53 protein-coding genes (2 of these 53 cut by a window edge) are annotated in these 57,671 nt (G+C 54.1%); 35 read left to right on the top strand and 18 right to left on the bottom strand.

Features of this window, described 5'->3' with window-relative positions; all coding sequences use genetic code 11:
* Positions 1-964, top strand: partial view of an L-2-hydroxyglutarate oxidase gene (gene lhgO, locus AC1931_RS13565; RefSeq protein ID WP_483877820.1) — the 3' portion only. It extends 233 nt beyond the left edge of the window; the window shows 964 of its 1,197 coding nt (coding positions 234-1,197); its start codon lies off the left edge, out of view; the stop codon is at positions 962-964.
* Between the two features lie 66 nt (positions 965-1,030).
* Here the strand turns inward: lhgO and AC1931_RS13570 are convergent, their stop codons facing one another.
* From AC1931_RS13570 to yjgA, 3 genes are read right to left on the bottom strand one after another with little or no spacing between them, the layout of a single operon-like run.
* Positions 1,031-3,490 carry an AAA family ATPase gene (locus AC1931_RS13570; protein WP_483877821.1) on the bottom strand — a complete coding sequence of 820 codons (2,460 nt, stop codon included), beginning with the start codon at positions 3,488-3,490 and terminating at the stop codon, positions 1,031-1,033.
* Positions 3,490-4,737 (bottom strand): metallophosphoesterase family protein, encoded by a 1,248-nt coding sequence (locus AC1931_RS13575; RefSeq protein ID WP_483877822.1) that lies wholly within the window; start codon positions 4,735-4,737, stop codon positions 3,490-3,492. Before AC1931_RS13575 ends, AC1931_RS13570 begins: the two co-directional genes overlap by 1 nt.
* Positions 4,734-5,240, bottom strand: a complete 507-nt coding sequence (yjgA, locus tag AC1931_RS13580) for a ribosome biogenesis factor YjgA (RefSeq protein WP_483877823.1) — start codon at positions 5,238-5,240, stop codon at positions 4,734-4,736. Before yjgA ends, AC1931_RS13575 begins: the two co-directional genes overlap by 4 nt.
* A 188-nt stretch (positions 5,241-5,428) precedes the next feature.
* On the opposite strand from yjgA, the gene AC1931_RS13585 reads away from it, so the two are divergent.
* From AC1931_RS13585 to AC1931_RS13705, 25 genes are all read left to right on the top strand, one after another.
* The gene (locus AC1931_RS13585; protein ID WP_483877824.1) at positions 5,429-5,995 is read left to right on the top strand and encodes an HDIG domain-containing metalloprotein; all 567 of its coding nucleotides are present in this window, start codon (positions 5,429-5,431) and stop codon (positions 5,993-5,995) included.
* Positions 5,996-6,021: 26 nt separating this feature from the next.
* Positions 6,022-6,777, top strand: coding sequence for a nickel pincer cofactor biosynthesis protein LarB (gene larB / locus AC1931_RS13590; RefSeq protein ID WP_483877825.1), 756 nt, complete (start codon positions 6,022-6,024; stop codon positions 6,775-6,777).
* A gap of 5 nt (positions 6,778-6,782) precedes the next feature.
* Positions 6,783-7,988 carry a nickel pincer cofactor biosynthesis protein LarC gene (larC, locus tag AC1931_RS13595; protein WP_483877826.1) on the top strand — a complete coding sequence of 402 codons (1,206 nt, stop codon included), beginning with the start codon at positions 6,783-6,785 and terminating at the stop codon, positions 7,986-7,988.
* Positions 7,981-8,460, top strand: a complete 480-nt coding sequence (locus tag AC1931_RS13600; RefSeq protein ID WP_483877827.1) for a phosphatidylglycerophosphatase A family protein — start codon at positions 7,981-7,983, stop codon at positions 8,458-8,460. Before larC ends, AC1931_RS13600 begins: the two co-directional genes overlap by 8 nt.
* 27 nt (positions 8,461-8,487) lie before the next feature.
* Positions 8,488-9,735: a CinA family nicotinamide mononucleotide deamidase-related protein gene (locus AC1931_RS13605; protein ID WP_483877828.1), complete on the top strand. Its 1,248-nt coding sequence runs from the start codon at positions 8,488-8,490 to the stop codon at positions 9,733-9,735.
* A gap of 297 nt (positions 9,736-10,032) precedes the next feature.
* Complete coding sequence (gene recA, locus AC1931_RS13610) at positions 10,033-11,061, top strand: recombinase RecA (RefSeq protein WP_483877829.1); 1,029 nt, start codon at positions 10,033-10,035, stop codon at positions 11,059-11,061.
* Between the two features lie 26 nt (positions 11,062-11,087).
* A complete protein-coding gene (locus AC1931_RS13615) occupies positions 11,088-12,275 on the top strand; it encodes a type IV pilus twitching motility protein PilT (RefSeq protein ID WP_483877830.1) in 1,188 nt (395 codons plus the stop codon).
* Positions 12,247-12,732 carry a regulatory protein RecX gene (locus AC1931_RS13620; protein WP_483877831.1) on the top strand — a complete coding sequence of 162 codons (486 nt, stop codon included), beginning with the start codon at positions 12,247-12,249 and terminating at the stop codon, positions 12,730-12,732. The genes AC1931_RS13615 and AC1931_RS13620 overlap by 29 nt, the downstream gene beginning before the upstream one ends.
* A gap of 175 nt (positions 12,733-12,907) precedes the next feature.
* Positions 12,908-15,556 (top strand): alanine--tRNA ligase, encoded by a 2,649-nt coding sequence (gene alaS, locus AC1931_RS13625; protein WP_483877832.1) that lies wholly within the window; start codon positions 12,908-12,910, stop codon positions 15,554-15,556.
* Between the two features lies 1 nt (position 15,557).
* Positions 15,558-16,673, top strand: a complete 1,116-nt coding sequence (locus tag AC1931_RS13630) for an ATP-binding response regulator (RefSeq protein ID WP_483877833.1) — start codon at positions 15,558-15,560, stop codon at positions 16,671-16,673.
* Between the two features lie 204 nt (positions 16,674-16,877).
* Positions 16,878-17,408, top strand: a complete 531-nt coding sequence (hslV, locus tag AC1931_RS13635) for an ATP-dependent protease subunit HslV (protein WP_483877834.1) — start codon at positions 16,878-16,880, stop codon at positions 17,406-17,408.
* Entirely contained in the window at positions 17,405-18,733 is a 1,329-nt protein-coding gene (gene hslU / locus AC1931_RS13640) for an ATP-dependent protease ATPase subunit HslU (protein ID WP_483877835.1), read from the top strand. Before hslV ends, hslU begins: the two co-directional genes overlap by 4 nt.
* Before the next feature lie 12 nt (positions 18,734-18,745).
* Positions 18,746-19,633 (top strand): acetylglutamate kinase, encoded by an 888-nt coding sequence (argB, locus tag AC1931_RS13645; RefSeq protein WP_483877836.1) that lies wholly within the window; start codon positions 18,746-18,748, stop codon positions 19,631-19,633.
* Positions 19,633-20,847 carry an acetylornithine transaminase gene (locus AC1931_RS13650; protein WP_483877837.1) on the top strand — a complete coding sequence of 405 codons (1,215 nt, stop codon included), beginning with the start codon at positions 19,633-19,635 and terminating at the stop codon, positions 20,845-20,847. The genes argB and AC1931_RS13650 overlap by 1 nt, the downstream gene beginning before the upstream one ends.
* Positions 20,844-21,755, top strand: a complete 912-nt coding sequence (gene argF, locus AC1931_RS13655; protein WP_483877838.1) for an ornithine carbamoyltransferase — start codon at positions 20,844-20,846, stop codon at positions 21,753-21,755. Before AC1931_RS13650 ends, argF begins: the two co-directional genes overlap by 4 nt.
* Positions 21,756-21,759: 4 nt before the next feature.
* On the top strand, positions 21,760-22,506 hold the full coding sequence (locus tag AC1931_RS13660) for an RDD family protein (RefSeq protein ID WP_483877839.1): 747 nt from the start codon (positions 21,760-21,762) through the stop codon (positions 22,504-22,506).
* Between the two features lie 71 nt (positions 22,507-22,577).
* The gene (locus tag AC1931_RS13665; RefSeq protein WP_483877840.1) at positions 22,578-23,798 is read left to right on the top strand and encodes an argininosuccinate synthase; all 1,221 of its coding nucleotides are present in this window, start codon (positions 22,578-22,580) and stop codon (positions 23,796-23,798) included.
* A gap of 167 nt (positions 23,799-23,965) precedes the next feature.
* A complete protein-coding gene (argH, locus tag AC1931_RS13670; protein ID WP_483877841.1) occupies positions 23,966-25,342 on the top strand; it encodes an argininosuccinate lyase in 1,377 nt (458 codons plus the stop codon).
* On the top strand, positions 25,342-25,500 hold the full coding sequence (gene lptM / locus AC1931_RS13675) for an LPS translocon maturation chaperone LptM (protein ID WP_483877842.1): 159 nt from the start codon (positions 25,342-25,344) through the stop codon (positions 25,498-25,500). Before argH ends, lptM begins: the two co-directional genes overlap by 1 nt.
* A 108-nt stretch (positions 25,501-25,608) precedes the next feature.
* Positions 25,609-26,484 carry a 4-hydroxy-tetrahydrodipicolinate synthase gene (gene dapA, locus AC1931_RS13680; RefSeq protein WP_483877843.1) on the top strand — a complete coding sequence of 292 codons (876 nt, stop codon included), beginning with the start codon at positions 25,609-25,611 and terminating at the stop codon, positions 26,482-26,484.
* 25 nt (positions 26,485-26,509) lie between these two features.
* Complete coding sequence (gene dapB / locus AC1931_RS13685) at positions 26,510-27,313, top strand: 4-hydroxy-tetrahydrodipicolinate reductase (RefSeq protein WP_483877844.1); 804 nt, start codon at positions 26,510-26,512, stop codon at positions 27,311-27,313.
* A gap of 285 nt (positions 27,314-27,598) precedes the next feature.
* Positions 27,599-28,834 carry an LL-diaminopimelate aminotransferase gene (locus AC1931_RS13690; RefSeq protein WP_483877845.1) on the top strand — a complete coding sequence of 412 codons (1,236 nt, stop codon included), beginning with the start codon at positions 27,599-27,601 and terminating at the stop codon, positions 28,832-28,834.
* A 35-nt stretch (positions 28,835-28,869) separates the two neighbouring features.
* Entirely contained in the window at positions 28,870-29,367 is a 498-nt protein-coding gene (locus tag AC1931_RS13695) for a bacterioferritin (protein WP_483877846.1), read from the top strand.
* A gap of 328 nt (positions 29,368-29,695) precedes the next feature.
* On the top strand, positions 29,696-30,205 hold the full coding sequence (locus tag AC1931_RS13700) for an N-acetyltransferase family protein (RefSeq protein WP_483877847.1): 510 nt from the start codon (positions 29,696-29,698) through the stop codon (positions 30,203-30,205).
* A complete protein-coding gene (locus tag AC1931_RS13705) occupies positions 30,202-31,332 on the top strand; it encodes a M20/M25/M40 family metallo-hydrolase (RefSeq protein ID WP_483877848.1) in 1,131 nt (376 codons plus the stop codon). Before AC1931_RS13700 ends, AC1931_RS13705 begins: the two co-directional genes overlap by 4 nt.
* Before the next feature lie 10 nt (positions 31,333-31,342).
* Here AC1931_RS13705 and AC1931_RS13710 read toward each other — a convergent pair whose 3' ends face one another.
* From AC1931_RS13710 to queF, 5 genes are all read right to left on the bottom strand, one after another.
* Positions 31,343-31,753, bottom strand: a complete 411-nt coding sequence (locus AC1931_RS13710; protein ID WP_483877849.1) for an NINE protein — start codon at positions 31,751-31,753, stop codon at positions 31,343-31,345.
* Between the two features lie 8 nt (positions 31,754-31,761).
* Positions 31,762-34,071, bottom strand: a complete 2,310-nt coding sequence (locus AC1931_RS13715) for a Tex family protein (protein ID WP_483877850.1) — start codon at positions 34,069-34,071, stop codon at positions 31,762-31,764.
* 137 nt (positions 34,072-34,208) lie between these two features.
* The gene (locus AC1931_RS13720) at positions 34,209-34,703 is read right to left on the bottom strand and encodes a hypothetical protein (RefSeq protein WP_483877851.1); all 495 of its coding nucleotides are present in this window, start codon (positions 34,701-34,703) and stop codon (positions 34,209-34,211) included.
* Between the two features lie 88 nt (positions 34,704-34,791).
* On the bottom strand, positions 34,792-35,238 hold the full coding sequence (locus AC1931_RS13725; RefSeq protein WP_483877852.1) for a hypothetical protein: 447 nt from the start codon (positions 35,236-35,238) through the stop codon (positions 34,792-34,794).
* 280 nt (positions 35,239-35,518) lie between these two features.
* On the bottom strand, positions 35,519-36,349 hold the full coding sequence (gene queF, locus AC1931_RS13730; protein WP_483877853.1) for an NADPH-dependent 7-cyano-7-deazaguanine reductase QueF: 831 nt from the start codon (positions 36,347-36,349) through the stop codon (positions 35,519-35,521).
* Positions 36,350-36,491: 142 nt separating this feature from the next.
* Between queF and asd the strand changes: the two genes are divergently transcribed.
* Positions 36,492-37,601, top strand: coding sequence for an aspartate-semialdehyde dehydrogenase (gene asd / locus AC1931_RS13735; protein WP_483877854.1), 1,110 nt, complete (start codon positions 36,492-36,494; stop codon positions 37,599-37,601).
* A 92-nt stretch (positions 37,602-37,693) separates the two neighbouring features.
* Complete coding sequence (locus AC1931_RS13740; RefSeq protein WP_483877855.1) at positions 37,694-37,834, top strand: hypothetical protein; 141 nt, start codon at positions 37,694-37,696, stop codon at positions 37,832-37,834.
* Positions 37,835-37,846: 12 nt separating this feature from the next.
* On the opposite strand, the gene AC1931_RS13745 is transcribed toward AC1931_RS13740, so the two are convergent.
* The gene (locus tag AC1931_RS13745) at positions 37,847-38,479 is read right to left on the bottom strand and encodes a lysophospholipid acyltransferase family protein (protein ID WP_483877856.1); all 633 of its coding nucleotides are present in this window, start codon (positions 38,477-38,479) and stop codon (positions 37,847-37,849) included.
* 172 nt (positions 38,480-38,651) lie between these two features.
* Between AC1931_RS13745 and pgi the strand changes: the two genes are divergently transcribed.
* Positions 38,652-40,295 (top strand): glucose-6-phosphate isomerase, encoded by a 1,644-nt coding sequence (pgi, locus tag AC1931_RS13750; protein WP_483877857.1) that lies wholly within the window; start codon positions 38,652-38,654, stop codon positions 40,293-40,295.
* A gap of 48 nt (positions 40,296-40,343) precedes the next feature.
* On the opposite strand, the gene rnr is transcribed toward pgi, so the two are convergent.
* On the bottom strand, positions 40,344-42,524 hold the full coding sequence (gene rnr / locus AC1931_RS13755; protein WP_483877858.1) for a ribonuclease R: 2,181 nt from the start codon (positions 42,522-42,524) through the stop codon (positions 40,344-40,346).
* Between the two features lie 508 nt (positions 42,525-43,032).
* On the opposite strand from rnr, the gene prxU reads away from it, so the two are divergent.
* The 3 genes from prxU (at position 43,033) to AC1931_RS13770 (ending at position 45,619) form a co-directional block, all read left to right on the top strand.
* Positions 43,033-43,644 carry a thioredoxin-dependent peroxiredoxin gene (prxU, locus tag AC1931_RS13760; RefSeq protein WP_483877879.1) on the top strand — a complete coding sequence of 204 codons (612 nt, stop codon included), beginning with the start codon at positions 43,033-43,035 and terminating at the stop codon, positions 43,642-43,644.
* A gap of 86 nt (positions 43,645-43,730) precedes the next feature.
* Complete coding sequence (locus AC1931_RS13765; RefSeq protein ID WP_483877859.1) at positions 43,731-44,876, top strand: glycosyltransferase family 2 protein; 1,146 nt, start codon at positions 43,731-43,733, stop codon at positions 44,874-44,876.
* Positions 44,877-44,890: 14 nt separating this feature from the next.
* Positions 44,891-45,619 (top strand): TSUP family transporter, encoded by a 729-nt coding sequence (locus AC1931_RS13770; protein WP_483877860.1) that lies wholly within the window; start codon positions 44,891-44,893, stop codon positions 45,617-45,619.
* 58 nt (positions 45,620-45,677) lie between these two features.
* Here the strand turns inward: AC1931_RS13770 and AC1931_RS13775 are convergent, their stop codons facing one another.
* Genes AC1931_RS13775 through AC1931_RS13810 form a run of 8 tightly spaced genes read right to left on the bottom strand, consistent with a single transcriptional unit; the run spans position 45,678 to position 51,690 of the window.
* Positions 45,678-46,196, bottom strand: a complete 519-nt coding sequence (locus tag AC1931_RS13775; protein WP_483877861.1) for a DUF2878 domain-containing protein — start codon at positions 46,194-46,196, stop codon at positions 45,678-45,680.
* Positions 46,193-47,455, bottom strand: coding sequence for a class I SAM-dependent methyltransferase (locus AC1931_RS13780; protein WP_483877862.1), 1,263 nt, complete (start codon positions 47,453-47,455; stop codon positions 46,193-46,195). Before AC1931_RS13780 ends, AC1931_RS13775 begins: the two co-directional genes overlap by 4 nt.
* The gene (locus AC1931_RS13785; protein WP_483877863.1) at positions 47,452-48,189 is read right to left on the bottom strand and encodes a DUF1365 domain-containing protein; all 738 of its coding nucleotides are present in this window, start codon (positions 48,187-48,189) and stop codon (positions 47,452-47,454) included. Before AC1931_RS13785 ends, AC1931_RS13780 begins: the two co-directional genes overlap by 4 nt.
* Complete coding sequence (locus AC1931_RS13790) at positions 48,186-49,424, bottom strand: NAD(P)/FAD-dependent oxidoreductase (RefSeq protein ID WP_483877864.1); 1,239 nt, start codon at positions 49,422-49,424, stop codon at positions 48,186-48,188. The genes AC1931_RS13785 and AC1931_RS13790 overlap by 4 nt, the downstream gene beginning before the upstream one ends.
* On the bottom strand, positions 49,421-50,140 hold the full coding sequence (locus AC1931_RS13795; RefSeq protein WP_483877865.1) for an SDR family NAD(P)-dependent oxidoreductase: 720 nt from the start codon (positions 50,138-50,140) through the stop codon (positions 49,421-49,423). The genes AC1931_RS13790 and AC1931_RS13795 overlap by 4 nt, the downstream gene beginning before the upstream one ends.
* On the bottom strand, positions 50,137-50,571 hold the full coding sequence (locus AC1931_RS13800; protein ID WP_483877866.1) for a nuclear transport factor 2 family protein: 435 nt from the start codon (positions 50,569-50,571) through the stop codon (positions 50,137-50,139). The genes AC1931_RS13795 and AC1931_RS13800 overlap by 4 nt, the downstream gene beginning before the upstream one ends.
* A gap of 2 nt (positions 50,572-50,573) precedes the next feature.
* The gene (locus AC1931_RS13805) at positions 50,574-51,131 is read right to left on the bottom strand and encodes a chalcone isomerase family protein (protein WP_483877867.1); all 558 of its coding nucleotides are present in this window, start codon (positions 51,129-51,131) and stop codon (positions 50,574-50,576) included.
* Positions 51,115-51,690, bottom strand: coding sequence for a DUF3833 domain-containing protein (locus tag AC1931_RS13810; RefSeq protein ID WP_483877868.1), 576 nt, complete (start codon positions 51,688-51,690; stop codon positions 51,115-51,117). Before AC1931_RS13810 ends, AC1931_RS13805 begins: the two co-directional genes overlap by 17 nt.
* A 362-nt stretch (positions 51,691-52,052) precedes the next feature.
* Between AC1931_RS13810 and AC1931_RS13815 the strand changes: the two genes are divergently transcribed.
* From AC1931_RS13815 to AC1931_RS13825, 3 genes are all read left to right on the top strand, one after another.
* Positions 52,053-54,350 carry a sensor domain-containing protein gene (locus AC1931_RS13815; protein ID WP_483877869.1) on the top strand — a complete coding sequence of 766 codons (2,298 nt, stop codon included), beginning with the start codon at positions 52,053-52,055 and terminating at the stop codon, positions 54,348-54,350.
* A 187-nt stretch (positions 54,351-54,537) separates the two neighbouring features.
* Positions 54,538-57,075: a chemotaxis protein CheB gene (locus AC1931_RS13820; RefSeq protein ID WP_483877870.1), complete on the top strand. Its 2,538-nt coding sequence runs from the start codon at positions 54,538-54,540 to the stop codon at positions 57,073-57,075.
* Positions 57,076-57,171: 96 nt separating this feature from the next.
* Positions 57,172-57,671: the 5' portion of a bacteriohemerythrin gene (locus AC1931_RS13825; RefSeq protein ID WP_483877871.1), read on the top strand. Its footprint extends 610 nt past the window's final position; 500 of the gene's 1,110 nt are visible here — the first part of the coding sequence; the start codon lies at positions 57,172-57,174; its stop codon lies off the right edge, out of view.

Raw genomic sequence — 57,671 nt, forward strand, 5'->3', positions numbered from 1 at the left:
TTGTAAAAAACACAACATTCCTTTTCGTGAAACCGGTAAGTTACTGGTGGCAACCAATCATGCTGAACTTGGACGTATGCAGGATTTGCTTGAACGCTGTCGACAGAACGATATCCCTACCGAGACACTCGACCAGCAGCAACTGCAGGAGAAGGAGCCCAACGTTGTCGGCCTGGGGGCAACCTGGGTGCCGTCAACCGGGATCGTCGACTACGCCCGGATAACCCATAAGCTGGCAGCGCTTTTTACTGCAGCTGGCGGGGAGATCCACACCAACTGCAGGGTAACCGGGATCAAGGAAAATCACGGGGCAGAAGTCACTTCCAGTATCGGTCGTTTTTCCGCTCAATGTGTCGTCGGTTGCGCCGGTCTGCATTCCGACCGTCTGATTCGCATGCTGGGCCAGGAACCGGATTTCCGGATTTTGCCGTTTCGTGGCGAATACTTCCAGTTACCGGTCGATAAACGCCGGATCGTCAGTCATCCAATCTACCCGATCCCCAATCCGGAGCTGCCATTCTTAGGCATTCACCTGACCCCCATGAGCGATGGCTCCCTCACCGTTGGCCCCAACGCCACCCTGGCGTTGGCCCGCGAAGGCTACAGCCGCTGGAGTATGAACCTGCGCGATTTGATTGAGATGTTCAGCTACGCCGGGCTCTACCGCTTGATTGGAAAATACCCGGGACCAACCCTGACCGAGCTGAAAAACTCCCTCTATCGCCCCGGCTACCTCAAACTTGCCCAGCGCTACTGCCCGCAGATTGAGCTCAAAGATCTCTGCCCCTACCCATCGGGAGTTCGTGCCCAGGCGGTACGCGCCGACGGCAAAACCCTCGATGATTTTCTCTTTGTCAAAGGGCAACACAGTCTGATTGTCGGCAATGCCCCGTCACCCGCAGCGACATCAGCCCTGCCGATCGCCCGCCACATCTGCGAGCAGGTCAAAGAGCTTCTTGGATAACAATTCAGCGGCATCCTTGCACCGGGTCGGGGGCCCGGTGCTGGACAAATGCCCGGTTACACCGAGCTACAAATTGGATTGGTTGTCGTCACCGAGGGGAATAATCTGGTCGGTAATCTCAGTAAAAGCGACATCGTGGCTGATCAGAAATAACTGATCGTACCAATGTTCAGTGACCTCTTCCTTGCCGACATCAATAGCCCTGAAGGCGTGGGCCAGGTTTTCCCGGCGGGTCACATCGAGGTTGGAGGTTGGTTCGTCAAAAAAGGCAATACGGGCGCCGATCGTTTGCAACATCGCCAGGCGCAGGGCCACCACGGCGCTCATGGTCTGACCACCTGAGAGCTGATCATCGACTCGTTCACGCAGCTCGCCAGCGACCATATCGCGCAGTACAATCTGGTAGTTGTCACCCCAGGCCAGTTCCTCATCGACTTCCGCGATAATTCGATAGATGCGATTGGCGCGGTGGCTGATTTCCTCCCGGAAGCGTTCAGAGAGATACCCCGAAACATTCCGGAACACCCGGTTACGAAGGAATTTGACCAGTTCATCCTTCTCCTTATAGGTTTTGATCAGCCCCTGTTTGGCGTCGATTTCCTCTTCAATGTTCTTGAGCTTGTCGACGTCAACGGCAAGACGGTCGACATCAACAACCAACCCTTTTATCATCTGGCCGAGGGCACTGACACCCCCCCAGAGTGCGTCCTTCTGCTGACGCAGCTTTTCATGTCCGGCGGCGTCATACTCCTTTTCGGCCTTGCTGTAGGCAGCTGCCTTTGCTGCCAGATCATGCTGCAACTGTTTCAGGTGCTGGTTGAATTTTTCCAGATCCACCCGGCGCTGGCTCACTTCTTGCGCCTGTTGCTGATTGGCCAGATAACGGTCACGAGCTTCCTGGTGGCCCATCTTCTCCTTCTCAGTGGCTTCGATATCGGTTTGCAACCGACGGTAGGTATCCAACACCTTTTGTTTTTCATCAAGTTGCTGCTGCGCTGCTGATTGTTCCTTATGCAGCCCTTCCAGCCCTTCAGCCTTGAGCTCGTTGGTTGTGCGACGCTCCACCAGCTTTGCCAACTGAGAATCCAGCCCTTCGAGTTTGACCGCAACCGCCTTGAGCTGATCGCTGGCCACACTCGCCGCCTGCTCTTCCAGTTCGTGCCTGTGAACTTTCTCCTGAAGGCGCCGCCGGCCCTGATCCAGTTCAGAGAGTTTGGAAGAGAACAGGTCGCCCGGTGGACTTTCGGCGATATTGAGGCACGGCTCCTGGAAAAACGGGCATATCCCCTCAGAAAGTTTCTTGCTCCCCTCTTCCAGCCCCGCCCGGCGGCCCTCTAGTAACCCAAGCTGCTGGCGCGCGCCTTCAAGATTCGCACGGATTTGCGGCAATCGCTCAGACAGGGTCTGTTGCTCGTCATCAAGGGACAAAGCCTTCCGGCTAGCGACCAGCGTCTTTTCTTCGGCAGCGAGTTCTTCTCGAGTGCGTTGGATCGATTGGGTCTCAATCTTTAACCGCTCGGTCAGCTTGCCAACCTGGTTTTTCAGATCAGCGACTTCGTGTTCTTGTTGCCGCTGAACCTTGACCTTCTCCCGCAGCTCGACCAGCTGCCTCTCGGCCTGCTCGTAGGCTTTTTTGCCGGACGTGGTCGCTGCGATGATCTGGTGAGCTTTTTCGGCCTCGTCAACCAGGAGCTTCTGCTTGCCGATCATCTCGCTACCGTTACTGATCCGTTCCTTGAGGGTTTCGACCCCTATTTCAAGCGCCTTGAGATCCTTTTCACGGTTATCAACAGCGAGGAGAGTCCCTTCAATGTCCTTGAGCTGCCGCTGTTGCAAAGCCTCATCCTTCTGCGCCTGCGCCAGATTCTTCGTCGCCGCTTTATGCTCATCCCTTTTCGCCGGCAGTTCAGCCACCTGGTTCTTAAGCGGGCTGATTGCGCTTTCCAGGGCATCCACCTTGGACTTGATGGCACTGCTCAACACCTTGGTCTCATTGAACGTCTTACGCCAGGTGTCGATACCAAGAATCTCGTCAAACTTGTCACGCCTTTTAGTTGCCTGCCTGATGACAAAGGGGCCAAGGAATTCGTTCTGGAACGGGCCGATCACCAGTTCAAACTGCTCAGCCAGTGAACGTGCCGACCTCAGCCCGAGCAACTCCTTGATGCGCCCTTCCGTTTCTTTACTGTCCTTGTGCTCCTCCACTTCGAAAACGCCTCCGACCTCTTTGGCCAGAAGCCACCTGGACGGCGTACCAACGGTACGACTGACGCGATAGCGTTCGTTATCCGCGAGTCGAAACACAACGACAATCTCTCCTCGCCTGGCCCCGATGGTCACGAAGCGCTCAACATTGCCGACAAAGCTTTGCGCCTCGACACCGAACAGGGCATATCCGATGGCTTCAAAGATGGTGCTTTTGCCGACCCCATTGGGACCGGAGAGGACATTGATGCCGGGGGAGAAGTCCAGTTCAGTGTCGCGGTGCGACTTGATGTTCTTGAGATGGATGGAGAGAATCTGCATCAATTCCTCTCCGTGTCCAGAAGGGCCAGCAATTCATCACCATCGACATCACCTCTTTGCACAGCATTCTTCAAGGCAATGGAGAGCCGGGTCAGTTCTTCCTCACGACCCTGGTATTCGCTGCCGGACGTGATCAAATCATGCAGAACCTCCTGCTCGATCTCCTCCAGGCTTTTATTAACACCATTGACCTCTTCGGAGCTGCTGACGAGGGAAAGGTGATTCTTGATCTCAACATGCAATGGGTCGACCAATTCTTCCAGCACCGCTTTCAGCCGATCACGCCCCAACTCGAAGGGATGAAACCCGACGCGACCAACCAGCTTTAACTCCAGCAGAAGCTGACGTTCATCGCCGCAGCCCTCGACCCTGGTGACAACCTGTTCGCTGAGCAGTGCGAGTGCCTGTTCAGCATTTTCCGCACCACTTAAATCAATCGTTTCAACAAACATCGGACGCGGCAACGTATTCCTGAATTCCGGTGTAAACTCGCCATCCTTGAAAGTGACCTCGTAGTAACCCTTGTCATACTTCTCCTCACCGAAATTGACCCGCTCCGGCGAGCCGGGATTATAGGCATAGGCTTTGCCCTCAGATGTTTTTATCACGTAAGGTTTATGACCATGACCGAGAGCAACGTAACCGAATTTCTCCGCCAGCGGATGGGCCTGTTCCAGCGCCATATTACCAATTTCAACCGGGCTGAACTTCCAGATGCCGACGTGAAACAGCAGCAGATTGTTGCTGGTGTTGACCGCTGCACAGATGCGTTCCACATGATAACCGGCCTGGGCACCGATATAGCCAAGACCATAGATATTGACCCCGCTGATTTGGATATGCCCGCCCATGCCGGTCTTTTCATCAAAGGGATCGAAGCGGTAACCACCATCATCAGTACGTACCGGCCGCAACAGCTTGATATAGCCCATCTGTGACAGAGCTTCCATCCACGAGATGTTATCACGACGGTGGATCCAGTCGTGGTTGCCTTCAATGGCGACACAGGGAATTCCGGCATCCTTCAGGGGTTGCAGGGCCTCAATAGTGCGCGCGAAGGTTTTCGGCACAATCTGGCCGACGTGGAACAGATCGCCACCAATCAGCAGCGCATCGACCTGCTCCTTGATGGCGTCGTCACAAATACCTGACAAACAGGCAAAAAAATCGTCGTAGCGTTCGCTCTCTCCGGGAGAGTTACGGTAACTTTTCCCCAGGTGAATATCGGATGTGTGAATGAATTTCATGATAACGATTGCGTCTCATCCCGCAGGCGCTTGAAAATTTCGCGATAGGCACGTTTGTCACCATGCTGATGAACCGAGCGGGCAAGGCGACTGATGGTTTTTATATCAAGATGCGCGGCCTGATCCTGAAGCTCTGCACAAGCCTGATCAAACTGCTGTGGATCACAAAGACGATCCCGCAGCTGTTCCAAAGAATGAAATTGTTTTTTGTCGCTGCGATCAACCTGATCCATCCCCTCCAGTTGTAACCTCAGAGCGTCAACGGCATCGGGGTCCTCCCGCAAGAGCCCTGCCAGGTATTTCAATTGCCGTTTGTGCGATCCACGCCCACTTGTCTGGCGCACAGTCTGCGCCTCGGCAACAATCTCGGCCGGCAGCTCCATCCGCCCAAAGCGATTATCCGACAGCTCACAAAGCTGTCCGGCAAGTTCGGTGATCTGCTGTGCCTGCTGTTTCTTTTTGGTTCTGCTCAAGGGCCGATCATCATGTGTTTCTGCGGTCATTTAGCTTCTCCCAACCGGAGCACCTATGCCTGGTCTCTGATCTGTGTGGATTCGTGGTTCATCTGCAAGCTACTGCGCGGCATCCACTTAAGTCAACGCCTGGTGACAACACGATAGTAGTTTTGGCAACAATACCCGGTTTTTGCTATGATGAGCCAAGTGACTTTTTTAAAGGAGTTTAAACACTGATGGATTACGGCATCACCCGCGAACGCGCCCTTGAGCTGCTCCGGCAACATCTGACACAAACCAACCTGATCAACCACAGCCTGGCCTCTGAAGCGGTGCTGGGCAGGTTGGCTCGACATCTGGGGGCCGATGAAACCCTGTGGCGTCTGACTGGTCTGCTGCACGATCTGGACGTGGAACTGACCAAAGAGGACATGCGGCGTCATACCCATGATACTGCCCGGATCCTGCGTGAGGAAGGTGTTGTCGAGGATATCATCGAAGCCATCTGTCTGCACAATGAGCAAGCTCATGAGCGCCGTCGTAATCAGCCACTGCACCACGCCCTTGCCGCCGGGGAGACCATCACCGGACTGATCACCGCTACCGCCCTGGTGTATCCCGATAAAAAACTGGCCAGCGTCAAACCCAAGTCGGTTCGCAAACGCTACAAGGAAAAACTGTTCGCTGCCGGCGCCAGCCGTGAGATAATCAGTGAGTGTGAAAGTATCGGCATCAGCGTTCCGGATTTTTGTGATCTCTGTCTTGAGGCCATGCAGGAAATAGCCCCTGAGCTGGGACTGTAACCCCCCCAGCAGAAAACTACCTCTCTATGAACCAGAAGCAATTGACCACCCTGCTGGAACAACTCGTTTGTGGCAATCTCAGTGTCACCGACGCTGTCAACAAGCTCAAACATCTGCCCTACGAAGATCTGGGCGTCGCCCGTATTGATCATCATCGGGAATTGCGTCAGGGGGTTGCCGAAATCGTCCTCGGCCAGAGCAAAACCCTTGACCAACTGACAACCATTGTTGCAGCCCTTGAGCGCAGAGATCGCAACATTCTGGTTACCCGCCTTGATCAGACCAAGGGTGAAGCCCTGGCACAGGAGTTTCCTGCCGGAGAGTACGATGAGCTGGCACGCACCTTCTGTCTCATCCATCAGCCCGCCGCCGTGCTCGGGCGCGGCAAAATCCTGGTCATCTGCGCCGGCACCTCCGACCTGCCGGTAGCCCGTGAAGCCGCAATAACCGCGCGCATGCTCGGCAATGATGTCGAAGAACTGGTTGATGTCGGGGTTGCCGGCATCCACCGACTGCTGAGCTGTCAGGAGCAACTTCACCAGGCCGCGGTCGTCATTGTCGTTGCCGGGATGGAGGGCGCCCTGCCTTCGGTCGTCGGCGGCCTGGTGGCGGCACCGGTGATTGCGGTGCCGACATCGGTTGGTTACGGCGCCGCCTTTGGCGGCGTCGCCGCCCTGCTCGGCATGCTCAACTCCTGTGCCTCCGGAGTGACCGTCGTCAACATCGACAACGGCTTTGGCGCTGCCTTCGCCGCGAACCGCATCAACCGCCAGGGGAACTGACCAGCATGAAAAGCCTTTACCTCGACACCTTCTCCGGGATTTCCGGTGACATGTTTTTGGGCCTGCTCTGCGATCTGGGCCTTGATATCGAGCGCCTCAAAGCCGAACTGGCCAAGCTGCCGATCCGCGCTTATCAGCTGAACATCCACCGTGAGCGCCGACATGGGATTGAAGGGTGTCGCTTGATCGTTGACCACAAAGAAGACCACCATCATCGCAGCTGGAGTCACATTGACCAGATGCTGGCTGACAGCTCGCTCAGCGAGTACAGCAAGGAGCTATCGCGCCGCTTTTTCCGCCGCCTCGGTGAAGCGGAGGCCAAGGTTCATGGCATCGACATTGATGAGGTCCACTTTCATGAAGTCGGTGCCGTCGACGCCATCGTTGATCTCACGGGGGCAGCCATCGGCGTCGATCTGCTTGGCATCAACAAAATCTTCTGCTCGCCGTTACCCCTGTCACGCGGCATCAGCCACTGTGCCCACGGCGCCCTCCCCTTGCCGGCACCGGCAACCCTCGAAATTCTGCAGGGGCGGCCGGTCTATGACAGTGGCTGTGATAAGGAACTGGTCACCCCCACCGGTGCCACCATCGTCAGGGAACTGGCTGAATTCCGCGATATTCCCACCCTGCCGCTGGGCCGGTGCGGCTACGGCGTCGGTGGGTGGGAACTGGCCGATCGTCCCAACCTGCTGCGCGGTATCCTCTATGAGCAGGAGCAGGAGCAACCGTCAGCCGCAACCGACGAGGTCGAGCTGCTCGAATCTCATATCGACGACAGCACCCCGGAACAACTCGGCGACCTGCTGGAACGGCTCTTCGAAGCCGGCGCCCTGGATGCAGCCTACGCCCCGTTGCAGATGAAAAAAAACCGCCCGGGACAGCTCCTCAAGGTGGTCTGTCAACTCGCACACAGTCCGGTACTGGCGACCCTGATCATGCACCACAGCAGCGCCATTGGTGTACGCTGTCAACCGTGCCGCCGCTATTTTCTGCAACGCCGCGAGGTCACCATCGCAACCACGCTGGGACCAGCACAGATCAAGCTGTTGTTTGACAACGACCAGTTTATTCGCCTCAGTGCCGAATATGAAGACTGCCGACGCCTAGCCCGGCAGCACAATCTTCCCTTGCAACAGGTCTATCGCCTGGTTGAAAATAGCGCCTACGACCAGCTGCCACTGCTTTTCAAGGAGAAGATCCATGACTGAATCAACACCCCAACAGAGTAAAAACTGCGCTACGATCTTTTTTGCGACTAATGGTGGACTGGGCTACGCCCCGATGGCCCCCGGCACCTTTGGCACCCTGGCAGGAATCCCGGCCTTTTATTACTTGTCATCATTACCCGGGTTGTTTCAATTTATTGTTCTGGTCGTGGTGACCGCTTTGAGCGTTTTTATCTGTCAGCGCGCCGGCAGCTATTTCGGTGAAGCCGATGACGGTCGCATTGTTATTGACGAACTCGCCGGCTATCTGGTGACCGTCGCTTTTCTCCCTTTCAGCTGGGGAACCGCGCTACTGGCCTTTTTCTGGTTTCGCCTGTTTGACATTTTAAAGCCGCCCCCGATCGGCCACATTGATCAAAATTTTAAAAACGGTTTTGGTGTCACCTTTGATGATATCCTGGCTGGTGTCTACGCCGCCGTTGCGGTGCGCCTGTGTCTCGCCCTGTTCAGCTGACTTTTGCTTTACTGGAAATGAACATCTATGCCCAGTTTTGATATTGCTATCCTGACCACCGCAGAAGATCTGCTCAGTGGCGACTCAACCGATTCAATAAGTTCCGTCGTCGTTGACATACTCACCCGGCATGGCTACCGCCCGCGTTGCTCCCTGGCTGTCTCCGACAATGAAAAGGAGATCTTTGCGGCGCTCAACTATCTTTCCCGACAGGCCCGTTTTGTCATTGTCAGTGGTGGCCTGGGAACCGGCAGCAACGCCCTGACCGCCCGCGCAGCAGCCCGCGCCCTCGGCTTGCCTCTGGTTATTCATGAAGAAGCTCTGGACATGGTGCGCGACTGGTGTCAGAGCCACCACCAGTCGCTGAACCCTGCCAACGAACGTGTGGCGCTGTTACCCCAAACCGCGCAGCTGCTGGTCAATTCACAAGGCATGACGCCGGGCTTTAAGCTTAACCATAACCAGTGTCGAATGTTTTTCCTGCCCGCTGTAGAGGCCGAACTGCGTACCATGCTGGAAACATCAGTGCTGCCCCAACTCAAGCAGGACTACCCGGAGGAGCAACGCCTGCATCGCCGTACCCTGAAACTGTTCGGCCTGACCGACATTCGTATTCGTACAATGATCCCCAACGCACGCCTGCCGGAAGGGGTCAGCATCAACTACAGCCACGATTTCCCGCTGGTGCTGGTGAATCTGAAGGCCCGTGGAGAGGAGGCCGATGAACGCCTCGATCAGGCCGAAGCACTGCTCCTGCAGGTTCTTGGTGACCATCTGATGGCGCGCGACGGTCAGACTGCCGAAGGCAACGTCGGGCAACTGTTGACCCAGGCCGGCCTGACCCTGTCCCTGGCGGAATCCTGCACCGGCGGCCTCCTCAGCTGCATGCTGACCCGCCACCCCGGCGCCTCAGCGTTTCTCAATCGTGCCGGTGTCACCTACGCCGATGCTGCCAAACAGCACTGGCTGAAGGTACCGCAGGCAATCCTGCTCCAGCACGGCGCCGTCAGTGAACCCTGTGCCCGGGCCATGGCCAGCGGTCTGCGTCACGAGAGCGGCACTGATCTGGCCCTGGCAATTACCGGCATTGCCGGCCCGGATGGCGGCACGCCGGACAAACCAGTGGGCACGGTCTACCTCGCCCTGGCCAGTGACGCCGGGGTTCACGCTCAACGTTATCTATTTGGTGGTGATCGAGCCCGGGTTCAGCGCATGAGTGCTTTTATGGCGCTGGAATGGCTTCGGCGCTTCGCCTTGCAACCTATAGCTGATTAAGCTCTCGACAGCGGCAGGCCAATCGTTTTACTCTGGCCCGGCAGAGTTCAGAATATAGAATTAAGTAGTTGGAAAAGAATTGTCATTTCAGGATTTTTTATTCTGTATTCTTTATTCTGTCTCCTGGATTTTTAGCAACGAACGCAGCAAACTGCGAGGATGAGGTCTTGCTTGCGATTAAAAAATCACCTCCGCTGCCAAAACGACTTATTATGTCACACGGAGAGGGGAAGATTGGCAACACACCAGTCTTGATAACTGACATTAACGATTTTTTTGCATTCAAGGAGTACTTACATGTCCGATCAAAACCGTAACCGCGCCCTCGAACTGGCCATGGGGCAGATTGAAAAACAATTCGGCAAAGGCAGCATCATGCGCCTTGGCTCGGATTACCAGATGCCCGCCATCGCGACCATTCCCACCGGTTCCTTAAGTCTCGATCTGGCCCTCGGCGTTGGCGGTATTCCCAAGGGTCGCATTATTGAAATTTTCGGCCCCGAATCCTCGGGCAAAACCACCCTGGCCCTGCATATTCTTGCTGAAGTCCAGAAACAGGGCGGGGTGGCAGCTTTTGTCGACGCCGAACATGCCCTTGATATCCAGTACGCCCAGAACCTTGGGGTCAAAGCCGACGATCTGCTGGTCAGCCAGCCGGACACCGGTGAACAGGCGCTGGAAATCACCGAAATGCTGGTACGCAGCGGGGCTATCGACCTGCTCGTTGTCGATTCCGTTGCCGCACTGACCCCGCGCGCCGAAATTGAAGGGGAAATGGGGGATTCCCACATGGGTCTGCAGGCCCGCCTCATGTCCCAGGCCCTGCGCAAACTAACCGGGATTGTCAGCAAGTCCAACTGCAGCATTATCTTTATCAACCAGATCCGGATGAAGATTGGTGTCATGTTCGGTAACCCGGAAACCACCACCGGTGGTAACGCCCTGAAATTTTATTCCTCGATACGTCTCGACATCCGTCGCATCGCCGCGCTGAAACAGGGGCAAGATGTCATCGGCGGAAGAACCAGGGTCAAGGTGGTCAAGAACAAGGTGGCGCCGCCGTTCAAACAGGCTGAATTTGACATCATGTATGGTCTCGGCATCTCGCGCGAGGGGGATATCCTTGATCTGGGGGTCGATAACGATATTGTCGAAAAAAGCGGTTCCTGGTTTTCCTACAAAGGGGAACGGGTAGGTCAGGGGCGTGAAAACGCCAAACAATACCTGCAGGAACATCCTGAAATGACCAACGAAATTGAAGCGACCCTGCGCGAACTTTACGGTGTTGGCGGGGCCAAGCTGAAAAGTTCCGCTGACGACGAATAATTCCAATTGAAAAGTGAGGTCATACGATGGAACTGAATCAGATTCTCGGCCTGGCGTTAAAATCCAATACCTCGGATATCCACCTCAAAGCCGGACTCCCCCCCGTATTCAGGGTCGATGGCAGCCTGCGCCCTCTGCCCAAAGCGCCGCGTCTGACCGCTGATGATCTGCGCATGATGTGCGAAGGGATCATGAACGAAAAACAACGGGTGCGCTTTGAGGAAAACAACGAAGTTGACCTGGCTTACGGTGTCCCCGGCCTCGGACGCTTTCGCGTCAATGTCTTTATGCAGCGCAATTCCGTCTCAGCGGTTTTTCGCGCGATCCCTTACAAAGTGGCCACCCTCGATGAGCTGTTGATGCCCAAGGTGCTGAAAAAAATTGCCGAGGAGCAGCGCGGACTGGTGCTGGTAACTGGTGCGACCGGTTCAGGAAAATCGACAACCCTGGCGGCGCTGATCGACCACATCAACAGCAACCGCACCGCCCACGTTGTGACCGTTGAAGATCCGATCGAATACCTCCATCGCGATCGCAAGTGTATTATCAACCAACGAGAAGTCGGCTTCGATACCACCGGCTTTGCCCCGGCGTTGAAAAGTGCCCTGCGCCAGGATCCTGATGTTATTCTGGTTGGCGAGATGCGCGACCTGGAGACCGCCGAAACTGCCCTGGCTGCCGCCGAAACCGGCCACCTGGTGCTCTCGACCCTGCACACTATCGATGCCACCGAGACCATTGCCCGGATCATCTCCATGTTCCCCCCGCACCAGCAGCGCCATGTCCGTATTCAACTTTCTAATGTCTTGCGAGCAGTCGTTTCCCAGCGTCTGATTCCACGTACTGAAGGAAAAGGGCGGGTTGCCGCGGTCGAAGTCATGCTCACCACCGCGCGCGTTCGCGAGTTGATCGATGACCGGGAAAAAACTGCCTTGCTTAAGGACACCATTGCTCAAGGATATACCACGTACGGTATGCAAACCTTTGACCAGGCGCTGATGGACCTGGTCAAACGCAATATTATCACTTACGAAGAGGCCCTGCGCCAAAGCTCCAATCCCGACGACTTCAAACTCAAATTCTCCGGCATCGACTCCACATCCGATTCTTCCTGGAGTGATTTCGAGCGCGGCAAAGAGCAGGAGGACAGCACGGCCGCCGCTGAAGCTGCGGAAAACGAGAAGAATGACGATTCCCCCTTCCAGCGTTTCTGATGCTTTCAGCGTCGCGTTGCGTCTGCTCGGTCGCTGTGATCGCAGCGAAGCGCAACTGCGCGACAAGCTGAAGCAGCGCGGGTTTTCCGACCGCACCATCGCCACAACCATCGAGCGTTGCTATGATTACCGCTACCTCGATGACCATCGTTATGCACTGGGGCGGGCACGTGCTCTCATGCGTAACGGCAAAGGGGTGGGTAGACGGATTCTCGTCGATCTGCGCCAGCGCGGAATTGCGGATGATCTGGCACAGGCCGCGCTGGATGAAGTCAGCAGTGAGTTCAACCTGAAGGATCTTTTTATGCAGGAACTTGCTCGCCGCTTTCCCGACGTCTGTTATGCTTCTGCTACAGCCAACGAACGAAGGCGACTGATCAGTTATTTTCAGCGCCGCGGCTTTCCCCTCGGCGATATTTTCACCTGGCTGCAACAAACATCCGGTTCTGATCGATAAACTCTTTTCAAATCCAACCGCTTCCGTTAGAATTTTGTGTCCAGCACAATCGGCCGCCGGATACCCGGTGATTTATCTGTCGCCATGGCAATACCTGGGACCCCGGCAGTCACGGCCTGGTTGCAGTTACAATTCAAGAATAACGACGACATCCTGATTGAAAGGTTGACCCATCATGCTCACCGGAAACGCCATCCGCGCCAGATTTCTTAAGTTTTTTTCCGATCGCGACCACACTATCGTGGCGTCATCATCGCTGGTTCCCCACAATGATCCGACCCTGCTGTTCACCAATGCCGGCATGAACCAGTTCAAAGACTGCTTTTTGGGCGACGAGAAACGCGCCTATGTGCGTGCAACTTCTTCACAGAAATGTGTGCGCGCCGGCGGTAAACACAACGATCTGGAAAATGTCGGTCGTACCGCACGGCATCACACCTTTTTTGAAATGCTGGGTAATTTTTCCTTCGGCGATTATTTTAAAAAAGAAGCGATCGCTTACGCCTGGGACTTTCTCACCAGGGATATGGGACTCGACAAGGATCGTCTCTATGTCTCGGTCTACACCGATGACGATGAAGCCGCCGACATCTGGCATCACCAGGAAAAAGTACCGCGCGAGCGCATTTTCCGTTTTGAGGAAGACAACTTCTGGGCGATGGGGGATACCGGCCCCTGCGGACCCTGCTCCGAAATCTTCTATGACAACGGCCCCGAGGTTGGCTGCGACAGCCCTGATTGCACCATCGGCTGTGACTGTGACCGCTATATGGAAATCTGGAACAACGTCTTCATGCAGTTTGATCGCAAGCCGGACGGCACCCTGGTACCACTACCGAAACCGGCCGTCGATACCGGCATGGGTCTGGAGCGGATTACCACTGTCATGCAAGGCGTTCAGTCCAACTATGATACCGATCTGTTGCGCAATATTATCGCTTTTATCGAACAGCTGTGCGGCAAAAGCTATGGTGATGACAACGAGAATGATGTTTCCATGCGCGTCATTGCCGATCACAGTCGCGCCGCCGCCTACCTGATTGCCGATGGCGTCCTCCCTTCCAATGAAGGGCGCGGCTATGTGCTGCGGCGGATCATGCGCCGCGCTATGCGCCACGCCAAAATGCTCGGCCTTGATGATCCGGTACTGCACAAAACCGCTGTTTTTGTTCTCGATTCAATGGCCGAAGCCTACCCCGAAGAAGCGGCACGCAAAGACTTTGTCGCCCGCGTTGTCCTCAACGAAGAGGAGCGCTTCATTCAGACCCTGGGCAACGGCCTGCGAATGCTGCAGGAGGAGGTTGCGCGCCTGGCAGGCACTCCCGCCAAGGTAATTCCCGGCGAAACGGTTTTCAAACTGTACGACACCTACGGTTTCCCCGTTGACTTGACCGCCGACATCGTCGAAAAAGACGGTTACAGCATTGACGAGGCCGGCTTTGAAGCATGCATGGAGGAGCAGCGCAACAAGGCCCGCGAGCACTGGAAGGGTTCAGGCGAAGAAGCCGTTGCAGCCATCTATAAACGCCTGGCAGACCAGGGGGTAAGAACCACCTTCAGCGGCTACCTGAAACTCGAAGACCAGAGCGAGATTCAGGCTCTGATTCGTGCCGGTGAACCGGTCACTGAGGCGAAAAATGGCGACATCGTCGAGGTGATCACCGCAACCACCCCCTGCTATGGAGAATCGGGCGGCCAGACGGGAGATACCGGCGAAATCATCGCAAAGAACGCTCAACTGCGCATCCTCGACACCAAAAAGCCCCTTGATCACCTGCATGTCCACCTCTGCGAAGTGGTCACTGGCTCCGTTCAGACCGGCAACCAGGTAACCTTAAGGGTTGAGGGCGAACGGCGTCAGCGCACGGTAATCAACCACACCGCGACCCACCTGCTTCAGGCAGCCCTGCAACGCATCCTTGGTGATCATGTCAAGCAGGCCGGCTCACTGGTAACACCAGAGCGCCTGCGTTTCGATTTTACTCACTTTTCCCCGGTTACCACAGCCGAATTGCTGCAGATCGAGGAAGAGGTCAACCGTCAGATCCGAACCAACGCGGCGGTACAGAGTCGTGAAATGGCGGCTGAAGCCGCTCAGGCGTCAGGCGCTACCGCGCTGTTCGGCGAAAAATACGGCGACGTGGTGCGGGTGATCAGTGTCGGTGATTACAGCATGGAACTCTGTGGCGGCACCCATGCCAAGGCCGCCGGCGATATTGGCCTGTTCCGCATTTTAAGTGAAACCGGCATCGCCGCCGGGGTGCGCCGGATTGAAGCGGTAACCGGCGAAGCAGCACTGGCATTAAGCCAACAGCAGCAACAGACCCTGCAGCGCCTGGCCGATCTGGTCAAGAGTGACCCGCAGAAACTCGAGCAACGGGTTCAGAAAATCCTTGAGCAACAAAAACATCTAGAGCGTGAGCTTGAACAGATTCAGGCCAAAATCAATGTCCAGCGCAGCGGTGAGTTGATCGATCAGGTTCAGCAGGTTGGCAATATTTCCCTGCTTGCGGTCAAGGTTGCCGGAGTAGACGGCAAGAGCCTGCGTGAATTTTCCGATTCCCTGCGCGACAAACTCGGCTCCGGAGTACTGGTATTGGCCACCGAAGCTGACGGCAAGGCGGCCCTGCTGGTGGCCGTTACCAAAGACCTGACCGCCCAGGTGAAGGCCGGTGATTTGATCAAACCCCTGGCGGCGATTGTCGGTGGGCGCGGCGGCGGACGCCCCGAGTTGGCCCAGGCCGGCGGTCCTCTGACGGAAAAACTGGATGAACTGATTGCAGCGGCACCAGAACAACTGAAATCACTACTGGAAAAAGCCTGATATGCCTGCCAATGGCAACGGCCATTCGCCCAGAAAACTGCTGATCGTTGATGACGAACCCCTGATCCGCGATCTCTGCGCCAGCGTCTTTGATGACTACAAAGTGCTGCAGGCGGAAGACGGTTTCGATGCGCTGAAGTTTCTCAATCACGAAGATGTCGATATCGTGCTGACCGATGTTAATATGCCCAACATTGACGGTCTGGAGTTTCTGCGTATTATCCGCCGTGAACAGCCCGACCTTCCCGTCATCCTGATGACCGGCTATTCCGACAAGGAACTGATTCTCAGCGCTCTTAAGGCCGGAGCAGATGATTTTATCACCAAACCGATCAGCGTCCTGCAATTAAGCACGACCGTGGAAAAAGCTCTCGAACGTCACGCCCTGCGCGGTGAACTTGCCGATCTGCGCCATATTGCGCGTTTGAAAAACGAATTTTTAGGATTAATCTCCCACAAACTTAAAACTCCCACCGCCGCCATCTCCCTGTTTATCCAGAATCTTGCCGAAGGGGTGGAAGGTCCGACAGACGAAAACTTTCTTCAGGTTCTGACGATGGTCCAGGCGGAAACCACCTATCTGGAAAAACTGATCCAGGATCTGCTCTATTTCAGTGAGGCCACCCTGCAGGAAGATGAGATGACCCTGGAACTGACCGATCTCGGACAAGTCGGCAGGCAGGTCATCGAAGAACTGCAGCCCACAGCCCAGGGCAAAGCCCAACAGATAAACACCAGGATCCCGGCCCCCATGTCGGATTGCTTGTTACTGTTGCATCCGCAAAAAATTCATTTTAGCGTCCGTGCCCTGCTCGACAACGCGATTAAATTCACGCCGCGCCAAGGAATTATTGAAGTGCGTTGCGACCAGCAGGAGGGTCGGGCCAGGCTTACTATCAAGGACAACGGGATTGGCATTCCTGAACCTGAACTATCTAAAATCTTCAATAAATTCTATCAGTTTGATCCGCATAGCACAGGCCAGGTGCGGGGCTTCGGTTTAGGACTGTATTATGCCCGTAACTTTATTCGCGCCATGGGCGGGCAATTGCAAATCGACAGTCGGCCCGGCGTCGGCACATCGGCAACCATTGAGTTCCCGCTGCCGGAAAAATAACCGGAAAAACTATTCGGACCGTGCTGCTTCGACGCTAAAAATCTTTTTTAACTACCCAGCCAAAACCCCCTTTAAATCCTTGTGGATAGGCGACATTGCCCTTTCTAACTGAGCCATAAATGTGTTATGGTGTATCTTTTTGTTTGTCACTGCAATAACTTCTATCCGGTTGACATTTAGACCCATTTTTTGATGGAGCAATACATGTTTAAAGGCACAACCATCTGTTCCGTACGCCACCATCATCAGGTCGCTCTGGGGGGCGACGGGCAGGTCAGCCTCGGCAATACCGTGATGAAACATGGCGCCCGTAAAATCAGACGGCTTTATGAAGACAAGGTCCTGGCAGGTTTTGCCGGCAGCACCGCCGACGCCTTTACCCTGTTTGAAAAATTCGAGGCCAAGCTCCAGGAATTTCGCGGCAACCTGCCCCGGGCTGCTGTCGCGCTGGCGAAAGACTGGCGCACCGACCGTGTTCTGCGACGCCTGGAAGCCTTGCTGATTGTCGCCGACAAGGATGTCACCCTGATTATCTCCGGCGCCGGAGATGTCATCGAACCTGATGACGGAGTGGCTGCCATTGGTTCTGGCGGGAGCTTTGCCCTCGCCGCAGCGCGCGGGATGGTCGCCCATTCTACTCTTGATGCCGCTAAAATCACCGAAGAAGCGCTCAAAATTGCCGCTGATATCTGTATCTACACCAACGACCGGATTGCTATCGAGGTACTTTCTTGAACAACTTTACCCCCCGCGAAATTGTTTCTGAACTGGATCGCTACATCATCGGCCAGAAAGATGCCAAGCGCGCCGTCGCTGTAGCCCTGCGCAACCGCTGGCGGCGTCAGCAGGTGCCTGCCGAACTGCGTGATGAGATCGCCCCGAAAAACATCATTATGATCGGTCCGACCGGCGTCGGCAAAACTGAAATCGCCAGACGCCTGGCCAAACTCGCCCAGGCTCCGTTCATCAAGGTGGAAGCCAGCAAATTTACCGAGGTCGGTTATGTCGGCCGTGATGTCGAGAGTATGGTGCGTGACCTGCTCGAATTGGCCATCACCATGGTCAAGGAAGAAGAAACAGCAAAAATGCAGATCAAGGCCGAGGCCAATGCCGAAGAGCGGCTGCTGGATCTGCTGTTGCCGGGAGAAGCTGACCGTTCTCCTGACAAGGAAGAACAGCGGCAGGGTACCCGTGACCGTCTGCGCAAACTGCTGCGCTTAGGGGAACTGGATGAGCGCTTTGTCGAACTGGATGTCGAAGTCAGCAACATGCCGTCCATGGGGATTTTCACCCCCCAGGGGAACGAAGAGCTGGGACTTAACATCAAGGAGATGTTCGGCAACATCTTCCCCAAAAGTGCCAAACGCAAACGCGTCAAGGTCAGCGAAGCACGCGACATTCTGACTGCCAGCGAAGCGGAAAAACTTGTCGACATGGAAAACGTTACGACTCTGGCTAAGGAGCGGGCTGAGCAGAGCGGGATTATCTTTATCGACGAAATCGACAAGATTGCCAGCCGCGAAGGAGTCCATGGGCCGGAGGTTTCGCGCGAGGGGGTCCAGCGTGACATTCTGCCGATTGTCGAGGGCAGCACGGTCAACACCAAACACGGTGCCATCAAAACCGACCACATTCTGTTTATTGCTGCCGGCGCCTTCCACATGGCAAAACCCTCGGATCTGATTCCCGAACTCCAGGGACGTTTCCCGATCCGGGTCGAACTCGACAGTCTCGGCGAAGATGACTTTTACCGGATTTTGACCGAACCGAAAAATGCCCTGATCCGCCAGTACCGTGAGCTGATGAAAACCGAATCCATCGACTTGCAGTTTGACGAGGAGTCCATTCGTGAAATGGCCAAGATTGCCAAACTGGTCAATGAACACACAGAAAACATCGGCGCCCGGCGGCTTCACACGATTATGGAAAAACTGCTGGAAGACCTCTCCTTCAACGCACCGGAGCGTTCCGGCGACAAGGTGATGATCGGCGCCGAGCAGGTTCGGGATCGTCTGGCAAAAATCAGCCAGGATGAAGATTTGTCACGTTACATCTTGTAAAGGAAGACATTGATGCAAGAGCTGATAGCTAAAGCCAACGTTCTGATGGAGGCCCTGCCGTGGATCCGACGTTTTTATGGTACCTCCATTGTCATCAAATACGGTGGTCATGCCATGGTTGATGAGCGCCTTAGAGAAGAGTTTGCCCGCGATATTATCCTGATGAAATATATTGGTCTCAATCCCGTGGTTATCCACGGCGGAGGCCCGCAGATCGGCAAGGTCCTGGAAGCGATGAATATCCAGAGCCGTTTTGTCCAGGGGATGCGCGTCACCGACAGCGCCACCATGGATGTGGTGGAAATGGTGCTCGGCGGCAAGGTCAACAAAGAGATTGTCTCCAATATCAACCGTCACGGCGGCAAGGCCGTCGGCATTACCGGCAAGGATGGTGGCCTGATCCGCGCCCGCAAACTGGAAATGACCGCTATCAATCCCGACTCCCTGACCCCGGAAATTATCGATATCGGCATGGTTGGTGAAGTTGAACAGGTCAATCCGGCGATTATCGAAGCCCTTGAACATAACAACTTCATTCCGGTTATCGCCCCGATTGGCGGTGGACTTGAAGGCGAAACCTATAACATCAACGCTGACCTGGTGGCAGGCAAGATCGCCGGCGCCTTAAAAGCTGAAAAACTGATTCTGCTCACCGATGTTGAAGGGGTTAAGGACAAGAATGGACGCCTCATTTCTACCATCGACATCCAGCGGGTTCCCGACCTGATCAACAACGGAACCATTTCCGGCGGCATGATCCCCAAGGTCAACTGCTGCGTCGAAGCTATCGAAGCAGGGGTCGGCAAAACCCATATTATCGATGGTCGCATGGAGCATGCCTGTCTGCTGGAAATCTTCACCGACAAGGGAATCGGCACCGCTGTGGCGAGGTACAAATAATGACTTCAACCCAACAATGGATTGACCAGGGACTGACCACTGTTGCCGGCACTTACGGGCGTTACCCGCTGGTGGCAGTGCGGGGCGAAGGCTGCCGCCTGTTCGACAATGACGGCAGGCAGTACCTCGACTTTCTCGCCGGGGTTGCCGTCAATAACCTCGGCCATTGTCATCCGGCAGTGGTGGCCGCCATTCGCGAACAGGCCGGCATTCTGATCCACTGTTCCAATTTTTATCATATCCCGACCCAGATCGAACTATCGCGCCTGCTGTGTGAAAATTCCTTCGGCAACCGCGTCTTTTTCTGTAATTCCGGCGCTGAAGCCAACGAAGCGGCACTTAAGCTGGCACGTAAATGGAGCGGTGACAAGTTTGGTTCCCGGCGCCACGAAATTATCTCTGCCACCGCCTCTTTCCATGGCCGCACCCTGGCAACCGTCAGCGCTACCGGCCAGGAAAAAATCCAGGCCGGCTTTGCCCCGTTGCTCCCCGGCTTCAAACACGTTGCTTTTGGTGATATTGAGGCCCTGCGCCAGGCCGTCGGACCCAACACCTGCGCGGTCATGCTTGAGCCGATCCAGGGCGAAGGGGGCATTCGCATACCATCTCCCGGCTACCTCAAAGCAGTTCGCGAACTCTGTAACGAGCGTCAACTGTTGTTGATCCTCGACGAAATCCAGACCGGTCTGGGACGTACCGGCACCCTGTTTGCCTATCAACAGGAAGGAATCGAGCCGGATGTGATGACTCTGGCCAAGGCACTCGGCGGCGGTGTTCCGATTGGTGCCATGATTGCCCGCGACCCCTATAGCAACGTCCTCAGCTCCGGCACCCACGGTTCAACTTTCGGTGGCAATCCCCTGGCAACTGCGGCTGCTATCGCCGCCTTTAATGAACTGAACAATCCGGAATTGCTGCAACACTGTCGCGAGACCGGTACCTTTTTCATTGCGCAACTTGAACAACTTAAACAACGCCACGCGCTTATCCGGGGCGTTCGCGGTCGCGGGCTGATGATCGGGGTCGAGCTGGGTTGCGAAGGGGCTCCGATTGTCAACAAAGCGCTCGAACATGGCCTGTTGATTAACTGTACCGCCGGCAACGTGTTACGTTTTGTCCCACCGCTGATTGTCAGCCATGCCGAGATCAACCAACTGATCGACATCCTTGATGCTATTTTCAGAGAACATGATGCAGGAGCAACAACAGCATGAAAAAAGATTTTCTCTCCCTTTCCGACTGGTCATTAGATGATCTTGAGGCCATATTTGCCCTGACCCGTGATCTCAAAGCCAAACAGCAACAATGCATCCCTCATCGCCTGCTGGAGGGGAAAACCCTGGCAATGATCTTCGAAAAGAGTTCCACCCGTACCCGGGTCTCTTTCGAAGTCGGCATGTTTCAACTGGGCGGTCATGCCCTGTTTCTTCATTCCGGCAACACCCAGATGGGGCGCGGCGAACCAATCCGCGACAGCGCCAAGGTAATGGCGCGTTACTGCGACGGCGTCATGATCCGTACTTTTTCCCATTCCATCGTTGAAGAGTTTGCTGCCCATAGCAGCGTCCCGGTCATTAATGGCCTGACCGACCTGAACCATCCCTGTCAGTTGATGGCCGACCTCTTTACCGTCAGCGAACACCGCGCCGATTACCGTGAGCTGGTATATTGCTGGATCGGCGATGGCAACAACATGGCCAACAGCTGGATCAATGCCGCTTCGGTGTTCGGGTTCGAACTGCGCATTGCCACCCCGCAAGGCTACGAACCGGATCCTGACGTTGTTGACCAGGCACGCCGGGCCGGGGCCAGGCTGATCCTGACCAACGATCCCCGTGAAGCGTCAGCCGGTGCCGACATTCTCAACACCGATGTCTGGGCAAGTATGGGACAGGAGGAGGAACAACAGATCCGCGCCAAAGCGTTTGCCGGTTTTCAGATCAACAGCGAGTTGCTCAGCACGGCAAACAAAGATGCTCTGGTGATGCATTGCCTGCCCGCCCACCGCGATGAAGAAATCACCAACGAGGTGATGGAAGGGGCGCAATCGATCATCTTTGACGAAGCGGAAAATCGTCTCCACGTACAGAAGGCCATCATGGCCACCTTGATGGCGGATTAAGATCATGAAACTAACCTGTCCTCACTGTGAATACAGCCGCATCATTGATCCCCAACAGATTCCAGCCGGAACGACTCGGGTGAAATGCCCCTTGTGTACCAAAGCGTTTGATCTGCCGCAGCAACAGGACCAGCAGGAGGAAAATGCAACCGTTGGCGACAATGAGCCGGCCCAACCCGCCGATCAACCGCAAGCGCCGCAGCAACAAGTCCCGGATCCCTCGCCGGTCGTACCACGGCAGCCCGAGGAAGAGGCAACGCGCTCGCAAACCAGCGCCCCACCGCGGCCACCCATGCCCGGTGTATACCATAATCCAATGGATGCGGTGCCCAAGGCAACCTTCTGGATGCGCGCCGTTGCCACCCTGGTTGATGCTGCCATTGTGTTCGGCCTGCAGATGATCCTTGGCGGGCTGCTGGCCCTGGCCGGAACCGTGACCGTCGTCGGCAGCGATGGTGGTGCCGGCGAAACCGCCTTTATCGTCCATTTCTTCAGTTACCTGATCAGCTTCACCTATTACATCTTTTTCACCGGCTACTGCGGACAGACTCCCGGCAAGATGGTCCTGCGCATCAAGGTTGTTCGTCAGGACGGCTCCCCGATCAGCTATGGTCGAGCGGCTTTTCGTGAGGTACCGGCGAAGTTTCTTTCCGGAATTATATTCGGCATCGGATACCTGATGGTGATTTTTGACGACCAGAAACGTGCCCTGCATGATCGCTTGTCAGATACCTACGTCATCAAACTCTGAGGTATTTTGTAACTACATCAAACTATAGAGGTGGAACTTTCCACCCTTTTTCACGCACAGGAGTATCTACAATGAGCAAAAAAGGACAGGTTAAAAAAGCGGTTCTGGCTTATTCAGGAGGACTTGACACCTCGATTATTCTCAAGTGGCTGGTAGAGGAATACGGCTGTGAAGTCGTTGCCTATTGCGCCGATCTCGGCCAGGGAGAAGAGCTTGATCATGTCCCTGACAAGGCTAAAAAAACCGGCGCTTCTTCCTGCCATATAGTTGATTTAAAAGAGGAATTCGCTCGCGACTTTGTTTTTCCCATGTTCCGTGCCAACGCCATCTACGAGGGGCGTTACTTCCTCGGCACATCCATTGCCCGCCCGCTGATTTCCAAGGCACAGATGGAGATCGCCGCTAAGGAAGGAGCCGACGCCGTTTCCCACGGCGCCACCGGCAAGGGCAACGACCAGGTACGTTTTGAAATTGCCTATTATCACTTTGATCCGGCAATCAAGGTCATCGCCCCCTGGCGCGAATGGGACATGAAGAGCCGATCCGCCCTGGAAGAATACGCCAAAAAACACGGCATCCCGGTTCCGACCAGCAAAAAGTTTCCCTGGAGTTCCGACCGCAACCTGCTCCACATCTCTTTCGAAGGGGATGTCCTCGAGAACCCCTGGGCCGAAGCACCGGAAGAGATGTATGTGCTTACCGTACGTCCGGAAGATGCACCGAATCAGCCTGAATTTGTCGAAATTGAATTTGAAAAAGGCGATGCCGTCGCCGTCAACGGTGAGCGCCTGTCGCCGGCCAGGCTGATGGCCAAACTCAATGAGCTCGGAGGCAAACATGGCATCGGCCGGGTCGACCTGATGGAAAACCGCTATGTCGGCATGAAAAGCCGGGGCGTCTATGAAACCCCCGGCGGCACCATCCTCGAAGAAGCCCACCGGGCAGTGGAATCGATCACCATGGACCGTGAGGTCATGCACCTGCGCGACTCCCTGGTACCGCGTTACGCCGCAATGATCTATAACGGCTACTGGTTCGCGCCCGAGCGACTGGCCCTGCAGGCTCTGATCGACAACACCCAGCAGACCGTCAACGGCAAGGCGCGGATCAAACTCTACAAAGGACACTGCCGCGTCGTCGGCCGCGACTCAGCCACTGACAGCCTGTTCAACGTCGACTTCGCCACCTTTGAGGCCGACGAGGTCTATAATCAGGCTGACGCCGAAGGCTTCATCAAACTGAATGCTTTGCGCCTGCGGATTGCCGCCATTCAGCGGGCCGCGAAGAAATAACAAAAGCGTGAAACCACAGAAACACTGAGACACAGAGAAGGTCAAAGGCAAAACTATTTCTGTGGCGATTAAACATTAAAACGTAGGGGCGGGGTTTCCCCGCCCTGGGCGCGGCAACCGCGCCCCTACCATGCCCCTGTGGTTAAAAATCAATTTCCGGAGCAACAATGAGCAGCAAACTATGGGGTGGTCGTTTCACCCAGGCAACCGACAAATTCGTTGAAGAATTCACCGCGTCTATCGACTTCGATCAGCGTCTTTACCGCTACGATATCCAGGGCTCAAAAGCCCATGCCGAGATGCTCGGGCGGCAGGAAATTATTGCTGTCGACGAAGCGCAGCAGATCATCGCCGGGCTTGACGCGATCCTTGCAGACATCGAAGCCGGCAAGATCGAATTCTCCGTTGCCCTAGAAGACATTCACATGAACATTGAAGCACGACTGATTGAGCGCATCGGCGCCGTCGGCGGCAAATTGCATACCGGCCGTAGCCGCAACGATCAGGTCGCGGTCGATATCCGCCTTTACCTGCGTGATGAAATCGATATGATCCTGGGCTATCTGGGCAAACTCGAGCAGTCGCTGATCCGCCAGGCTCAGAACCATCTGGATGTCATCATGCCCGGGTACACCCATCTGCAGACCGCCCAGCCTGTGCTCTACAGCCATCACATGCTCGCCTATCGCGAGATGATCGCGCGTGACATCAGTCGCCTGCGGGATCTGCGCAAGCGGTTTAATGTTCTGCCCCTGGGAGCCGGTGCGCTGGCCGGCACCACTTTCCCCATCGACCGCGATTGGGTCGCGCAGCAGCTTGGTTTTGACGGCGTAACACGCAACAGCCTTGACAGCGTCTCTGATCGTGACTTTGCCATTGAGTTCTGCGCCTTTGCCGGGATTCTGATGATGCACCTGTCGCGTCTGTCGGAAGAACTGATCCTCTGGTCGAGCGCCGATTTCAACTTTATTGAACTTTCTGATGCCTTTTGTACCGGCAGCTCGATCATGCCACAAAAGAAAAATCCGGATGTACCGGAACTGGTGAGAGGCAAAACAGGGCGGGTCTACGGCAACCTGATCGCCCTTTTGACCCTGATGAAATCGCTGCCGCTGGCCTATAACAAGGACATGCAGGAAGACAAGGAACCCCTGTTTGACACCATCGACACGGTCAAGGGAAGTCTGAAAGTTTTTGCCGACATGATTGCTGAAATGCACGTCAAAGCTGACAACATGCGTATTGCTGCGGCGCGTGGGTTTTCTACTGCAACCGATGTTGCTGACTACTGTGTCCGCAAAGGGATGCCCTTCCGTCAGGCCCACGAGGTGGTCGGCAAGACGGTGCGCTATTGTGTTGAGACCGGCAAGGATATCCCCGAACTAACTCTGGAGGAATTTCGCAGTTTCTCAGAGCTGTTCGACCAGGACATTTATGATTCCGTCACCCTCGAAGCTTCGGTCAACGCCCGCAAGGCCACCGGCGGCACGGCCCGCTCAGCGGTTGAGCGAGAGCTGTCACGGCTGAACAGCAAGGCAGTCTGATGCGTATCAAACTCATCCTGTTCCTGATCATCACGGCTCTGCTGCTGTCAGCCTGTGGTAAAAAAGGACCGGTTCGCCCGCTCACCAAAGCAGCGGCTGAGCAGCCTGCCGCACCCCCTGAGGAGGACTCAGGCGAGCAGGAGAAACAATCTAACTGATTGTTTTATATGTTTTTTGATCGGGTTGTGTGCGCCGTTGCCCTTTACTTTGCCAGGGCAGTATGTTAGCACTATCGGCCTGTCCTTTTCTTTTTATTGGAGGAGAATATGTTTCACGGATCCATGACCGCCATCATCACCCCCTTCGATGAACAGGGGAGAGTTGATGAGGAAAGCTATCGCCGACTGATCGAATTCCAGATCGAAAATGGTACCGATGTGATCGTCCCCTGCGGTACGACCGGGGAGTCGGCAACCCTCAATTATCATGAACACAACCGGGTGATCGACATCTGCATTGAGCAGGTCAACAAACGTGTCCCGGTCATTGCCGGAACCGGCTCCAACTCCACTGCCGAAGCCATTGAGATCTCCCGCCATGCCAAAGCGGCCGGTGCTGACGGCTTGCTGCTGGTGTCACCCTACTACAACCGACCGTCGCAGGAAGGGATCTATCAGCATTACAAAGCCCTTGCCGAGAATGTCGCCTTGCCGCAAATACTCTATAATGTGCCCGGGCGTACCGGCAGCAATATAACCGCCGCAACCACCATTCGTCTGGCCGCATTTGAGCAGATTGTCGCCATCAAAGAAGCCTCCGGTGATATCACCCAGGCCAGCGAGATTATCGCCAGAGCCGGTGACAAGATCGATGTGTTGTCAGGAGATGACTTTCTCGCCCTGCCGCTGATGGCCTGCGGCGCCAAAGGAGTGATTTCCGTCTCTGCCAACATTATCCCCAGGCAGGTCAAACAGATGGTCGTGGCAGCGCAGGAAAACCGCTGGGACGAAGCCAGAAAACTGCATCTGCAGTTGCTCGATGTCCATCAGGCCATGTTCATTGAAGCCAACCCGGTGCCGGTTAAAACCGCCGCCTCTCTGATGGGAAAATGTCGTCTGGATGTCCGTCTGCCTCTGGTCAGCTTGCAGCCGGAAAACCTGGCAAAACTCACTCAAGTTTTAAACAAGCATCAGCTCATTTGAACCGTTTAGAGACACAAGGACCATCATGATGAATGTTGCCATTATTGGCGCCGCCGGGCGCATGGGTGCCCGCCTGATTCACGCGGTGTGTGAAACAAAAGGTCTGATTCTGTCCGCTGCGGTGGAACGGGATGGCCATCCGCAACTGGGGATGGATGCTGGACTGATTGCCGGCGCCGGTCAACTTGGCGTTCCTTTAACCAGCAACCTTGATGCCGCGGTAGCCGCGACTGATGTCCTCATCGACTTTACCTTCCCGGAAGTGACCCTGAACAATCTGGCGGTCTGCGCCCGTCACGGCAAGATGCTGGTCAGTGGCTCTACCGGCTTTACCCCCGAGCAGAAACAGCAGGTCGAGGAATTTGCCAGATTAATTCCCGTGGTGCTTGCGCCCAACATGAGTGTCGGCGTCAACGCCTGCTTCAAGCTGCTCAAAGAAGCGGCCAGGATTCTTGGTGATGATTTCGACGTTGAAGTCGTCGAACTGCACCACAACAAGAAAAAAGACTCCCCTTCCGGTACGGCGGTACGCATGGGCGAAGTAGTGGCACAGACCCTCGGGCGCGACTACAGCCAGGTTGCCAACTACCACCGTGAAGGGATGTGTGGTGAGCGCACCCACGCTGAAATCGGTATGCAGACTATACGTGGCGGTGATATCGTCGGTGAACACACGGTCTATTTTATCGGCATGGGAGAGCGCATTGAGATAAGCCACCGCGCCATGAGCCGCGACATGTTCGCCCGCGGCGCAAGCCGCGCTTGTGTCTGGTTACAGAGCCAACCGCCGGGGCTGTATGATATGCAGGATGTGCTGGGGCTGAGCTGACACGCCCTGAAAATTGTTTTTTGATCCACGGACCACACGGAAAAATCATCTCTCACAGAGACACAGAGGTACAAAGGGGGCAGTTTTAGGGGTTAAAACCAAAAACAAGCAGAATGTAGAATGTTGAATTTAGAAGACAGAATTCCTCCGGTTTTTACCTTCTGAATTCTAACTCCTGAATTCTGTATTCTGTTTTTACGGTTTTGTCCGTATTTTTCCATGTTTTTCCGTGGACCACAGTTTTTTAGGTTCATTTGAATTCATGCAAAGGAGATTTATACAAAAATGGCACGTATCAACAATCATTACCTGAAACTGAAAGCCGGCTACCTGTTCCCCGAAATCGGTCGCCGCGTCAATGAATTCACCAAAGCCAACCCGCAAGCCAGGGTTATTCGCCTGGGCATCGGTGATGTCACCCGCCCCCTTGCGCCGGCGGTTATTAAAGCCTTTCATCAGGCCATTGATGATCTTGGCACGACAGAAAATTTCGCCGGTTACGGCCCTGAGCAAGGCTATGAATGGCTGTCACAGGTGATTATCGACAAAAGCTACAGACCACTGGGCGTCGAACTTAAAACCGATGAAATCTTCATTTCTGACGGTTCGAAATGCGACTGTGCCAATATCCTCGACATCTTTGCCCTGGACAATGTCGTTGCCATCGGTGATCCGGTCTATCCAGTTTATAACGACACCAACGTCATGGTGGGACGCACCGGTGAAGCCGATGACAAAGGTTACTATAAAGGGATCGTCTACATGCCCTTTACCGCGGACAATAACTTTATCCCAGATCTGCCCGGGGAAAAAGTCGATATTATCTACCTGTGTTACCCCAACAACCCGACCGGGACCGTGGCCGGCAAAGAGGAATTGAAAAAATGGGTCGATTACGCCCGTGCCAATGATGCCATTATCTTCTTTGATGCCGCCTACGAAGCCTTTATCACCACCCCCGGCATACCTCACTCCATCTATGAGATTGAAGGGGCCAAAGAGTGCGCCATTGAATTCCGCTCCTTCTCCAAAACTGCCGGTTTTACCGGGGTGCGTTGCGGCCTGGTAGTAGTGCCGGAGAAGTTAACCGGAACCACCGCGAATGGTGAAAAATACAGCCTCAACAAACTCTGGAAGCGACGCGTTACAACCAAGTTCAACGGCGCCTCCTATCCGGTTCAACGCGCTGCGGCGGCTGTGTATTCACAAGAGGGCTGGCAGCAGACCCGCGAAATTATCGATTACTACATGGAAAATGCCCGCATCATTCGTGAAGGACTGCAGGCGGCCGGCATTGAATGTCACGGTGGCGTCGATGCTCCCTATATCTGGCTGAAAACCCCTGAAGGGATGACCAGTTGGGACTTTTTTGATAAACTTTTGAACGAATGTCACGTCGTCGGCACCCCGGGCAGTGGTTTTGGTCCCAGTGGTGAAGGCTATTTCCGCCTTTCTGCTTTTGGTGAGCGCAGCAATGTAGAAACCGCCGTACAACGGATTCGTAATACCTGGGGCCAGTGATCAGCCCCCTGACAACTAGCTAAGGAGATTTTGTTATGCATGAGAAAAGCATCGTTTTACTGAACCAGGCCGTGGCCGAAGAAATCACCGCGCTGCACCAGTATATGTATTTTCACTTTCACTGCGACGATCAGGGTTATGACCTGCTTGCCGGTCTGTTTAAAAAAATTGCCATTGAGGAGATGATGCATGTTGAAGATCTGGCTGAACGCATCCTCTTTTTGGGTGGAGACGTCGAAATGAAGGCATCTCAGGATGTGAAAAAGATCACTAAAGTTGAGGAAATGCTGCAACTGGCCAAGGCCATGGAAGAGCAGAGTGCCCTCGACTACAACCGCTGGGCCAACGAATGCGGCAGCCACGCCGATTCGGTATCAAAAAGATTGTTTGAGCAGTTGGTGGTCGATGAAGAGCGCCATTTCGACAACTACGATGATGAGATCGAAAACCTCAACCGCTTTGGCAAGGAATACCTGGCATTACAATCAATCGAGCGCAGTAAAGCCCGCGGCAGCGCAGGTGGTGCCGCATAATAACCGTTACTGCAAAGTAGCCTGTGCGCTCAGGGCACCCAGTTGCCGGGTGCCCTGAGTGTGTTTCAGATCTCGATTTTCACACTTCAGGTCCCAGCCCTCATGTTAAATACACACCCTGACAGCGTGACGACACCTTCCTGGAAGTCCAGCGAGAAATAACCACTGTGTCGTTGCGACATCTTGATTTTATTAAACAACCACACTTCCGGTTTCCTGCAAAAAATCAGCATCATGGTCAAACGAATCTTATCCCGGCAATGCTTTTCTGCTATTTATAAGGCTAGTTTCTGATTTTCCCCTTTAACCAATAGCTAATGGTGTTCCAATGAACAAAGAAGAATTTACTGATGAGCTGGATATCCGCCAGATGACCATCGACGATATGGCAGCCGTTTTCCATCTTGGGGAACTGCTGTTTACCTCGGACTTTTCACCCAGCATGTACCGCACCTGGGATGAGTACGAAATCACCACCCTGTTCAACTCCGACAGTGAACTCTGCCTGGTTGCCGAATTGGCTAATGAAATAGTCGGTTTTGCCCTGGGAACGACTGTTGAAAAACAGCATTCGTCATGGAAATATGGCTACCTGGTCTGGATCGGCGTTCGTCCGGGCCTGCAAAAGGGAGGGACCGGTCAAAAACTGTTCGATGAACTTAAGGTGCGCATGAAGGAACAGGGTGTGCGCATGATTATCATTGATACCGATGCCGACAACGAAGCCGGTATTCGCTTTTTTGAAAAACTTGGCTTCGGTCATATTCAGAAACATGTCTATATGACCCTGAACCTGTCCCGTTCGCGCAAAAAAAAGAGAAGGAAGGAAAGCCAATGACAACGCGTCTTGAACGGGTCTGGCATCAGATTGATCCTGCCCGTCTGAAAAAAAACCTCATCGATATGATCGATATTTATTCCCCCTCCGGCAAAGAGGAAGACATTCAGCTGTTTCTTGAGGAGCAGTTGCGCGCCACCGGGACAAGCGTGCGGCGTCAGTTTGTCGATGAAGATGAGCGCTTCAACCTGATCGCCACCATGGGTAGTGACACCCCCGACCTCTATCTGGTCGGCCATGTTGATACGGTTCCGGCCTGGGATATCGATGACTATGCGGCGGTAGAAGAGTGGGGCGTCATTCGTGGCCTTGGCAGCGCTGACATGAAAGGTGGCTGTGCCGCCATGGTTGAAGCCTGGATCGCCCTGGCCACCCTGCCGGAGGCACAGCGCCCGTCTCTCGGGCTGTTGCTGGTGGTCGGTGAAGAGGAGAATGGTGACGGCAGTGCCCGTTTTCTCGAGGAGCAATGTCCGCGTTCGGTGATTATCGGTGAACCAACCGCACTGCTCCCCGCTTTTGACCATTACGGCTATATGGAGGTTACCCTGATCACCCAGGGGCGGCGCATTCACTCCTCCCTGCCGGAGCTGGGACACAACGCCATCGAATCGATGCTGCGGGTTCTGCTGCAGATCGAAAGATCAACAGCGTTTCGTCAGCAGGCGACCAAACTGGTTTACTCCATCCGCGAAATGAGCTCGTCGCGGGCGGGATTTGTCGTGCCTGACCGCTGTGAAGCAATGATCGACCTGCACCTGTCGCCCGATTTAAGCCCGGTGACGGTGCGCACGATCATTGAAAAAACCCTGGAACAGGCACGCGGCGCAATCAAGGGGCTGGATCTTGAGGCGGTTTTTGACTTTGAAGCCAGCGGCTATCAGCTTGCCCCGGAGGACAACACCATCAGCATCCTTGAAGAGGTTTATCCGCGCCTCAACCTGCCACTAAATCTGGTGCCCTTTCGTTCTCACTCCGACGGCAACCTGTTTTATCGAGCCGGCAGTAAACCGCTGATCCTCGGACCCGGCTCCCTCGAAACCGCCCACACCGCCGATGAACAGACCAGCTTTGCCGAGGTTGAAGATGCCGCGCGTATCTATGTAGCCCTGGCACTGGGGCAAACTTGAGGTCGCGTTATTACATCACTGGTAGAAAATCAGCCCTGTTGACCTCATCGACCTGTTCGTTGAGGGTCCAGAAGTCGTAGAGATAGCCGAGGAGAAACAGGCCTCCGGTAAAAAACCAGATCAGCCCGGTGATCCACTTGCCAAGATAAAATCGGTGCACACCGAAAATGCCGAGAAAGGTCATGAGAATCCAGGTGACGTTATAGTCCTTGATGCCGTGGTTGTAGCGCATATCTGCGGAGCGATCCATCCCGGGAATCAGAAACAGGTCGACAATCCAGCCGATAAACAGCAGGCCCAGGGTGAAGAAATAGATGGTTCCGCTGATCGAACGACCGTAATAAAAGCGGTGCGACCCCATGAATCCAAAAATCCACAGGACATAACCGATCAGCAGTGAGTGGGTTTTTTCACCGTACATAAAGTCTCCTATTTTTTCTTGCTCACCCGAAAGCCCGACCTCTCCAGCGCTGCGGCCAGATTCGTCGCTCCCGCCGGGGCGGAAGCCCGCTGCTTGTTCTGCGCTGTCCGGCGCCCGGCATCCTTGTTCGGGTCCATAGTGCCGGGCTTCTCCGCGCTACCCTCGCCACTGCGCATCGTCAGTGAAATGCGCTTGCGCTGAAGATCGACCGCCAGTACCCGTACCTGCACCGGCTGGCCAACCTTGACCACGTCAGCCGGGTTTTTTATAAAGCGATCGGCAAGCTGGCTGACATGAACCAGCCCGTCCTGATGGACACCGATATCGACAAAAGCGCCGAAGGCAGCAACATTGGTAACAATGCCGTTAAGGACCATCCCCTCTTTGAGGTCATCCATGCCGGTGACATCTTCACGGAAACCGCTGGCAACGAAGGAGTTACGCGGATCACGCCCGGGCTTTTTCAGCTCGGCGACAATATCGCGCAGGGTCGGCAGTCCAACATCATCATGAACATAGGCTTTCAGATCAATCTGATCGAGCAGATCCGGGCGGCTGATCAGGGTCGGAACATCAATCCCGGCGTCCCTGGCGATGGTCGCCACTAACTGGTAGCGTTCGGGGTGAACCGCGGTGTTGTCCAGAGGTTCGCTGCCCTGACGAATCCGCAGGAAACCGGCGGCCTGCTCAAAACCCTTCTGACCAAAGCGCGGCACCTTTAGCAACTGCTTGCGGGCAGAGAAGGCCCCATGTTCATCACGATAGCGGACAATCCCCTTGGCCAGATTTTCTCCAATTCCGGAAACAAACCCCAGCAGCGCCCAGCTGGCGGTATTGAGGTCAACACCGACATAGTTGACACAGGACTCCACCACCTGATCGAGGGACTTTTTTAACGCGGTCTGGCTGACATCGTGCTGGTACTGGCCGACACCAATGCTTTTTGGATCGACCTTGACCAGTTCGGCCAATGGATCCTGCAGGCGCCGGGCGATAGAAATCGCACCACGCACGGTCAGATCAAGATCTGGAAACTCCTCTCGGGCAATATCAGAAGCCGAGTAAACGCTGGCACCGGCTTCACTGATCATGACCACCGGCAGCTTTTTACCAGCCTCCTTCAGAGCGGATCGGACAAATTGCTCCATTTCACGCCCGGCCGTACCGTTACCAATCGCTACCATCTCGATGCGGTACTTATCTATCAGCTGTAACAGATCCTTCCCGGCGCTGCCTGCCCGACCACCACCGGTATGAGGATAAATGGTGGCATGATCGAGAAAGCGTCCGGTTTCATCGACCGCCGCTAATTTGGAACCGGTACGTAAACCAGGATCTACCCCGAGCACTCGGCTGCTTCCGGCCGGAGCAGCAAGCAGGAGATTGCGCAGGTTCTCGGCAAAGACCCGGATCGCGTCATCATCTGCGTGCTGTTTGGCGAGCAGCCGTAACTCAACTTCGATAGAGGGGGCAATAAGTCGCGCATAGGCATCGCCAATCACCGCAACCAGCCACTCGCGGCAGGAAGAATCCCTGGGTACAAGCAATTGTGCGAGGCGGCCAAGAATCTCTTCCTCAGGGGCCTCGATCTGCAAGCGTAGAAATTCTTCCTTTTCGCCCCGGCGCATGGCCAGCATGCGATGGGACGGGATCTGCTTTAACGGCTCGCTGAAATCGTAGTACATTTCATATTTACTCAGCGCTCCTTCCTTGCCCCGGACCGGCTGGGAACGAAATATCCCCTGCTCCCACGTCAACTCCCGGACCAGCGCTCTGGCCGCGGCGGTGTCGGCAAACTGCTCGGCAATAATATAGCCGGCACCCTGCAAGGCCGCTGAGACATCATTAACCCCCTTCTCGACATTGACAAAAGATTGCGCCAGCTGCTGCAGATCGACGACAGCACCTTTAGCGGCAAGAAGCTGTTGCGCCAGAGGTTCGAGCCCCTGCTCCCTGGCGACGGTCGCCTTGGTGCGGCGCTTCGGCTTGTAGGGCAGATAGAGGTCTTCCAGCTCGGTCTTCTGGCGGCAGGCCAGGATTCGGGCTTGCAGCTCCGGCGTGAGATTGCCCTGTTCATCAATGGTTTTCAGAATCGTCCGGCGCCGCTCGTTTAGTTCCTTGTGGTAAGCCAGCCGCTCTTCAATCAGGCGAATCTGAACTTCGTCGAGCTCACCGGTAGCCTCCTTACGGTAACGGGCAATAAAGGGAACCGTGGCCCCCTCTTCCAGCAAGGAGACAGTCTGTCTGAGAGATCCCGGAGCTAAACCGGTATCCTCGCGCAACAGAGCAATCATATCCACAGGTGGTAATTGAGTCATGGGTGTCCTGTAAAAAAGGAGATGCAGGGGTGATCGATCAGGTAGAGCGGGGTATTTGTACGGAGAAAATCATTATCCGGCCATACCAACAAGGTACCGGAGCCAATAAAGCCCCCGGAAGCGTTCAGATCATTAATCTAGTCGCCGGTACGGGGAAAAAACCAGTTTGTCGTAGCGAGCCCCTCATCATCAATGAGCGTAATCTTATAACCAAATGTATAGGCGACAGCACGATCAACCAGGGGCAGGGTGACCGTAAAGGGAACCCGATCTTCAGAGCTTAAGCCTTTAAAATGAGTCGCCTTGCGATAATCGACAACCAGATTGTCTGCATCCAGCAGGAACAATGTCAATTCGACATTAGCAACCCGGGTATACATCATCTGCGAATGTAATGAAAAAGACAGCCATCCGGTCATCTGGTATTGCTCTTCCACGCGCACCAGGCGACTATCAACCGTCACATATAATTCTTCCCAGTGTTGCCGGGCCTCAAGGGTCGGGATGATTTCTGTAACTGCATCCTCATCAGCAAGCGCACCCAGATAGTGCCCGGTGGTTGGCTGGCAACCGCCTAAGAACAGGAAAAAAAGGATAAACGTACTCAATTTCAGGGCGCGTAGATAGCTCATAACCAGTCCTTTCCAGCAGATTTCCCGAATAAACTGCCACTTATCCTGAGAATGATTCTAGCGCTGGCAGGATTTCCTGGCAAGAGGGTCAGCGTGCTAACGCCTGAGACTGAAAATTAAAATGGAGCAGGGCATACGTACCGTCACGTTCAACCAGGCTCAGGGTGATTTCCGCCGGTCCTGAGCTGTATTCTGCCGCCACCTGATAGCTTACGACGTCGCGTTCAACAGCACCGGTGGTCATGGCCTTGCTGGTGGATTTGAAACGGGGGCGAGCCATGCTCTGCAGTTCACCGATGCGGGTGAGATAATTCATCATCGTAGCCAGATCATCGTCACTGACCCGCCTCAAGGCTTCCTCATCAAGCAATGCCTTGGTGGCATCAACGTCCCAGCGACTTAATTGCGGAACAGCCTGTTCTATATAAGGAACCACCGTCGGATCAAAACGAGTCGATTGGATATGACCATAACCGAAGTAGATGCTGACTGCGGTTAAAATGATAAACAACACATAAACAATAAATTTTTTCACGACTGATTCCCTTGAATAATCGTTGCCGGACGAGTCAAAGTAACCGATATTCAGTAGTTAAAACAAGAAAATATCTCAGCATTAACCTGTTACCTTAGCTGCTGGCGATGCCTGACCAACAGGTCATTCACGTTCAGCACTGCTGGTTATTAGCGGTGGCATCCTCGGTCTGATGGTGACCATGGGGATCGGACGCTTCACCTGCAGGTCGATTCTGCGGCAGCAGATTTGATACTTTCCCCCTCACCCTGACCTTACCCCCCTCAGGTCTAAAGTTCTTCTACTGGCGCACCAGGCGGATCTGCTCAACTTTTTCCTCAAAATTTGACCGCAAAGGATTGATATCGAGTCCGCCGCGACGCGTATAACGGGCATAGACGGTTAGCTTTTCCGGTTGGCAGTAGTGCATCAGGTCGACAAAAATCCGCTCGACGCACTGTTCATGAAATTCATTGTGCCGGCGAAATGAGATCAAATAACGCAGTAGCGCCTCACGATCAATTTTGCCACCCTGATAGCGGATCAGGACGCTGCCCCAGTCAGGCTGACTGGTTACCAGACAGTTACTTTTCAACAGGTGGCTGTGCAACTGCTCCTCAACCGGGCGCTTCGTATTCGCCGCACCGCATAGCACCTGTGGGTTAAGCTGGTAGTCAACAACCTCAATATCGAGGTCATCGATACAATCTCCCGGCAACATCCCCACCCGCAAACGAGAAGAATCTTCCACACCCCACAATTCGACCTTCACCTCGCCGCCGCTGACGCGGCAGAGGTCTTCGCGCATCTGCCGGGCTGCTGCAGCCAGATCGACATAGCAGGTTTGGTTGAAGGAATTGAGGTAAAGCTTGAGGGACTTGGATTCAATCAGAAAAGGCGAACTACAGGGAAAACAGAACTCCCCCACCGCCACCACCGGCTTGCCTTTAGGGTTCAGCCAGGACAATTCATAGGCGGTCCACAGATCACATCCACTAAATGGCAACTCTTTACCCAGGCCGATCTCATCACGTTTGACCTGGCGCGGAAAGGGGCAGAGCAGTGCCGGATCATAGCTGTCCTGATAGCAGGTTGGTTTGCCCAGGGGCAAATGCTGTTCAAAATCTGACATTTTTAATTCCAAATTCTCGTCACCAAGAAATTCGATTTCCACGAACACCGCAGAAATGCTATGATTACAGGCTGACATCCAAACAGAAGGTTCTGTTGGAGAATAGTTTTATTTCTTTTACCCGTCAACATGGAGAAACATTATGAAAGTCGGATTGGTCGGTTGGCGTGGCATGGTCGGTTCCGTTCTGATGCAACGGATGCTCGAAGAAAACGACCTTGCCGGAGTTGAAGCGGTTTTCTTTTCAACCTCGCAGGCCGGAGAGAAAGCACCCCAGTTTGGACAATTAGGCAACAGCACCCTGGAGAGTGCTTCTGACCTTGATAAGCTGGCCCAGCAGGATGTCATCATTACCTGCCAGGGTGGTGATTACACTAAAGCAATTCATCCGCAGCTGCGAGCCGCAGGATGGAAAGGTTATTGGATTGATGCGGCATCCTCCTTACGCATGGAAGATAACGCCGTCATCATCCTTGACCCTATCAACCGCAAGGTGATCGACGAAGCCCTGGCAAACGGCTGCAAGGATTTTATCGGTGGCAACTGTACCGTCAGCCTGATGCTGATGGCCATCGGCGGACTGTTCAACGCCGGTCTGGTTGAATGGGTCAGCTCCATGACCTATCAGGCCGCATCAGGAGCTGGTGCTCCCAACATGCGTGAGCTGCTGCTGCAGATGGGCAACCTTCACCACTCGGTAGCCGAGCAACTGCAGAACCCCGGCTCTGCCATTCTGGAAATTGACAACAAGGTTACCTCTGCGCTGCGCAGTAACACCATGCCGACAGCCGAATTCGGGTTCCCACTGGCCGGCAACCTGCTCCCCTGGATTGACCGTGAAGTGGAGGACGGCCAGAGCCGCGAAGAGTGGAAGGGCATTGCCGAAACCAACAAGATTCTCGGCAACATCAAGCCCATTCCGGTTGACGGTATCTGCGTCCGCGTTGGGGCCATGCGTTGCCACAGTCAGGCACTGACTATCAAACTTACCAGGGATGTTCCCATCAGTGAGATTGAGCAGCTTATTGCCCAGAGCAATGAATGGGCCAAGGTGGTCCCGAACACCAAGGCGGATTCTCTTGCCCAGCTGACTCCGGCGGCGGTCTCCGGCACCCTGGGGGTTCCGGTCGGGCGCCTGCGTAAGATGAAGATGGGTCCGCACTACCTGTCGGCCTTTACCTGCGGCGATCAGCTCCTGTGGGGCGCTGCGGAACCGCTGCGGCGGATGCTGAGAATCCTCGCTGAGCGTTGAAAAACAATCGCCCCGAGTTGCCGGAAAATGACTCGGGGCGATTAAACTTATCCTGATGAATTGTCGATAAATCAGCAACTAAAGGAGCATCAATGTTCAAAGATCTCATTAAGTTGCTGGCGCTACTGGTTCTCCTAGCAGTGATCATTGCCGGTATCTACCTTGCCGGCCAGTCAGTTGACAACACCACCAAGTACCGCCATCCCATCACTCAGCCGGGCGCCCGCTGGTAGTACCTGCAAAAATCAGCTAGCCTCAAGGCCTACCGCGATTGCCGCCATAGCACGTTCAACAATCAGAATATGGGTCGCTTTTTCATCTGCAAGCTCAAACAGGTCGGCACAATCAACCGGCGCACCAAACCGCACCACTGCCCGCTGTCCCCAGCCGCTAACCCGCCAACGATTTAAGCCTAGCAGAGAAACCGGGATGACTACCGGCCGATGTTCATAAATTAACTTTCCGACGCCGCGATTGCCGACCCCGAGCTGGCCATCCTTGTGCCTGGTTCCTTCGGGAAACAGCATGACGGCATCATCTTTCAACAAGCGACCCAACTCCTTGCCGGCACGCAGATCACGTCCACGCTTAACCGGGAAGGCTCCCCACGAACGAAAAACGGCCGCCAGCAGGCGGTTACGAAAAAGCTCTTCTTTGGCAGGCGCCCAAACCATCTTCCACGGACGCTGTTTCAGAATCGCCGCCGGTAGCAGGACGGTATCAAAAGCCGAGATATGGTTAGCAACAAACAGCACCCCTCCGTGCTCCGGAACCTGATCCCCACCGACAATCTGAAAGCGATTAATCACCGTTGCATAAAAAGCGATTACTGCTCCACTGATACCGACCCAGAATCGCTGAAAAATAGATGTTTTCACGGCCCGACGACTCCTCTTTCACACCATAGAATGACAAACAGTGCATTATGACGCGTTTTCACTTATCTGTCATGTGATTTCTTTAACCTGGCAAACGATCCAGAATATCTGTTATCATGCGCAGGTATGTCTTTACTCTCCCTTCCGCCGATACTCTAACGACGAGGTGCTCATGTCCGCACTAACCAGTTTACCCGCCTGGAAGTCCCTGCATCAGCATTTTGAAGCCATGGAAAACATCCATTTAGAGGCCCTGTTTGCAGATGATCCTGATCGTTGTCGGCGTTTTTCTTTTCACCTGGGTGGCACCCTGTTCGACTTTTCCAAGCACCGTATTACTAACAGAACCCTTGAATTGCTTCTTGATCTTGCCCAACAGTGTCACCTGAAAGATAAAATTCAGGGGATGTTCCGCGGTGATATCATCAATACTACTGAAAATCGCGCCGTGCTCCATACCGCCCTGCGCAATCGAAGTAACCACCCGGTAATCGTCGATGGCAAGGATGTCATGCCGGAGATCAATAAGGTGCTTTCCCAGATGCGCGCCTTCAGTGACCAGGTGCGTGGTGGTCAGTGGCGTGGTGCCACCGGCAAACCGATCTGCGATATTGTCAATATCGGCATTGGTGGCTCCGACCTCGGCCCTTTGATGGTGACCGAAGCACTGAAGCCTTATCGCCATGAGCGTCTCAAGGTCCATTTTGTTTCCAATGTCGACGCTACCCACCTGTGCGAAACCTTACGCGAGCTGAATCCTGAAACAACCCTGTTTCTTATTGCGTCTAAAACCTTTACGACCCAGGAAACCATGACCAATGCCCATTCGGCCCGCCGCTGGCTGGTCGAGAAACTTGGCGATGAAAGTGCCGTCGCCAGACATTTTGTCGCCATCTCGACCAATCGCGACAAGGTGTCTGAGTTCGGCATTGACCCTGCCAATATGTTTGTTTTCTGGGATTGGGTCGGTGGGCGCTATTCCCTCTGGTCAGCCATTGGCCTGCCTATCGCTTTATCTATCGGCATGAATAATTTTGTTGAGTTGCTCGCAGGCGCGCATCTGGCAGATGAGCACTTCAGCACCCGGCCCCTTGAAACAAATATTCCGGTGTTGATGGGGCTGATCGGCATCTGGTACAACAATTTTTTTGCTGCCGACTCCCTGGCGGTCCTCCCCTATGACCAATCTCTTCATCGTTTTACGGCCTACCTGCAGCAAGCTGATATGGAAAGCAACGGGAAATCCGTCACCTTAAGCGGTGAATCCGTCGATTATTCCACCGGGCCGATTATCTGGGGTGAGCCTGGAACCAACGGTCAGCATGCTTTCTATCAACTGATCCACCAGGGTACAAAACTGGTTCCCAGCGATTTTATTGCTGCGATTAAAAGCCATAACCCCCTGGGCGACCATCAGCAAATTTTGTTATCCAACTTTATTGCTCAACCTGAAGCTCTGATGCGCGGCAAAACGCACAATCAAGCCTTGCTGGAACTTGAAGCTGAGGGGCGCAGCGATGAGGAAATCAAGCGGCTCCTTCCCCACAAGGTGTTCCTCGGCAACCGTCCCAGCACAGCCATTCTGATGGATCAACTGACGCCCCGGACCCTGGGCAGCCTGATTGCGATTTACGAACATAAAATATTTACCCAAGGTGCAATCTGGAATCTTAATCCTTTTGATCAATGGGGGGTTGAACTGGGCAAACAACTGGCTAAATCGATATTACATGATTTAACTACAGCAGAACCGGCAACCAGTCATGACAGCTCAACAAATGCGTTAATCAACGCATGCAAAGCTTTAAAAAACTAGGCTTTCTGTTCAAATTAATTGTTTTTTCGATAAGAACAAATACCGAGATTAGTGAAAATTATTTTTTCTGCGGCGCGCACCTTGTTTTTTAAGCCGTTTGGTTGCACCGCCTTTTTTCTTCCGTCCTTCATCCCTGCTACTGCCCCGGGTCACCAAAGTGCTGAAATCAATACGCCGCCGAGCCGTATCGACCCGTTCCAATTTGACTTCCAGGGACATACCGACGCGAAACTGTTGACGGCTGCGCTCACCAGTCAATGCCATGGTCGTCGGATCATAATGGTAGAAGTCGTCGGTCAGGGTCCGTACATGCACCAGCCCTTCAATGAGGTTATCATCCAGCTCAACAAAAAATCCGAATTCCGTTACTGAAGAAACGACCCCGGTAAAGACTTCGCCCACCCGGTCTTCCATCAACTGGCAGCGACGCAAGTCCCCCAGATCACGTTCAGCCTCCATCGCCCTGCGTTCCCGGGTAGAACATTCATCCCCGAGACTTTCGAGCAACGCGATCCCCGGCGCACTGCTCTTGGCTGCACCCGCCAAGGCCTGCTTGAGAACCCGATGCACCAGCAGATCCGGGTAACGCCTGATGGGCGAAGTGAAGTGACAGTATTCTTCTGCCGCAAGGCCGAAATGTCCCTCGTTGTGGGGGGTATAAACCGCCTGCTGCAGGCTGCGCAACAACTGTTCGCTGATCAGTCGACCTTCCGGCTGATCAGCGACCTCGGTAAGCAATTGCTGCAATGACTGATGAAGATTCTTGCCCAGCACCAGGCCATGGCCACAGCTGGCGGCGATCTGCTGTAACTCTTCCAGTTTGGCTTCGTCCGGTACGCCATGAACGCGATAGAGAAATGGCCACTGGTTCGCTCCGAGATAATGAGCGACGGCTTCGTTAGCAGCCAGCATGAGCTCCTCGATCAGATGGTGGGCAATGTTTCGCTCGACCTTGACCAGTTCCAGCGGACGACCATCGTCATCAACCCGAATCTCCACTTCGGGCAGATCCAGATTCAAACTGCCGCGCCGAAAACGCGTCCGGGTCAGAATCTTTGCCAGTCCCGCCATCTGTTGTAATGATTTCTGAATAGTGACCGGCATCGTCTCGCAGTCCCCGTCTTCAAGACAGGCAGCAACCTGGGTATAGGTCAAGCGGGCGTGACTGTTCATCACCGCCGGGTAAAATGTTGACGCCAGGTTTTTACCCGCGGGACTGATCACCAGCTCGGCGGTCATAACCAGGCGATCGACCCCCGGATGGAGGGAACAGATGCCATTGCTTAAGACCTCCGGCAACATCGGCACAACAAAACCGGGAAAGTAAACGCTGGTCCCACGTTCACGAGCATCCACATCGATAGCTCCCGTGACCGGCACATAATGGGCGACATCGGCGATACAGACCCACAGGCGATAGCTGCCATCAGCCTGTTTCTCCGCGCATACCGCGTCATCAAAATCACGCGCCGTCTCGCCATCGATGGTCACCAGGGGTAACTGGCGCAGATCGCTGCGCCCAACCAGATCTTCGACCTCGACCTGACCAGGCACCTCGGCTACAGTAGCAAGGGTTTCAGCTGAAAAAACGTCCGGTATTTTTTTGCTGCGCAAGACCCTGATCACATCGGTATGGGGATCACCCGACCGCCCCAGGCACCCAACGATTTTTCCCCGCGCTGCGAGTCCCTGCTCGGCATACTGTTCAATCAGCACCTCAACCAGATCACCATCCCGGCATTTCTCTATCTGGTCAACCTGCACTGCCGGTCCGGCATGGTGATCTTGGGGTAGAACCAGGCCACCCCGATGGCTGAGCCGCAGCACCCCCACAACATGGGACCGGGCCCGCTCAAGGATCGCGCTGATGATCCCAAACGGTCTGCGATCATGGGAAGATCGCCGCACCTCAACCTGTACCCGATCACCATCCAGTGCTGAGCCCACATGCTGGGCCGGGATAAAGATATCCTCTCGACCGTCAACTTGAACGAAACCGTATTCCCGTTCGGTACGCTTGAAAATCCCCTCAACAGCCGACCTGTCCGGGTTCAAACGGTAAACACCGCGACGCTGTTCAAGCCTGCCGGTTGCCGCCATCTGATCAAGGACCCGGGTTAGCTCTTTGCGCTGGGCGCCGCGTAAATCCAGATGTTCCGCCAGCGTACGACGGTCAAGTTTTTTGCCCTCGGCCAGCAGGGCAAGAATACGCTCAGTAAGATCTTTCAAATGGGTACTCCTTATTTTGCCCCGGTGAAAATATCGGAATTCTGCGCTGGTGCAGGGGACGGCGTTTCCGCTACCGGAACAGGACACCCCGTCCCTACTGACGATTCCAGAAAAAAAATCTGGATCCTGCAACTGCGTACAGGATCACACAAGCGCAAGTTAACAGAACTGAGCCCTGCTGTCATTCTGTGCAAAACAAAACGCAGTCGCAGAAGCCATTTCCCGTATAACACGAAGAACTTTATGTGTTCCCTGTCTTGTTTAACGGTTGTTTACCGTATTATTCAGTGATATTCTGAATCGCGCGGTATTAAGTGATTGACATTTTAAATATTACCCCTTATGTTCTGTTTCAGAGCTTTTAGGAATTAATCCTAGAAAGGAGTCAACTATGAGTGAGGCCCAGGGAGCCGGATGTACCCGGCCAGCCGCAGGTGGCGCCGTTCCTGCTGAAACAGCTGTCAGTAACGAACCCGTGGCACCGCAAACTGCCAAAAAGGAGCAAAAAATGATTCATGTGGGTGAAAAGGCGCCGGATTTTGTTGCACCGGCCTACCATCAGGGAAAATTTGTTGATCAGATAAAGCTTTCAGACTATGCCGGGAAGTGGGTATTGCTGTGTTTCTACCCTGGTGATTTCACTTTTGTCTGAGCGACCGAGATCTCGGCAGTTGCCGGGAAATACGCAGAATTTCAAAAACTCGGGGCAGAGATCCTCTCTGTCAGCATTGACAGTATGTTTACCCACAAAATCTGGTGCGATCAGGAATTAGGCAAAATGGTTGAAGGGAGCGTTCCCTTCCCCATGCTCTCTGATGCTGGTGGCGATATCGGCAAACTCTATGGTGTGTACAACGAAAACGCCAAGGTCGAAAATCGTGGACGCTTCATCATTGACCCGGATGGCATCATCCAGGGATACGAAGTGCTGACCCCACCGGTTGGCCGCAACGTTAACGAAACCCTGCGCCAGCTGCAGGCCTTCCAACACGTCCGCAAGACCGGCGGTGCCGAGGCCACCCCTTCCGGCTGGCGGCCCGGCAAACCCACCCTCAAACCTGGGATTGATCTGGTCGGCAACGTCTGGAAAGAGTGGAAAATCAGCATGGCTGACGATTAATCAGCCCGCTGCTATTATCCTTTGACACACCTGCAGCCCTGCCTTACTTTAAAAGGCGGGGCTGCTTTATTTTATCCGGAGACCTGATGCTCACCTTATTGGCGTTGGCAATTCTTATCTTTCATCTGCTGATCGCCCGTGAACTTGTGTTCGCAGCCCGTCATCTAATCCATCTGGATCAGGTCAGCTCCACGGTGCCGCAGCCGCTCCCCTCCCTGTCGATCATCGTTGCCGCCCGCAATGAAGAAAAATTTATGGAAGCGGCGTTGTCGTCCCTGCTCCAGATTGAGTACCCTGAGCTGGAAGTGATTGTCATCAATGACCGCTCTACTGATGGCACTGGCGACATCCTTGCCCGACTGGCGGCAAACCATGCCCGACTCAAAGGACTGACCATTGATCTGTTACCCTCAGGCTGGCTCGGGAAAAACCATGCTCTCTGGCAGGGCAGCCGGATTGCCACAGGAGAACTGCTGCTTTTTACCGATGCTGACATCGTTATGGCACCGCAGACCCTCCAAAAAGCTGTCAGCCTGATGCAACAACAAAGGATTGATCATCTTGCCGTCAGTCCTGATCTGAAAATGCCCGGAATGCTGCTCAGCCTGATGGCTTCCTGCTTTGGTTTCTTTTATGGTCTTTATACCCGTCCCTGGCGGGTGGCTGATCCCCGTAACCGACATCACGTCGGCGTTGGCGCCTTTAACCTTGTACGTGCTGCGGTTTATCACCAGGTCGATGGGCATCGTCGCATCCGCTTACGCCCGGATGATGATCTGAAACTTGGTAAAATCATCAAAAATGATGGTTTTCGCCAGCAATTTGCCTCTGGTCGTAACCTGATTGAAGTACAGTGGTACAGCAGCGTCAAAGAGATGATCGTTGGTCTGGAGAAAAATCTCTTTGCCGGCAACGATTACCGGATTACCACCACCCTTGGTGGCCTGGTGGCAGCGTTGAGCTTGTTCGTTTACCCTTATATGGCCCTGGTACTAACCAACGGCATGGCCCGGCTGGTGCCCCTGGCGAGTGTGAGGATACTCAGTCTGCTATTATTGGTCAGTGCCCAGCGTTTCAATACCACCTATTGGCAACTGGTCGGATTCCCGGTTGCGGTCATTCTGCTGTGTGCGATCTCGCTGCGGACAATGGTGCTCAATCTGTTACAGGGCGGAATTTATTGGCGCGGGACATTTTATCCGCTGGCAGCATTGCGCAACAATCGCGTCTGACTGGAATCACGTCTATGACCGGGGTACTCCTGCTGATAATCGTCGCTTTTTTCACCTCGACCTTGACGGCGGTGGTCGGTCTCGGTGGCGGCCTGTTACTGCTGGCGGTGATGGCAATGATTCTCCCCCCCATCGCGGTGATACCGGTTCATGGCGTGGTCCAACTTTGCAGCAACCTGACCCGCGCCTGGTTCGGTCGCAGTGAGCTGGTCTTCAGCTTGCTCATCCCCTTTGTTTGTGGCGTGGTGCTTGGTGGTATCTGCGGACTGCCGGTGTTGCAATCTTTTCCGGCGACGGCTCTTCCCCTCCCTCTGGGGTTATTTATCCTGTTACTGACCTGGCTACCTCAAGGACCGGTACAGCTTAAACTGCCGGGTAAATTTTTTACCCTGGGGTTGGTCAACGGATTCATCACTCTGTTTGTCGGCGCTACCGGGCCCCTGAATATGCCGGTTTTACTACGACACGGACTCACCGGTAACCAGGCCGTAGCTACCATGGCTGCGCTGATGACAACAGTCCATCTGGTCAAAATCGCCATCTTTGGACTGATCGGTTTTGCCTTCGCAAGCTATCTCCCCCTGATTGCCGGTATGGTGCTATCGGTTACCGCCGGCTCCTGGTTCGGTACCCGAATACGCCACCGCACCCGCGAAGATTTGCTGCGCTGGACGATTAAATTGTTGCTGACGATCCTCGCAATCAGGATGATCTGGATAGCGCTGGGAACAGGCGATTTTTGAACGAATAGTCCTTTGAGGCGTTAATGCGGTTTTCGGGTCCGGCCACTCCAGCCTTGATTCATTTCAGCAACAGGCGCAACGGACGATCTCCACCAATCTCTACCTTGCCACTCAGATACACCAGTCCCGGCACCAGCAAGCCCCAGATAACAGCCAGCACCGCTATCGACCATGGCAATGACACACCGAACTCAGCGGCCCCGAGGCGCCCTCCGGCAATATAGGCAGCTGGACCAGCCATAGCACCCAGCAGCGCTGCAAGCCACAGGCGATTTTTTAACCAGCCCAGGCTGTGATTAAACACGGTGGCCAGGCCCATCCAGATACATGCCAACCACAAAGGGATTGGAAAGTGATCTTCGGCAAAGATAAAAAACCCGGACAAGCGCAGGGCACCATCAACCAGAATACCGATGAGCAGCACCAGAAGGACCAGAATAATATCGGTTTTCGGTATCGGAGTGAGAGAAAAGTGTAAAATGATCAGCACCATCGCCAACCATACCAGCGAATTTCCGCCCATCACCGCAACGAACCAGATCAGCTGGTAAATGGCAATGTTCAGCAGCGGATTCATGATCTGGAGAGAGGCTTAAGATGGGCTGGGCGGGTTGCGGTCAATTGCACAACACTGATGCTCCTTTCGCGAAATCCACCCTCACAATAACAGAAATAATACTTCCATAGGCGCTTGAAGCGTTCATCATACCCCTTATGTTCAATTTTCTTATAATTTGCTGTAAATCGATCAAACCAATCTTTTAAGGTTCTGGCATAGTCCAGACCGAAATCCTCGATACCACGCACAACCATGTCGGTTTTTTCGCTCACCAGCTTCAACAAATGCTGATTGGAGAGCAGACAGCCGCCGGGGAAAACATGCTCCTGAATAAAATCGACACCGGTCAGATAACGCTGATAGAGCTGATCCTGGATGGTGATTGCCTGCAGCAGCATCACCCCGTCTGGCGTTAACAGACGTGCGCATTGCTCAAAAAAATGCGGCAGGTAGCGGTGCCCGACAGCTTCAATCATCTCGATACTGACCAGCTTGTCGTACGTACCTTCCAGATCGCGGTAGTCTTTTTTCAACAAGGTGATCCGATTCTCCAGGCCGGCAGCAGCAATTCTGCGGGCGGCCTCTGCGTGCTGGGCATCGGAAATTGTGGTGGTGGTGACATGACAACCGTAATGGGTTGCAGCATGGATGGCAAAACCTCCCCAGCCACTTCCGATTTCAATCACCCGATCTTCAGGACGCAGATCAAGGCGTCGGCAGATGTGGTCAAGTTTGTAAACCGCGGCTTCATCGAGACTGCTCTCGGCGGTGGGATAGATTGCCGCAGAGTACATCATGGTCGGATCGAGAAAGCTCTCGTACATACTGTTACCAAGGTCATAATGGGCGAGAATATTCTTTTTGGAGCCGGAACGATTGTTGCTCCGCAGCAGATGTTTCACCCGTTGCCAGGGGCGGGTCAACCAGGCCCAGCGCTCTTCCAACCGTTCGAGGAGCTTGCTGTTGCGGGCGACAATACGCACCAGGGTCGTCAAACAATCTGCGTCCCAGTCACCGTCAACATAGGCCTCCCCGGCACCAATCGACCCACCGAATACTACTTTGGGATAAAAGGCCGGATTATTGACGCGAATCTGTGCATGGAAATCTGTTTCCTGGCCAAAGATGATCTGCTGATCCCCTTCGATCAGGGTAATCTGGCCATACTGTAGATGCTGCAACAGACGCTGCAGTAATGAGCGTGACCATGCCTGGACCTTGGTGGCGGTACTGTTCCGGCCAACCACAAAGCGAGAATTAAGGGTAGATGAGATCATGGCAACTCCTTTTTATACGGAACGTAAGGAACTTTTTTCAGATACAATCTGAGCGCCTGCCAGTAGATCCCCGCCAGGGTCGACAGGGTCATTGCGGGCTTGCGGAGCAACTGTTGGCGCACCGACGACAGGGTCAGGGGCTCGCGCTTCAGGTTGATCAGCGCCCGGAACAGATGGCCGCGCTCATCATCAACATCGATAACAATCCGTACCTGCTCCAGCGGTGGTTCAATCTGCCAGCGGTAATGTTGATTGATCGGATTGAAGGGAGACACATGAAACTGTTTGGGGTTGTCGCGTTGACTCTGTCCCGACTCCAGCAGATGGGCGTAATGATGACGCTGATTCCACGGGGTATTGGAGACTTCAGCAAGCATGTGGGTACAATTACCCTCGCGATCATAGCCGAAGTAAAAATTCACCGGGCTGAAATACAATCCCAAGGTGCGCAGATTGAGCAGAGCGCAGACGGTTCCATCAACCGGCATACCGGTCAATTCCAGCAGTCTGCGTTTAACCGACAGATGCAACGGCTCGTTCGCCGGCCCCAGATAATCAGAACGTAAAAAACGGCTTAAGGCAAAGCGTTTTACCGAAAACCAGCGTCCCAGGTCAGGCAGATCATCGACCTCTTCGAGGTCGAGAAACCACATGAAAAACGGGTAGGAAAAATTGTGATGGCGAGGGATAAAGCGCTGATGCGCTACCTTCCCGAGATATAGAGCCGAGGTCATGGTGACACCCCCAGGGCAGCACAGACACGCACAGCGCTCTGGACGCCGTCTTCATGGAAACCGTTATGCCACCAGGCTCCGCAATAGTGAATGCGATCGGTTCCTGAAATCCTCGACCACTGCTGTTGCGCACTGATCGCCTCCAGATCAAAGATCGGGTGGTCGTACTGGTAACGACCGATGACTGCCGCCGCTGGAATTTCTTCATTCAGGGTCACCAGGTAGTCATGTTGTTTATCAAGACACTGGAGCCGGTTCATGTAATAGGTCACGGTTGAACGTCCCTGCCCCGGCTGGCGCAAATGGTAATTCCAGCTTGCCCGGGCACGCGGTTTTTGTGGTAACCAGCGCTGGTCGGTGTGCAGAATCACATCATTGGTGGTAAAACGAAAGGCGCCGAGGATCCGGTGCTCATCCGCTGTCGCTTCAGTGAGCATCCGTAGCGCCTGATCCCCATGACAGGCGAGCACAACCTCATCGTAGTCATTGTCGTGATCTGCGGTTACCACCCTCACCCTATCAGCCTGCCGTATGATCGATTCAACCCTGGTGCCCAGATGGATCCTCTCTTTAAAGGGTGCGCTCAAGGGTTCAATGTAACGGCTCGAGCCCCCCTTGATGCTGTACCACTGGGGGCGGTCAACCAGATTAAGCAGTCCGTGGTTTTCAAAAAAACGCACAAAAAACACCAGGGGGAATTTCCGTGTCTGCTCCAGATCCGCTGACCAGATCGCCGAGATCATCGGCAACAGGTAATTATCGATAAACAGGGCACCGTAACTCTGATGATCGAGAAAGGTCCCCAGGGTTGTACCTGCCGGCGATTCAATGGCGGCCTTGCGAACCTGGCGATTAAAACGCACAATATCCGCCAGCATACGCCAGAAACCGACATTCACCAGGTTGCTCCGCTGAGCAAACAAACTGCTGAGATTGTTGCCGTTATACTCCAGACCGAGGGCCGGGTTGGTGACCGAAAAACTCATCTCGGTGGGCTGGTAGTCAACCCCCAGTTCGTTGATCAAACGGATGAAACCCGGGTAGGTACGATCATTAAAAACAATAAAACCGGTATCGATGGCACTTTGTTCCCCCTGCCATTCAACCTCGACTGTGTGGGTATGCCCACCGAGACGATTATCCGCTTCAAACAGGGACACCTGGTACTTGCGACTTAAATAATAGGCCGCGGTTAGTCCGGCGATTCCGGAACCGACGACAGCGATACGTTTCATGATTTGATCATCTTTCGAGCAAGAAACAGCCACACCGAGCGCGGCAACAGAGATAGCAGCTTCATCGTACCGGTAAACCTTTTAGGAAAATGAATCTCCTTTTTACCGCTAGCGATTCCCTTGCGGATGGCGCGACTGGCCTGCTCGACTGTGACCAGACAGGGCATGGGAAAGTCGTTACGATCGGTCAGGGGAGTTTTGACAAAACCAGGGGCGACATGACTGACGAAAATCCCTTCTGCGGCCAGACCGATGCGCAGAGTATCGAGCATATAAGCCACCGCCGCCTTGGACGCGCCGTAAGCTTCAGCGCGCGGCAGGGGCAGAAAGGCGGCGGAGGAACCGATTCCGACCAGATGGGGATTCCTGCCTTTACGCAGCGCCGGTAATACCCCTTCGATAGAGTTTGCCAGCGATTCCACATTGGCGCGCATCACTCGCGCCACCAGGGCACTATCAAAAACGGGGAGATCGATATATTCGCAGTTGCCGGCTGATAGAATCGCCAGATCAAGATTGTCGAGCCCGGCAAACCAGGACAAAGTCGCTTCGCGGTTCTCCAGATCAACCTGACCGGTATGAATCCCTTGTTTTTCCAGCTCGGACAGTGCCGTGGCCGAACGGCCCACAGCCCAGACCTCATGGCCCGCAGCCTGGTAATCCAGGGCCAGTTGCCTGCCGATACCCGAGGTTGCTCCGGTAATCAGAATGTTCATGCTGCAAACCTCCTTTTAACCGCCCGCACCAGGGGACCCAGCAAGGGCAGCTGCTCGTAGAGCAATATGCCCAGATCAAAATAGTCGCGGTGCTCATCAACGAGGCCATTTTCAGTAAAATGCAGGCAGCTGATACCCGGCACTTGTATCTCACTGCCGCGGTTCAATCGTGGGTGCCGCAAACGCATAACCCACTGCACAAACACCTGATCATTGCTGATCCTTGGCGAGGAAAAATCGAAAGTAATCTGCTCGACATTGGCGTACAGCTCAGCAAAATACTCACGCAGAGCCGACAGACCATTGAGGCTGTGGGCCGGATCACTGAAACGGACATCATCACTGTAGATTTCACCGAGCAGCTCCAGGTTATTGCGGTTCAGTCGCTGGTAAGTATTAAAAAAAGTTTCCAGTGCCGGTTCCAAGGTCATTATTATTCTCCCTCTGCAGCCAGAGAAGTCAGCAATCGCCTGCGCAAACCAACATCCAGAGGCTGCTCCGCGTCCAGCCAGATACCGGCATAAAGAATAGCAAACTCCGGGGATAAAACACTGACGAGGATCTCATTATTGAGAATCAGCTGGGTCAACTGACTGGCAGCATCATAGCAGAGCCGATAACGATCCCCTTTTGTTACATCGCGATAAGCCTGATGGAGCTGGTCAATCTGCGGCCGATAGCTTGCAAGCTCGCCTTGCGAATATTGCCGCGACAGGATTTCTTCAGCGGCGGTGATAAAATTCTCAGCGGTCAGGTCAACACTGTAAGTCAGTCGCAGACAAAAAGAACGCTGGGCGCGCAACACATCCGTCAGCCCGGCATCCGCCGGGGCCAGCAGCTCAGCGTCGTAAACCCGGATAAAACCCATGTAGCGGACATTGCCTTCGCCCCGAACTATCAGTCCGTCCGCAGGATCAGCAAGAACATCCGCTGCCGGCACCAGCAGTAATAGCAACACCAGCAGCAAGTTTTTATCAAAGATCGGCAGCATTTTCAGTCCCTTGGGGGTCAACAGATTGAAAAGCAATCGTCACCTGTGCCAGTTCAAATCCAAACTTGGACATGGTAGCGCGGTTCAGCAGCACCCCGTCGGGCTGCAAAAACATCCAGTCATCAAAACGCACCTTCCAGGTTGAACCGCGCGCCTCAAGATTCAGCACATAATTCCAGTTGAGGGCATTGCCATAAACTGCGCCCTCGGCGGCACCGACAACGTCCGCTGCCCGGCCACGAAAATCGTTGGGACCGGTCCTCTCGATGGTCCAGATTCGCTCACTGTGCTCGCCATCACTCCAGACAAACTGCTCATCCAGCACCAGCTCGCCGGCAGCGTTAAGATAGCCGTTGATATCAACAACAAACTGACGCAGCAGCTCCCCCTTGCGATCCTGGACTATGCCCCAGCCACGGGTCTCACCGATAAAGTAGTCAAACAGGTCGAATTCCGGTTGTTGCCCGGCATAACGTTTGACATCAACCGCTGAGCAACCGGCAGCCAGGAGCCACAACGCCAGTACGACGCTAATAAATGCGAACCATCTCTTCTTCATCGACCACTTCCCCTTGTTCGTTGACAGCAAACCAACACCAGACATGGCCCGTTAAAAAACTCAAAAGTGGCCATGATCCGGCTTCCAACCTGAACAACTTGATAACTTAACTGGTAATATATATTGAAGATATTTTTTTGTCTAGGACAAATTTTTATATAGTTGATTATTATTGTTTTTATTGTATAATTTGAAAAATTTTTCCGGTAAAAAATTACAATTGAGATCATTGCAGCGTTCATCTCAAGGGGTAATCTGGACTGAAATAGTAGAACTATGATTCAATAAAGCCTATTAAGGTAATTTGCTCAGCCACTGCCGGGGAACCTTCAACGGACTCAGGCAAGCCAACAGGTGACGCCATGATGTACGACAATGACGCCTCACGCAGATACCGAAAGGAAGCAGAAGCTAAAGTCAGAGAAGTCATGCAGCGCACTGTTGCGACTGATCAGGAACACACTGAACACGAACTGCGCATCTACCAGGTCGAGCTCGAAATGCAGAACCTGGAGTTACGTGAAATCCAGCAACGTTTGCAACAATCCCTTGACCACATCAGTTGCCTGTACCACCAATCACCCGTAGGTTTTGTTACCATCGACAACAAAGGGCGTGTTCTGGATTTGAACGAATCCTTTGCAACCATGCTGGGAATTCCGGCACAGGATGCCCAGCGGCGCTTTCTGGCGGAGTTCTGTACCAATGATAGTGCCGGCATTCTGCGCCAACGCCTCCCGGCCCTGTTTAATAAACCTGAAAACAAGATCGTGAACCTTTCCCTGAAACAGGCTGCCGGCTCAACCCTGGAGGTTGAACTGCAGGCACGCAAGCTGCCGAACACTGAACACCTGGCCTGCACAATGCTCGATCGTACCCAGCGGAAAAAAGCCGAAGATGCCCTCCTTGAAAAAACGGCAGAACTGGAAAAAGCCAACGTCGCCCTTGAACAAATGGCAACGGTTTTTATTCACGCCCGAGAAGGGGTTGTGATTACTGATCCTCAAGGGACAATCCTGGATGTTAATCAGGCTTTCTGCCGCATCACAGGGTACGAGCGCGAGGAAGTTATCGGCCAGAATACTCGCCTGCTGAAATCTGGAGAGCACGGTCCCGAGTTTTACGCCCTCATGTGGCGCTCACTCATTGAGAAAGGATACTGGAGCGGTGAAATATTAAACCGCAAGAAAAACGGCCACATTGTCCCTGTGGTTCTGACTCTCAGCAATGTACATGACGGTGGCGGCAAGACCCGCCATTATGTAGCTCTGCACACCGATATCAGTGCCCTTAAAGAACACCAGAAACAACTGGAGATGTTGGCGCACTACGATCCCCTGACCGGGCTCCCTAATCGCAAACTCTTTGACGACCGCCTCCAGCAGGCGATTGCTCACTGTAAACGCCACGGTCAGTATCTGGCTGTTGTCTACGTTGATCTTGACGGATTTAAATCCATCAACGACAACTTTGGTCACGCTGCCGGAGATCATCTGCTCAAGACCATTGCCGCAACGATGAAAAAGTCCCTGCGCGCCAGCGATACCATCGCCCGCTTTGGTGGCGACGAGTTCGTTGTCATTCTCGATGATCTGGACGATACCCACTCCAGCACCCCTTATATCAAGCGCCTGCTCGCCGCCGCCGCCCAGCCGGTTGACTTTCAAGGACAAACCCTCCAGGTATCAAGCAGTATTGGTGTTGCTTTTTTTTCCAGCTCAGACACCCTGGCTGCGGATCAATTGCTGCGCCGGGCCGACCAATCCATGTATCGCGCCAAACTATCCGGGAAGAACTGCTGGCATCTCTATGATGCCGGGCTGGATCGGGCACTGAGTGATCATCACGAATACCTGGCTGAAATCGACCAGGGTCTTAAGAACCTGGAGTTTGTGCTTTACTATCAACCGAAAGTCAATATGCGCACCGGCGACGTGGTTGGAGTGGAAGCCCTGATTCGCTGGCAACACCCACAACGAGGGTTGCTGTTGCCTTCGCTCTTTCTGTCATCGATTGAACATGAACCCCTGGGAGTCACCCTGGGGGAGTGGGTCATCGATACGGCACTGCGCCAGATAGCAATCTGGAACCAGCAGGGACACCCCTTACCTGTCAGTGTTAATATTACTTCCTATCATTTCCAGCAGCCGGATTTTATCACCAGGCTCAAAAAGCTCCTGAACGCCCATCCTGAGGTTGCACCCGGCAGTTTGAGCTTGGAAATCCTGGAAACCGCCGAACTGTCAAACATGGCTGAAGTTGCCGACACCATCAACAGCTGCGGCAGGATGGGCATTGATGTCGCTTTGGATGATTTTGGGACCGGCTATTCCTCTCTCACCTATCTGCGCTGCCTGCCGGCACAGACCTTAAAAATTGATCAAAGCTTCATTCATGACATGGCCGACAATCCCGAAGATCAGGCGCTATTACAGGGAATTATTGCTCTGGCTGCAGCCTTTCGGCGTAACGTTATTGCCGAAGGGGTTGAAACCGCAGTACAGGGCAATATGCTGCTTGATCTGGTCTGTGACCTGGCCCAGGGGACAGCAATTGCCGCACCCATGCCCGCTAAAGACATCCCTGTCTGGCTGGCAAACTGGCAACCGCTGAGCAGCTGGTACCAGCGCCCGCCATCCGCCGACAGCAGCAATCACTGAATTTCAACTGCCACGGACCTTACGACCCGCGAGAACCTGCTGGTGGAACAAACGAAATACCAGCTGGCCGGAAAAATGACTGGCTCAAAAACTCGCCTTCGACTAGAATTAAAAATTCTTTTTAAAGGCCTGTTATCTGGGATGACTGGTCGGGTCAGCAATGTGGCCGCCCTAGAGGGAAGCAACCATGTCCAAAAAACAATCGGAAACAACGAATGAACCTCTTTACATTGTCGGTCTGGGGGCTTCAGCCGGCGGACTGGAAGCGATTGAGGCAGTGGTTCGCAATCTTCCTGCTGATACCGGCATGGGCTTTGTTATCGTTCAGCATCTGTCTCCCGACTACAAAAGCCTGATGGTAGAAATCCTGTCAAAAAAAACCGTCATGCCCGTCCATCAGGCCGAGGACGGCATGACCGTTCAGCCCAATGCCATCTATCTGATCCCGCCCAAGATGGATATGAAAATCTATCAGGGCAAATTAACCCTGATGGAAAAAGATCCGGCCCAGCGCGGCATGAACTACCCCATCGACCTCTTTTTAAAGGCCCTGGCACAGGATCAGGGGCGCAAGGCGATTGGTGTTATTCTCTCCGGCACCGGCAGTGACGGCACCCGCGGCTTGCGCGCCATCAAGGAGGTCGCCGGACTGACCATTGTCCAGGATCCCGAAACCGCCGGCTTTGACGGCATGCCGCGCAGCGCCATCTCCGCCCGCCTGCAGGACTTCACCCTGCCCCCCGAGCAGATTCCGGCGCAACTGGTAAGCTACGCCAACCATCCGATTAAAACCACCACCCTGGAGCAGAACCCCCTGTTGCATAACGAGGATGCCTTAAGCCGGCTTTTTCAAATGCTGCGTGAACGCCAGGGGGTTGATTTCAGCCTCTACAAACCCTCAACAGTTGTCCGCCGGATCGAACGCCGGATTACCATCAACCACATTGACAGCATTGAGGATTATCTGCGTTATTGTCAGCGCTACCCGTCTGAAATTGAGCAGCTGTTTAAAGAAATGCTGATCGGTGTTACCAGCTTTATGAGGGATCCGGAAGCCTATCAGCTGTTGCGCGAGGGATATCTCCCTGACCTGTTGCAACGCCACGAAGAACAGGAAGTGCGCATCTGGACCGCCGGCTGTTCCACCGGCGAAGAGGCCTACAGTCTGGCGATTATAGTCAATGAGATCCTCCTGCAGCTTCAGATCGACAAAGAGATCAAGATCTTCGCTACCGATCTCGACCGGGACGCCATCCAGATTGCCAGCATCGGTCTCTACCCCGAGGCAGTAATTAACGATCTGCCGCGTGATCTGCTGGAAAAGTATTTTGTCATGACCGACAAGGGCTATCAGGTCATCCGCCCGCTGCGTGAACAGATCGTTTTTGCCCAGCACAACCTGCTCAAGGATCCACCTTTTACCAAGATTGACCTGGTCAGCTGCCGCAATCTGCTCATCTATTTTCAGCAAAGCAGTCAGCTGAAAGTTCTTGACCTCTTCAATTTTTCCCTGGTGCCGCAGGGACTGCTGTTTCTCGGCAGCAGCGAAACCGTCGGGGATGCCGACACCTTTTTCGAAACCCTTGATAAAAAATGGAAAATTCTGCGTTCACGGGGCTTAAAACGTCTGCCGGATCATCACCACCGCCACGCGGAACTTTTTGATCTGAATCGGCGCATGAGTGTACAGGGATTCAAGCCGGGCATGGGCGGGGGCATGCGTGATTACCTTTATGATCGCCTTCTGGAACGCTTCCTCAATGTCATCGCCGAGCACTACATCCCCTTTGCCATGCTGGTCAACAGTACCAACGATCTGCTCCATGTTATTGGTGATTCGCAGCGCTTTCTGCGCATTCCATCCGGCAAGATACAGGCTGACATCAGCCGCCTGTTGATCCGGGAGCTCTCCATCCCGGTTACCACCGGCATTCAGAAGGTGTTGCGCGAAAAAAAGGAACTCAACTACAGCAATATCCGCCTGGATGATGGCAGTGCCCCGATCCGTGTAAAGATCTGCCCGGTCGCCAGCAAAGCCGGCATGGAATCACTGGTCGCCGTATTCATCGAGGACGATATCAGCCATCATGGCGGCACTGAGCGCAACGACTACAATGTCGGCACAGCAACAGCAGAGCGAATTATCGATCTCGAGCATGAGCTGCAATTTTCCAAGGAGAGCCTGCAGGCCACGGTCGAAGAACTCGAAACCTCCAATGAGGAGTTGCAGGCCACCAACGAAGAATTGCTGTCGAGCAATGAGGAGTTACAAAGCACCAACGAGGAATTGCAGTCGGTCAACGAAGAACTCTATACCGTCAACGCCGAATATCAGAGTAAAATAACGGAACTAACCGAGGCCAACAACGATCTGGACAATCTCATCAGCATCATCAAAATGCCGACCATCTATCTCGATGAAAATCTCGAAGTGCGGCGCATCACCCCCGAAGCCTCCCAGATTTTCCGCATTATCGAGCAGGACATTGGGCGCCCGCTGATTGATATTACGCACAACCTTGTCGACGTGGATCTGGAAGTACTGATCAGCTCCTGTCGGGCGCCGGAGAAAGAATGCGCTCACCGCGTCCACGATAAGAACGGCAAGGAATATCTGCTACGCGTCATCCCCTACAAAATTGCTTCCAATGCCTACGCCGGTATTGTACTGACTTTTTTTGATCTGAGCCTGCTTGCACAAAGCAGCCAACCGCGCAAGGACTGAAGTCATGCCGGACTCAGTGGACCCTGTTTGTAATTGCGTCTGAAGGCCGAAAAATGCCTGCACCAGCTCGCCGACAACAACCGAAAGCTACCCTTTATGACGCCAATTTTTGAATGGGATCAACTACTTGATACCGGCCTTGAAGAAACGGATCAGCAACACCAGCACCTGTTGAATCTGATCAACTCTTTTGGCGACTCCCTTGCCAATAACCGGATCAATGAAACTGATGTCAGCAACCTCTATGACGAACTGGTCGATTACACTCGTTATCACTTTGAAGAGGAAGAGCGACTGATGATCCAGTCCCATATCGACCCCCGACACTTTGAAGAACACACCCGGATGCATCAAAGTTTTATCGCCGAGGTCGGACGTCTTTACCAGGACTACCAGAGCAGTCAGCATCAGATCGGCAGTGGTCTGTTCGATTTTCTCCTTAACTGGGTGGCTTATCACATTATGGGCACCGACATGGCGATGGCCAGACAAATTCAGGCAATCGGTACCGGCACAGGTCCGCAAACAGCATACGCGCAAGAAGGGCGTCACAGCGACAGAAGAACCGCGCTTTTATTACGTTCGCTGAAAAACCT

The sequence above is a fragment of the Pelovirga sp. C15f genome (assembly GCF_057178085.1).

What these genes read in the sequence shown, in the direction of transcription:
- AC1931_RS13570 (WP_483877821.1), bottom strand. Translation starts at nt 3,490, where the DNA reads ATGCAGATTCTCTCCATCCATCTCAAGAACATCAAGTCGCACCGCGAC.
- AC1931_RS13575 (WP_483877822.1), bottom strand. Translation starts at nt 4,737, where the DNA reads ATGAAATTCATTCACACATCCGATATTCACCTGGGGAAAAGTTACCGT.
- yjgA (WP_483877823.1), bottom strand. Translation starts at nt 5,240, where the DNA reads ATGACCGCAGAAACACATGATGATCGGCCCTTGAGCAGAACCAAAAAG.
- AC1931_RS13585 (WP_483877824.1), top strand. Translation starts at nt 5,429, where the DNA reads ATGGATTACGGCATCACCCGCGAACGCGCCCTTGAGCTGCTCCGGCAA.
- larB (WP_483877825.1), top strand. Translation starts at nt 6,022, where the DNA reads ATGAACCAGAAGCAATTGACCACCCTGCTGGAACAACTCGTTTGTGGC.
- larC (WP_483877826.1), top strand. Translation starts at nt 6,783, where the DNA reads ATGAAAAGCCTTTACCTCGACACCTTCTCCGGGATTTCCGGTGACATG.
- AC1931_RS13600 (WP_483877827.1), top strand. Translation starts at nt 7,981, where the DNA reads ATGACTGAATCAACACCCCAACAGAGTAAAAACTGCGCTACGATCTTT.
- AC1931_RS13605 (WP_483877828.1), top strand. Translation starts at nt 8,488, where the DNA reads ATGCCCAGTTTTGATATTGCTATCCTGACCACCGCAGAAGATCTGCTC.
- recA (WP_483877829.1), top strand. Translation starts at nt 10,033, where the DNA reads ATGTCCGATCAAAACCGTAACCGCGCCCTCGAACTGGCCATGGGGCAG.
- AC1931_RS13615 (WP_483877830.1), top strand. Translation starts at nt 11,088, where the DNA reads ATGGAACTGAATCAGATTCTCGGCCTGGCGTTAAAATCCAATACCTCG.
- AC1931_RS13620 (WP_483877831.1), top strand. Translation starts at nt 12,247, where the DNA reads ATGACGATTCCCCCTTCCAGCGTTTCTGATGCTTTCAGCGTCGCGTTG.
- alaS (WP_483877832.1), top strand. Translation starts at nt 12,908, where the DNA reads ATGCTCACCGGAAACGCCATCCGCGCCAGATTTCTTAAGTTTTTTTCC.
- AC1931_RS13630 (WP_483877833.1), top strand. Translation starts at nt 15,558, where the DNA reads ATGCCTGCCAATGGCAACGGCCATTCGCCCAGAAAACTGCTGATCGTT.
- hslV (WP_483877834.1), top strand. Translation starts at nt 16,878, where the DNA reads ATGTTTAAAGGCACAACCATCTGTTCCGTACGCCACCATCATCAGGTC.
- argB (WP_483877836.1), top strand. Translation starts at nt 18,746, where the DNA reads ATGCAAGAGCTGATAGCTAAAGCCAACGTTCTGATGGAGGCCCTGCCG.
- AC1931_RS13650 (WP_483877837.1), top strand. Translation starts at nt 19,633, where the DNA reads ATGACTTCAACCCAACAATGGATTGACCAGGGACTGACCACTGTTGCC.
- argF (WP_483877838.1), top strand. Translation starts at nt 20,844, where the DNA reads ATGAAAAAAGATTTTCTCTCCCTTTCCGACTGGTCATTAGATGATCTT.
- AC1931_RS13660 (WP_483877839.1), top strand. Translation starts at nt 21,760, where the DNA reads ATGAAACTAACCTGTCCTCACTGTGAATACAGCCGCATCATTGATCCC.
- AC1931_RS13665 (WP_483877840.1), top strand. Translation starts at nt 22,578, where the DNA reads ATGAGCAAAAAAGGACAGGTTAAAAAAGCGGTTCTGGCTTATTCAGGA.
- argH (WP_483877841.1), top strand. Translation starts at nt 23,966, where the DNA reads ATGAGCAGCAAACTATGGGGTGGTCGTTTCACCCAGGCAACCGACAAA.
- lptM (WP_483877842.1), top strand. Translation starts at nt 25,342, where the DNA reads ATGCGTATCAAACTCATCCTGTTCCTGATCATCACGGCTCTGCTGCTG.
- dapA (WP_483877843.1), top strand. Translation starts at nt 25,609, where the DNA reads ATGTTTCACGGATCCATGACCGCCATCATCACCCCCTTCGATGAACAG.
- dapB (WP_483877844.1), top strand. Translation starts at nt 26,510, where the DNA reads ATGATGAATGTTGCCATTATTGGCGCCGCCGGGCGCATGGGTGCCCGC.
- AC1931_RS13690 (WP_483877845.1), top strand. Translation starts at nt 27,599, where the DNA reads ATGGCACGTATCAACAATCATTACCTGAAACTGAAAGCCGGCTACCTG.
- AC1931_RS13695 (WP_483877846.1), top strand. Translation starts at nt 28,870, where the DNA reads ATGCATGAGAAAAGCATCGTTTTACTGAACCAGGCCGTGGCCGAAGAA.
- AC1931_RS13700 (WP_483877847.1), top strand. Translation starts at nt 29,696, where the DNA reads ATGAACAAAGAAGAATTTACTGATGAGCTGGATATCCGCCAGATGACC.
- AC1931_RS13705 (WP_483877848.1), top strand. Translation starts at nt 30,202, where the DNA reads ATGACAACGCGTCTTGAACGGGTCTGGCATCAGATTGATCCTGCCCGT.
- AC1931_RS13710 (WP_483877849.1), bottom strand. Translation starts at nt 31,753, where the DNA reads ATGTACGGTGAAAAAACCCACTCACTGCTGATCGGTTATGTCCTGTGG.
- AC1931_RS13715 (WP_483877850.1), bottom strand. Translation starts at nt 34,071, where the DNA reads ATGACTCAATTACCACCTGTGGATATGATTGCTCTGTTGCGCGAGGAT.
- AC1931_RS13720 (WP_483877851.1), bottom strand. Translation starts at nt 34,703, where the DNA reads ATGAGCTATCTACGCGCCCTGAAATTGAGTACGTTTATCCTTTTTTTC.
- queF (WP_483877853.1), bottom strand. Translation starts at nt 36,349, where the DNA reads ATGTCAGATTTTGAACAGCATTTGCCCCTGGGCAAACCAACCTGCTAT.
- asd (WP_483877854.1), top strand. Translation starts at nt 36,492, where the DNA reads ATGAAAGTCGGATTGGTCGGTTGGCGTGGCATGGTCGGTTCCGTTCTG.
- AC1931_RS13740 (WP_483877855.1), top strand. Translation starts at nt 37,694, where the DNA reads ATGTTCAAAGATCTCATTAAGTTGCTGGCGCTACTGGTTCTCCTAGCA.
- pgi (WP_483877857.1), top strand. Translation starts at nt 38,652, where the DNA reads ATGTCCGCACTAACCAGTTTACCCGCCTGGAAGTCCCTGCATCAGCAT.
- AC1931_RS13765 (WP_483877859.1), top strand. Translation starts at nt 43,731, where the DNA reads ATGCTCACCTTATTGGCGTTGGCAATTCTTATCTTTCATCTGCTGATC.
- AC1931_RS13770 (WP_483877860.1), top strand. Translation starts at nt 44,891, where the DNA reads ATGACCGGGGTACTCCTGCTGATAATCGTCGCTTTTTTCACCTCGACC.
- AC1931_RS13775 (WP_483877861.1), bottom strand. Translation starts at nt 46,196, where the DNA reads ATGAATCCGCTGCTGAACATTGCCATTTACCAGCTGATCTGGTTCGTT.
- AC1931_RS13780 (WP_483877862.1), bottom strand. Translation starts at nt 47,455, where the DNA reads ATGATCTCATCTACCCTTAATTCTCGCTTTGTGGTTGGCCGGAACAGT.
- AC1931_RS13785 (WP_483877863.1), bottom strand. Translation starts at nt 48,189, where the DNA reads ATGACCTCGGCTCTATATCTCGGGAAGGTAGCGCATCAGCGCTTTATC.
- AC1931_RS13790 (WP_483877864.1), bottom strand. Translation starts at nt 49,424, where the DNA reads ATGAAACGTATCGCTGTCGTCGGTTCCGGAATCGCCGGACTAACCGCG.
- AC1931_RS13795 (WP_483877865.1), bottom strand. Translation starts at nt 50,140, where the DNA reads ATGAACATTCTGATTACCGGAGCAACCTCGGGTATCGGCAGGCAACTG.
- AC1931_RS13800 (WP_483877866.1), bottom strand. Translation starts at nt 50,571, where the DNA reads ATGACCTTGGAACCGGCACTGGAAACTTTTTTTAATACTTACCAGCGA.
- AC1931_RS13805 (WP_483877867.1), bottom strand. Translation starts at nt 51,131, where the DNA reads ATGCTGCCGATCTTTGATAAAAACTTGCTGCTGGTGTTGCTATTACTG.
- AC1931_RS13810 (WP_483877868.1), bottom strand. Translation starts at nt 51,690, where the DNA reads ATGAAGAAGAGATGGTTCGCATTTATTAGCGTCGTACTGGCGTTGTGG.
- AC1931_RS13815 (WP_483877869.1), top strand. Translation starts at nt 52,053, where the DNA reads ATGATGTACGACAATGACGCCTCACGCAGATACCGAAAGGAAGCAGAA.
- AC1931_RS13820 (WP_483877870.1), top strand. Translation starts at nt 54,538, where the DNA reads ATGTCCAAAAAACAATCGGAAACAACGAATGAACCTCTTTACATTGTC.